This window comes from Synechococcus sp. LTW-R (assembly GCF_014217875.1).
Lineage (GTDB): Bacteria > Cyanobacteriota > Cyanobacteriia > PCC-6307 > Cyanobiaceae > Vulcanococcus.
Genome location: NZ_CP059060.1, coordinates 1971684 through 2025579 on the forward strand (window position 1 = coordinate 1971684; position 53896 = coordinate 2025579).

Below are 53896 nucleotides of genomic sequence, written 5' to 3' on the forward strand. Positions count from 1 at the left end.
TGGCTTGGAGACCTCCACCCCAGCGGCCGCTGTTCAGCAGGGAACGGTTCGCGGCCAGAAGGCCGTTGTCTCCACCTTGGGGGGATTAGCTGATGCGGTTCAGGCGGCCGAGCTCGCTTCCCCCTCGATCGTTGTGATTGGCGACGTCGTGAATCAACGGGTCGAGAGCTGTGCCCCTGAGCCGGCGATGGTGGAGATGCCGATTCCCCTCAAACAGGGCTGAGGGCGATCTGCGGGCGCCGGGGGCGTCCCAGATGCAGTCGCTGTAGGGACCACCCCCGCTGCTGAGGGCTCCCCTGCTGGGCACTCAGCCAGCTGTCGTCACGCTCCTTCAGTGCTGTTCGATCGCTGACCTCTTCTCCGCCATACAGCAGATGGATGATCCGATCGGGATCAATGTTCAGTTCAGCTACCTCGTCCCAGAGGGCTTGGCTGGCTTGGGCATCCGCCCGTCCGATCTGCGCGTCCACCAACTGCTGGGCCAGAAGGATCACCAGGGCTTGTTCTTTGCGAGTGGCAAAGCTGTCACTGCTCACCCCGGCTCTGCCGGGGCGGTTGGTGCAGCTGCTGGAGGGGGCTGTCATAACAACCTTCCAATGATGGGACTAACGCTACTCAGGTCTGCGCGAATTGGCTCAAGCTTCAGCGCGCCAGTTGGGCAGTCCGAGCGCATCCCGTTGGCTGAAACGCTCACAGACGGCATAGGCCGCAGGCAGGTTGGCGACGCGTTCCCAGTTGCCGTCGCTGTCGTTGTGGTTCACGACGTAGCCGCCGCCGCCATCGCGGGCGATCCGGCAGCCGTCACCGGTGAGTCCGACGAGATGCAGATGGTCGCCCATGAATCCGACTGCTGACTGAGAGATTTTTAAGACCGGCGAATGGGATCGAACTCTGTGTTTGTTTCCCCACGCAATCAAACGTGAGGCTTGAGAACACAATCGAAACGCTGCTTCAGCTTTTCTTTGGGATCATCCCTGATTGCAGCTGATTTCTTTGTTTTTGTAGGTCAATGTGCCTAGGGAGGCGGTGTTTACTTGGGCTGCGTCTGTGATCCCCGCTCGCGCCCAGTGTCAGGAGCTCGTCATATGCGTGGGTGGGTTGAGGCTGCGCTTTCCACCCGGGTCAGCCCTGGCTAGAGCGAAACCAGTGAGCGTTGTCTTTCGATGTCAGCTGTCCTGCGTGCCGGACTTACCGCCTTGATCAGCGGCAGTGCCCTGATGGCCTCCGGGCCAGCGCTGGCCTCCTGCCAGTTCCTCACCCCCGTCGGCGGCAACGGCCAGAGCAACATCGTCACTAAGACCATCAGCTTGGGCAGCCCCTTGCCCTTCAGCCGCCCGAATGGAATACGGACTTCTTCGTCAACCAGCCCTACAGCCACTGCAAGCTGTTTTTCACCGCCAATTCCTCGGTCAGCGCGACCTACCCGATCCAGGCCTACCTGAAATTCACCGATGGTTCGAATCTCCAGGTGGTGAATGACTCCTATGCCCCCAATGTCGGCACCGGGCGCCAGTGGGATGTGCGGGCCGTTCCGGGCAAAACCGTGAACCAGGTGAATTTCAAGATCGGCGCTAGCGCTGACCAGGCCGCCACCGGCTTCACCTATCGGATCTCCGTGCAGGGCTGCAACTAGAGCAGGAAGTAGCGCTGCGCCATCGGAAGTACCTCAGCGGGTTCGCAGCTGAGCAGTTCGCCGTTAGCAAAGACCTCGTAGGTCTGCGGGTCGACCTCCACCCGGGGCAGGGCGGTGTTGTTTTTCATCGCCGCCTTGCTGATGCCTCCGCGGGTGTTCAGTACTGGAACGCAGGGGCGCTCGAGCCCCAGTTTTCGGGGCAGATCGCCATCCAGTGCGGCTTGGCTCACGAAGGTGAGGCAGCTGGGGGCCAGTGCCTTGCCGAAGGCCGCGAACATGGGCCGTCCATGGACCGGTCCAGGGGTGGGAATCGAGGCGTTGGCGTCGCCCATCTGGGCCCAGACGATCGAGCCCCCTTTGATGACGAGCTCCGGTTTCACGCCAAAGAAGCCGGGTTTCCAGAGGACCAGGTCCGCGAGCTTGCCGACCTCCACGGAGCCGACCTGTTGATCCAAGCCATGGGCGATGGCGGGGTTGATCGTGGTCTTGGCGATGTAGCGCTTCAGGCGAGTGTTGTCGTTGCGGCTGCTGTCCTCCGGGAGGGAACCCCGCTGCACCTTCATCTTGTGGGCGGTCTGGAAGGTGCGGGTGATGACCTCGCCAACGCGGCCCATGGCCTGGGAATCGCTCGCGATGATCGAGAAGGCACCGATGTCGTGAAGGATGTCTTCGGCGGCAATCGTCTCGCGCCGGATGCGTGACTCGGCGAAAGCCACGTCCTCCGGGATCTTCGGATCGAGGTGGTGGCACACCATCAACATGTCGAGGTGCTCCTCGAGGGTGTTGCGGGTGTAGGGACGGGTGGGGTTCGTACTGCTCGGCAGGACGTTGGCTTCACCGCAGATCTTGATGATGTCCGGGGCATGGCCGCCGCCCGCCCCTTCGGTGTGGAAGGTGTGGATGGTGCGCCCGCCGATGGCGCGAATCGTGTCTTCGACAAACCCCGCTTCGTTCAGCGTGTCGCTGTGGATGCACACCTGCACATCGAAGCGATCGGCCACGCTTAAACAGCAATCGATGGCGGCCGGCGTTGTCCCCCAGTCCTCGTGAAGCTTGAGCCCGCACGCCCCGGCGTGGACCTGCTCTTCAATCGCCTCCGGGGTGGAGGCGTTGCCTTTACCGAAGAACCCGAGGTTCACGGGTAGCCCCTCGGCGGCCTGCAGCATCCGACCGATGTGAAAGGCCCCTGGCGTGCAGGTGGTGGCGTTGGTCCCCGTGGCCGGTCCCGTGCCGCCGCCAAGCAGTGTCGTCACTCCACTGGCGAGGGCCGTTTCGATCTGCTGGGGGCAGATGAAGTGAATGTGGGTGTCGATCGAGCCCGCCGTGAGGATGTGGCCTTCACCGGCAATCGCTTCGGTGCCTGGGCCCACGACGATGTCGACCCCCGCTTGGGTGTCCGGGTTGCCCGCCTTGCCGATGCCGCAGATGCGGCCATCACGGATGCCGATGTCGGCTTTGACGATCCCCCACCAATCCAGGATGAGAGCGTTGGTGATGACGGTGTCGACCGCTCCATTCGCGCGGGTCGTCTGGGCTTGGCCCATGCCGTCGCGGATCACCTTGCCGCCGCCGAACTTCACCTCATCGCCGTAGACGGTCAGGTCCCGTTCCACCTCGAGGATGAGCTCGGTGTCCGCCAGACGCAGGCGATCGCCGGTGGTGGGGCCGTAGGTCTCGGCGTACTGACGGCGTGAGATGCGGTAGGGCATGGGGTGTCAGTCAGTCGAGGGGGCCGTTGATCAGGCCGTTGAAGCCAAAGACGCGCCGCGCGCCGGCGTAGGGAACCAGTTGCACCTCGCGACTGTCCCCTGGCTCGAAACGAATCGCGGTGCCGGCAGGAATGTCGAGCCGCTGTCCCCGGGTGGCTTCGCGATCGAAGTGCAGGGCGGCGTTGGCTTCAAAGAAGTGGAAGTGGGAGCCCACCTGAACGGGGCGATCTCCGGTGTTCGCCACCAGAACCGTGGTGACGGGGCGACCGCTGTTGAGTTCCAGCTCGCCCGGTTCAGGAATCAGTTCCCCGGGAATCAATCCAGCCATGGCTGATCAGCGAATGGGGTCGTGCAGGGTCACGAGTTTGGTGCCGTCCGGAAACACCGCCTCGATTTGGACTTCGTGGACCAGTTCAGGAATCCCTTCCATGACCTGATCGCGGCTCAGCCAGGTGGTGCCCTCAGCCATCAGCTCTGCGACGGTTTTTCCGTCCCGGGCCCCTTCAAGCACCAGAAAACTCAGCCAGGCCACCGCTTCGGGATGGTTGAGCTTGAGGCCGCGGTTTAAGCGGCGTTCGGCCAGCAGGGCCGCGGTGACGATCAGGAGCTTGTCCTTCTCCTGAGGGGTCAGATGCATGGTGAGGCGGGAGCCTGATCCACTGGATGGGTCCCCATCACTCTCGTTCTGGGCCGGGTCCTCCTCTGTTCAGACTGAACAGTCAGGCCTGGGGGCAAGCGGGTTCTCCTGGAAGGGCCAGACCCGGGGCGGCTCCGGTGGGGCAAGTCCTTGGACCGCCCGAATCAGGGCCCAAATCCGGCAGAACCAGAAGCGGGCGGCCTGGCTGGAGGGGCCGCGGTAGCGGGCCACGAGTCCCTGTTCGAGCGCGCCGCAGGCCATGGTTCCCTCCAGGCCTGCCCGTTGTTCGCGGCAGCTGTGGAGTAAGGCCTCGAGCGCGGTTGAGCTCAGCGGTTCCCCGGCAATCCAGGCCAAGGAGCCAAAGACCGGTTGGTCCGCCATGCCGTGCTCACCCGTCAGTGCCGCTCCATGGAGCTCAAGGCGGTCCACCAATTCCCAGTGCTCGTCCTTGGCTCCGGTGCGGGTGACTTCCAGGGCAGAGCGCCAGCGGCCTTGCTGGAGGTCTTCGCCGGCTGCCGTGCGTCCGAGCCGCACAACCTCGGCCCCGAGAAAACTGGCGCCCGGTGCCAGTTGGACGCGGCAGGTCTGTTCAAACAGGCCATTGGCGTAGAGCACGAGCTCCTGCGGGAGCCACTCCAGCTGGCTGCCTTGCTGCAGGTTGAAGGTCAGGGTTTGCCGTGACCAGGCCCCCTGGGGGTGTTGGCGGGAGCGTCCGACGCTGCCGTAGACCTTCTGGGCCGCGACGCTGGTGAGCAGGGCCTGGCTCTGGGGCTGGAGCTGGGCCGTGATCTGCAGTTCGTCGCCGCCCACCAGACCCCCGGCGGTGTGCAGGATTGGCAGCTCGCAATGGCCACTGCTCTGCAGCTGTGCCCGCTGCAGCTTCAGCGGCGAGCTGGCCTGACCTTGATGGATGGTGCGTTGGCGATCCGTTGAGCCCCGCCGTTCGAACTGGAGGTCGAGGCGCCCTCGCCACGCGGATTGCGGTTCAGCCATGGCCGCATACTCCGGTCCCGTCGCGCCTGCTTTGGTAACAATCAGCACAAAGGCCAGGGGTGGTCACTTGTCAGGGTGATGCCTTTCGGATCCCATCAGGTGGAGCAGGGTTCAGCGATCGTCTTGGTGGAGCGTCACTCCGAGGGAGCGCTGCCCCAGTCCGGGGCCGCCCCCTTGCAGTTGGCCCTGACGGCTGATGAGCGCACGAGCCTGCGGGGCCATCGCCGCAGTTGCTGTGGCCGTGATCTCGTGCTGCAGCTTCCCCGTGGCGCGGCTCTGCAGCCCGGGGATTGCCTGGTCAGCGACGACGGTCAATGGCGGGTGCAGGTCGAGGCGGAGCCGGAGCCGGTGATGCACGTCCGCAGCACTGACCCCTTGGCCCTGCTGCAGGCGGCTTATCACCTGGGGAATCGCCACGTGGCGATGGAGTTGCATCCCGACCGCCTGGTGCTCTTGCAGGACAGCGTCCTGGCGGACCTCCTGCGGCAACGGCAGCTGCAGGTGGAGTGTCTCGATGCGCCCTTCCGGCCTGAGGCCGGTGCCTATGAGGGCGTTCCCCATGCCCACTCCCATGGCTGATCGGCTCCGGCTCTATCAGTTGGTCAGTCCGGCGCTGCCGGTGGGGGCCTTCAGCTATTCCGAGGGCTTGGAGGTCTTGGTTCAGTCCGGTCGGCTCAGCTCCGAGCAGGCGATGGAGGATTGGCTGAGGGCGGAGCTGCTGCGTGGTGGCGTGGCCATGGAGGCCGCCGCGCTTGCGCCCTTGATGGCGATGCTGCGCGCCTGGAGCGCTGGTGAGCCGGAGGCGGAGCGGCAGCTGCGAAGCCTGGATCGTTGGTTGCTGGTGCAGCGCGAAGCGGCGGAGCTGCGGGCCCAGCAACGCCAGATGGGACGGTCCTTGGTCACGTTGTTCGCCGACCTCGGTTGGCCCCTGCCCCAAGTCGGGGTCCCGTTGGCCTGGCCAGCGGCCTACGCCTGGGCTTGCGTGTCCCTCGCGTTGGATTCGCCGGAGGTGGAGGAGGCCTACCTCTACTCCTGGGTTGCCAATCAGCTCAGTGCGGCGGTCCGTTTGGTTCCGTTGGGCCCGACCCAGGCCCAACGCCTGCAACTCAAGCTCGCCCCCCTCTTGGCCCAGCGGGGGCAGGAGCTGGCGGCGCTGGATCCGCGGCAGCATTGGAACGGAGCGGTGGGGGCGGGGACGGCCCAGTTGCGCCACGCGGAGCTTTACTCCCGTTTGTTCCGCAGCTGAGCCGATCACCATGCTCAACTTCAACGGTGCTCAGGGGCTGAGGCGATGACGACCAGTCGTTTGCGGGTGGGTGTGGCCGGTCCGGTCGGCTCGGGGAAGACGGCTCTCGTGGAGGCGCTCTGTCGTCGTCTGCGTGACCGACTGGAGCTGGCGGTGGTCACCAACGACATCTATACCCAGGAGGACGCCCAATTCCTGACCCGCGCTGGAGCGCTGGAGCCCGGGCGCATTCGTGGCGTCGAGACTGGAGGCTGTCCCCATACGGCCATTCGGGAGGACTGTTCGATTAACCGAGCGGCCGTCGCGGATCTCGAGGAGGCCTATCCGAATCTCGATCTGGTGCTGGTCGAGAGCGGTGGTGACAACTTGGCGGCCAGCTTCAGCCCGGAGCTGGTGGACCTCTGCATCTATGTCATTGATGTGGCGGCTGGAGACAAGATTCCGCGCAAAGGCGGTCCTGGCATTACGCGATCCGACCTGCTGGTGATCAACAAGATCGATTTGGCGCCCATGGTGGGGGCCAGCCTTGAGGTGATGGAGCGCGACACCGAGCGGATGCGCCCGGGCCGCGGCTGGTGTTTCACGAACCTCCACAGCGGAGAAGGCCTGGAGCAGGTCGAGACCTTTCTGTTGCAACAGCTACCGAGGTAGCTGTTGATCTGTTGCCGTTGATACGGCGCAAAAGTCGCCGAATTCTTTTTGAATTTGACTCAAGTCTGGCTGGACTCGTAATTGTCGATTTGGTGCTGATTGCTACCTGGGAAGCCCTGCCTCGATCAATACATTCCTCTTACCGCTGAACGACGGCGGCGGCCTTCATTGATTCAAAGTTATGGCATCTCCTTTGATGCGCAAGTCTTCGTTGCGTCTGCTGACCGGTGCAACGGCCCTCGCTACTTCGCTGAGCTTGGTGGCCTGTGGTGGCGGTGACTCCGCCTCCAATGTTCAGTACGACGACACCGTCAAAGTCGGGATCCTTCACTCCTTGACCGGCACGATGGCGATTTCGGAGTCCACTCTGGTGGACACCGAAAAGATGGCCATTGATGAGATCAATGCCGCCGGTGGTGTCACCGTTGACGGCAAGAAATACAAAATTGACTACATCGTTGAAGACGGCGCATCCGATTGGCCGACCTTTGCTGAGAAGTCCAAGAAGCTGATCGATCAGGACAAGGTTCCTGTGGTCTTCGGTGGTTGGACCTCCGCCAGCCGCAAGGCGATGCTGCCCGTCTACGAGTCTAAGGACGCCTTCCTCTACTACCCGATTCAGTACGAGGGTCAGGAGTGTTCCAAGAACATCTTCTACACCGGTGCAACTCCGAACCAGCAGTCGGAGCCCGCCACCGAGTTCATGTTTAAGAAGTCGCCTGCCGCTGGCAAGCCCTTCTTCCTCGTGGGATCCGACTACGTCTTCCCCCGCACCTCCAACACCATCACCAAGCAGCAGCTCAAGTCGCTGGGCGGCAAGGTTGTGGGTGAGGACTACCTGCCTCTCGGTAACACCGAAGTGGCTCCGATCATCGCCAAGATCAAGAAGGCGATGCCCAATGGTGGTGTGATCATCAACACCCTGAATGGTGACCAGAACGTTGCTTTCTTCAAGCAGATCCAGGACGCCGGTCTGACCCCGGCCAATGGCTACTACGTGATGAGCTACTCCATCGCGGAAGAAGAGATCAGCACCATTGGACCTGAGTTCCTCGAGGGCCACTACGGCGCTTGGAACTACATGATGTCGATCGACACCCCGGCATCGAAGAAGTTCGCCGCTGACTTCAAGAAGAAGTACGGCAGCGATCGCATGGTCGCTGACCCGCAGGAGTCGGCCTACAACATGGTCTACCTCTGGAAGGCCGCCGTCGAGAAGGCCAACAGCTTCGATGACAACAAGGTCCGCGAAGCCCTGATCGGCATCGAATTCGATGCACCCCAGGGCAAGGTCAAGGTGATGCCCAACCATCACCTCTCCCAGACCGTGCGCATCGGTGAGATCACCAAGGACGGTCAGTTCAAGATCCTCCAGTCCACCAACGGTCCTGTGGCTCCTCAGGCCTGGAACCAGTACGAGCCCAGCTCCAAGGGTTACGCCTGCGACTGGACGGACGCCAAGAAGGGTGAGCGCTACAAGCTCTGATCGCCCTCTCCGGCCGCTCTGACTGATGGGGGAGTCCTTCCGGGGACTCCTCTTTTTCTGCTTTCTCCCCTGCTTGCCTGCTTCGGATTTCCGTGCAACTGCTGTTTGAAAGCCTCTTCAACGGCGTGGCCATCGGCTCGGTGTTGCTGATGGCCGCCCTTGGACTGGCGATTGTGTTCGGCTTGATGGGGGTGATCAACCTCGCCCATGGCGAGCTGATCATGCTCGGCGCCTACACGACCTACGTCGTGCAGCTGATCTTCAAGCTGCCGGCCTTTGAACCCGTTTACAACCTCTATGTCTTGGTGGCGATTCCGCTGGCCTTCGTGGTGAGCGGCGTCGTCGGAATCCTCTTGGAGCGGACGGTGATTCGCCGTCTCTACGGCAATCCCCTCGAGACCTTGCTGGCGACCTGGGGGGTGAGCCTGATCCTGCAGCAGTTCGTGCGCAGTGTTCCCCTGGCCACCGCCGCTGGCGTGGTGCTCGCCCTGGTGGTGGGCTTCAGCTTGCCGTTGGTGTTGCCCGCCCCCCTGCTGGAGGGACCGCGGGCGCGACTCGTGCGTGCCGGTTGTTGGGCGACCTCGGCCTTGGTCGGGGTGCTCTTGGCGGGTGGTCTGGCTTCTCAGATCTCGCGGATTGCCCGCGCCACCTCCAGAAACGTCGACGTGACTGCGCCGCAATGGATGCGTGGTGGCTTGGAGTGGGCCGATCTCACCCTGCCGGTGCCTCGGCTGGTGATCATTGTGATGACCGTCGTCTCGGTGCTTGGCGTCACCCTGTTCCTCAACCGCAGTGTTTGGGGAACACGCATCCGCGCCGTGACCCAGAACCGGTCCATGAGTGACTGCCTGGGCATTCCGACGGACACCGTCGATGTCCTCACCTTCGGCATTGGTTCTGGACTGGCGGGGATCGCCGGCGTTGCGGTCTCGCTCCTCGGCTCGGTGGGGCCGAATGTCGGCGGCTCTTACATCGTTGGCTGCTTCATGGTTGTGGTCCTCGGTGGCGTGGGCAATCTCTTTGGCGCCGTCCTGGCGTCATTCACCATTGGATGGCTCACGGATCTGATCGGTGCTGGTCGTCTGCTGACGCTCTGGCCTGCGATGCCTTCTCCGCTGGCCGCGACGGTGAAGTTCTTCGCCACGACGAGCATGGCGCAGGTGATGGTCTTCGCCCTGATCGTTCTGTTCTTGCAGTTCCGTCCCGCGGGCCTCTTCCCGCAGAAGGGACGCATGGTGGAGGCCTGAACTGATGTTTCAACGTTTTCAGCAGTCCCGCTGGCCGCAGCTCCTGCTGTGGGTGCTGATCATTGCCGCGATCGTTGCGGCACCCGCGGTCCTGCCCGTGTTTCGTCTCAACCTGCTGGGCCGTTTCCTCTCGCTGGCGATTGTTGCTCTGGGCATTGATCTGATCTGGGGCTTCACAGGGCTGCTCAGCCTGGGGCAGGGCATCTTCTTTGCCTTGGGCGGCTATGCCGCGGCGATGTATCTGCAGCTCAATAGCTCTTCCGGTTTCCCCAATGGCATTCCGGAGTTCTTCGGCCTCTATGGCGTGAAGCAGCTTCCGGCGTTTTGGCAGCCCTTCCATTCGCCCCTGTTCACCCTGGTGGCGATCTGGTTGATCCCGGCCGTCCTGGCGGCCGTGCTCGGCAACCTGGTGTTTCGCAACCGCATCAAAGGGGTCTACTTCTCGATCCTGACCCAGGCGGCCCTGCTGGTCTTTTTCAACTTCTTCAACGGCCAGCAAAAACTGATCAACGGCACCAACGGTCTCAAGACCGACGTGACCCAGTTGTTTGGCCAGATGGTGGGTTCGCCGGAGATGCAGCGCGGCTTCTTCTGGTTCACAGCGCTGATGGTGATCGCGGCCTGGGCCTTTGTGCGCTGGGTGGTGCGCGGTCGCTTTGGCGATGTCTTGATTGCCATTCGCGATGACGAGCCGCGGCTCCGCTTTGCGGGGTTCAACCCGACCCTCTTCAAGACGATCGTCTTCGCGATTGCCGGTGGTTTGGCCGGCATTGGGGGGGCGCTCTACACGGTGCAATCCGGGATCGTCTCGCCCCAGTACATGACCGTCCCCTTCTCGATCGAGATGGTGATTTGGGTCGCCGTGGGCGGTCGCGGCACGTTGGTGGGCGCCATCTTGGGTGCCGTCGCGATCAACTACGCCAAGAGCCTGGTCAGTGAGGCCATGCCCCAGAGCTGGCTCTTCATCCAAGGCGGCCTGTTCATCTTGGTGGTCACCGCCCTGCCGGAGGGCGTCATCGGTTGGTGGCGTAGCGATGGCCCCCGCAACCTGCTCACGCGCCTGGGCATCGCCCGGCGCATTGGCACCTATCCGCAACTGGAACTGGACGGACAAGAGGAGGTTCAGCCATGAGTGCCCCCCTGCTTGAACTGCGCGAGATCACCGTCAGCTTTGACGGATTCCTGGCCCTGCGTGATCTCAACCTCAGCCTCCAGCCCGGAGAGCTGCGGGCGGTTATTGGCCCCAACGGGGCGGGCAAGACCACCTTCTTGGATGTGATCACGGGCAAGACCGCACCCACCGAAGGGGATGTCCTTTTTCAGGGACGCTCCCTGGTGGGCCGCGCGGAGCACCGCATCGCCAGGTTGGGCATTGGGCGCAAATTCCAGAGCCCCCGCGTTTTTGAGAAGCTCAGCGTTCAGGAGAATTTGGCCTTGGCGGTGAGTCGCCCCAAGCAGCCCTGGCCTCTCCTGTTTGGTCGCCTCGGCGGCCAGGAGCGAGAGCGGGTGCATCACCTGATGGGCATCGTCAATCTGCAGAGCCGTGCGGACTGGGAAGCCGGAGCTCTCTCCCACGGCCAGAAGCAATGGCTCGAGATCGCGATGCTGGTGGGCCAGGACCCCGACCTGCTGCTGGTGGATGAACCGGTGGCGGGTCTGACCGATGAGGAGACCGACCTCACCGCCGACTTACTCAAGTCCCTTGCCGGTGACCACACGGTGCTCGTGATTGAGCACGACATGGAGTTCATCCGTCGCCTGGAGAGTCCTGTGACGGTGCTGCACCAGGGGCATGTGCTCTGTGAAGGAACCATGGATCAGGTCCAGGCCGATCCCCGGGTGATTGAGGTCTATCTCGGAACATCAGAGGAGGAACAGTCATGACCGCCCTGTTGGAGATCTGTGGGCTGAACACCTATTACGGCGAGAGCCACATCCTGCGGGACGTCGACCTCACCGTGAATGCCGGGGAGATGGTCTGCCTGATTGGCCGCAATGGGGTGGGAAAGACCACCCTGCTGAAGTCGCTCATCGGCCTGCTGCGCGCCCGTCAGGGCTCCATCGGCTTCAACGGTGCTGTCCTGGACCGCCAGGCGCCCCATCAACGGGCGCGCGCTGGCTTGGGGTATGTGCCGCAGGGACGAGAAATCATCCCGCAACTGACCGTGGAGGAGAACTTGATGCTCGGCATGGAGGCGCTTCCCGGGGGGTTAGCGCGCCACCGCCGCATTGATCCTTTTGTCTACGAGCTCTTCCCGATCCTGCGGGAGTTCTTGCCCCGTAAGGGTGGGGACCTCAGCGGCGGTCAGCAGCAGCAGCTGGCGATTGCCCGGGCACTCCTTGGGCAGCCCAAATTGCTGCTGTTGGATGAGCCCACCGAGGGGATTCAGCCCAACATCGTTCAGGACATTGAGTCCGCGGTGCGCCGGATCATTGCGGAGACCGGCATTGGTGTTCTGCTCGTCGAGCAACACCTCCACTTTGTTCGCCAGGCGGACCGCTACTACGCGATGCAACGGGGGGGCATCGTGGCCAGCGGCCCCACCGCCGAGTTGAGCCAAGACGTGGTCAATCGTTTCCTCAGCGTTTGATCTCAGTCCGCCACGAGTGGATCAAAGAGGGCCCTGATCTCCTGCCGGTTGTGGGGGGTTAGGGCTTGGCCATCCAGGCGTTCGATCGGCCTGCAGCTCAGGCTGTTGATCAACAGCCAGCGGTCGCCGCTTTGGGGTTGGGCCTCGAGCCGCGCTTCCTGGACGAGGCCACGGCTCAGCAGCTGGCCGCGCATCACCCCCGGGAGGCAGCCGCTGCTCAGGGGTGGCGTGAGCCATTGGCCCTGGCGTTGCACCAGCAGGTTGGCGGCGGTTCCGCAGCAGAGTTCACCGCTCGTGCTGAGGAGCAGGGCGTCATCGGCTCCTGCCATTTGGGCTTCGCGGCGGGCCTGGATACCTTGCCCGTAGGCAAAGGTCTTGCATTGGCTCAGGCGGCTGGAGCCGTTGCGCCGCTCATGGCGACTCACGATTGCCCGCACGGCTGAAAACTGGGGGGTGGTCGCACTGAGCTGCAGCCAGAAGCGCGGCGCGAGGGACTCCGGGCGGTCCAGACCGCGGCCGCCACTGCCTCCACTCCAGTTCAGCCGCAGGGCGCCATGGCCATCGGGTAGATCGCAACGGGCAATCGCCTCCTCCACCAGCGGTTCGACCACGGCCGCCTGGGGCGGCTCGGGTAGGCCCAGCAGCGCCGCACTCTGGCGCCAGCGCTCGAGGTGGGGCTCCAGCAACCGGGCGCGTCCATCCAGCACCAGCACCGTTTCAAACAGACCGTCGGCCAGCAGGAGACCGCGGTCATTGAGGGGGAGTTCGGGCGCGTTCGCCTCCACCCAGCGGCCATCGATCCAGCTCAGGCTGCGGCCCTTCATCCCAGGGCCTCCAGCAGCGGGTTCAGCTTCCAGCCCAATTCGTCGGCTTCGGCCTGGGGATCGGAGTCAGCGACGATGCCGCAGCCCGCATGGCAGCGCAGGGTGGTGCCGTGTTGGAGCACGGTGCGGATCAGGATGCTGCTGTCGAAGCTGCCATCCCAATCCCGCCGAAGCAAGGAGCCGCAGTAGGGCCCCCGCGCCACCGGCTCCAGTTCGGCGATGCGCTGGCAGGCCCGCAGCTTCGGTGCCCCGGTGATGGAGCCCCCCGGCCAGCAGGCCTGCAGGAGGTCGACCCAACTGGTGCCCGCCCGCAGTTGGCCGGTGACCACCGAGGTGAGGTGGTGGACCTGGGCGTAGCTCTCGAGGCCCACCAATTGCGGTACCTGGATCGAGCCGCTCTCGCAGACGCGGCCGAGGTCGTTGCGCAAGAGATCGACGATCATCACGTTCTCGGCGCGGTCCTTGCTGCTGCAGACCAACTCCGCCGCCTGATCGGCGTCTTGCTGGGTATCGACCATGCGCGGCCGGGTGCCTTTAATCGGGCGCGTTTCGACCTTGCCGCTTGGGCTGACCTGCAGGAAGCGTTCCGGCGAGGCCGAGATCACCGCTTCCCCGGGGGCGACCACGAGGCCGGCAAAGGGGGCTGGGCAGCGCCGCCGCAAACGCTCAAACAGGCCCAAGGGTTCAGCGGGGGCCTCCAGTGGACTGGAGCAGCAGGCCGTGAGGTTCGCCTGAAAGATGTCGCCGCTGGCGATGCGTTCACGGATCCGCTGGACCCCTGCGCTGAATTCTTCCGGGCTGCTGTGCCAGTGCCAGTGGGAAATAGGCGTTGGCTCCGTGGGGTTGGCCTGGGTTCCAGCCAGTGCCTCCGCCCAGGTGGCCATGGCCTCCAGACGTGTGGGGTCGAGCCCCTCCAGCCAGAGCCTCTGCTCCTGCAGGTCGAAGCGAAAGATCGGATCGTGGCGGGCGATCCAGAGGGTCGCCATCGCATCGGCCTTCCAGTGGGCCGAAGGTTCCACCCAGGCGGCGGCTTCGTAGCTGAGCCAGCCGCACCAATGCCCCTCCCCCAGCTGGCGCAACGCCGTGAAGGGATTGCGACTGCCGCTCTCCTCCGGGAGGCCGCGGCAGACGATCTGCTCGAGCGGATCGGCGGCCAAGCTGGCCCAGCGCCCCAGGCTGCTGCCGTCCCCATCGAGCCAGATCAGCCCCTCCGAGCCGAAGCGCGCGGCGAGGTGGCGGGCGAGGTCAGCGGGTTCGATCCAGGGGAGCGGCCGTTGGCTGGGCTGTGGAGCGCTGCCCATCGTTTAGGGGCTCGTCAGGTCGGGGCGCCCGGCCTCGATCAGGGCCGCATCGCGAATGCGGCAGCTGTCGCAGACGCCGCATGGATGCTCGCCGCCGCTGTAGCAACTCCAGGTCTGCTCAATCGGTACCCCCAAGCGCAGCGCCTCCTGGACGATCTTGGTTTTGCTCCACTCCACCAGGGGCGCCCAGAGCTGGGTGCCATGGCCCTCTCGGCCGGCCTTGCTGGCTAGGTCCGCCAGGGTCTGGAAGGCGCCCAGGTAATCCGGGCGGCAATCCGGGTAGCCGGAGTAGTCGACCGCATTGACCCCCAGCACCAAGCGTTCGGCGCCGCGGGCTTCCGCCAGGCTGAGGCCGATGCTGATGAACACCGTGTTGCGCCCCGGGACGTAGGTGCTGGGGATCACCCCGTCCTGCACCCCCGTGTTGGGAACCTCCATGGCGGGGTCCGTCAGGGCTGAGCCACCCCAGGCCGCCAGGTTGACGCTGATGCTGTGGTGTTCGGCCAGGCCCAGGGCCTGCGCCACCGCGGCGGCGGCCTGGAGTTCGCGCCGATGGCGCTGGCCGTAGTCAAAGGAGAGGCCGATGACGCGGTAGCCCTCCGCTTGGGCGAGGGCGGCGGCGGTGGCGGAATCCAGCCCTCCGGAGAGCAGGGCGATGGCGGTGGGCAAGGTTTCGGTGGAGGGCACCGTCTCCATGATGCCCACTCGCCTCAGCGCACCCCGAGCCACTTGTGGGATTGCAGGCTCAGGCGCCAGCGGGGCCGGGCTTGCACGAACTCCAGGGCCAAGGCCTGCCCTTCGCGGCAGTCCCAGCCGGGCTGCAGCAGCCAGGTCGCCTGGGGGGCTTGGCTGGCGCTGACCTCGGCAAAGAGCAGGTCGGCGGCTTCGTGCACGATCACCTTCAGCTCATCGCAGCGCAGCAGCAGCTCCGCCCGCGGCGGTTGATGACGCTTGGGCGAGAGGCTGACCCAATCCGGCGAGCCACTGAGGGGATCGACGCCGCTGGTTTCCAGGTGAATCGGCAGCGCGCAGCGCTGGCGGATGGCTGCGCAGAGGGGATCGAGGTTGTGGTGCAGCGGTTCTCCGCCGGTGATCACCACGAAGGCCGCCCCCGCGTTAGCCGCCTGGGCTGCGGCGTCGGCCAGGGCTTCGGGGCTCTGCTGCGGGTGGGCCGCGGCGGGCCAGGAGTGCTTGGTGTCGCACCAGCTGCAGCCCACCGTGCAGCCCCCGAGACGGATGAAAAAGGCGCTGCGCCCGGCATGGATTCCCTCTCCCTGCAGGGAGTGGAAGGTCTCCACGACGGGTAGGCCGCTGGAGCCCAATGGCTCCTGCTCACTCATGCGCCGGCGACGTTCGCCCCTTGGGCAATCGCTTCACTAGGGCTGGAGGGAAGCCGCTGTTGGGCCGCCTCGATCAGTCCGCGGAAGAGCGGGTGGGGCTGGCCGGGACGGGAGAGGAATTCGGGGTGGTACTGGCAGGCGGTGAAGAAGGGGTGGTTCTTCAGCTCAATCAGTTCCACCAGGCGGCCATCGGGGGAGGTGCCGCTGATCTCGTAGCCGGACTCCAGGAAGAGGTTCCGGTAGGCGTTGTTGAACTCGTAGCGGTGGCGGTGGCGTTCGTAGACCACCTCATCGCCGTAGAGGCGGTGGGCCAGAGTGCCGGGGGCGACCCGGCAGGGGTAGACGCCGAGGCGCATCGTGCCGCCGAGGTCGACCACGTCCTGTTGCTCGGGCAGCAGGTGAATCACCGGATGCGGGGTCTCCGCGTTGAGTTCGGCGCTGGTCGCGCCGGTCAGGCCGGCCTGGTTGCGCGCCCACTCGATCACGGCGCACTGCATGCCCAGGCAGAGGCCCAGGAAGGGAACCCGTTGCTCCCGCGCCCAACGGATGGCGGCCACTTTGCCATCGACGCCGCGGTTGCCAAAGCCCCCGGGGACGACCACGGCATCCATGCCGCGCAGCAGGGCATCGGCCCCTTGCTCTTCGATTTGTTCGGCGCAGATCCAGTGCAGATCCAGGGCGGCATCGCGGTCGATGCAGGCGTGGCGGAGGGCCTCCACCACCGAGAGGTAGGCGTCGTTGAGCTGCACGTACTTGCCCACCAGGGCCACCTTCACGGCGGCGCCGGGGTTGCGCAGCTTGGCGACCATCTGCTCCCAGCGCTGCATGTCGGACTCGTGGTCCGTCAGGCCCAGGAGATCGAGCACCTCGCGGCAGAGACCTTCCTGCTCGAGAGTGATGGGAACTGCGTAGATGCTGTCGGCATCGAGGGCGGGGATGACGGCCCGGGTGGGGACGCCGCAGAAGCCGCCGATCTTGCCCTTGAGCTCTTCGTTGATCTCACGGTCGCTGCGGCAGACCAGGACATCCGGCTGGATGCCAATGGAGCGCAGCTCCTTGACGGAGTGCTGGGTGGGTTTGGTCTTCAGTTCACCCGAGGTGCCGATGTAGGGCAGCAGGGTGACGTGGACATAGGCCGTGTCGTTGCGGCCCACATCACCGCGGAATTCGCGGATGGCCTCCAGGAAGGGCAGCGACTCGATGTCGCCCACGGTGCCCCCGATCTCGGTGATCACGACATCCGCACCGCTGTTGGCGGCGACCCGGTGGATGCGCTCGCGGATCTCGCCGGTGATGTGGGGGATCACCTGCACGGTGCCGCCGTTGTAGTCCCCGCGGCGCTCCTTGTTGATGACCGATTGGTAGATCGAGCCGGTGGTCACGCTGTTCAGGCGTGACATCGCGGTGTCGGTAAAGCGCTCGTAGTGCCCCAGGTCGAGGTCGGTCTCGGCGCCGTCTTCGGTGACGAAGACCTCACCGTGTTGGAACGGGCTCATCGTGCCCGGGTCCACGTTCAAGTACGGGTCGAGCTTCAGGATCGAAACGCTGTAGCCGCGGCTCTTGAGCAGGCGCCCCAAGCTGGCGGCCACGATCCCTTTGCCGATGCTGGACACCACGCCACCGGTCACGAAGACGAATTTGGCCATGGCTCCTGAAGCGACCCTTCAATGTACCGGCCGGATCTAGGGGCCCCAGCTGCTAAGGCCTATTGATCGAGGAGGCTGCGCAGCATCCAGGCGGTTTTCTCGTGGATCTGCAGCCGTTGGGTCAGCAGGTCTGCGGTCGGTTCATCACTGGCGGCATCGGCCAGCGGGAAGATGCTGCGCGCGGTCCTGGCAACGGACTCATGGCCGCTGACCAGCAGCCGGACCATCTCTAGGGCGGGGGGCTGCTGGGGCGCTTCGGCAATCGAGGCCAGTTGGCCCAGGGCCGTGCCGCCATGGGGCGCGACGACCCCCAGGGCACGGATGCGCTCGGCGATGACATCCAGGGCGGTCCAGAGCTCCGTGTACTGGTCCATGAACATCAGGTGGAGCGTGTTGAACATCGGCCCCGTGACGTTCCAGTGGAAGCCGTGGGTGTTGCCGTAAAGGACGTAGGTGTCCGCGAGCAGGCGGCTCAGGCCCTCAGCGATCTCCTGCCGCTGGGCTTCAGGGATGCCGATGTCGATGCTGGGCATGGTGCTGGCCATCTCTCGTGCGCGCGTCTGCCCGAGTGATAGCTGGATTTTCAGCCGCTGGGAGCGCTGTCTCCGTCGATGTTCAGCAAGTAGTCGTGCACCCGGCAGCGGCGCTGGGGTTGCCGCAGTTTCAGGAGGGCCCGGGTTTCGATCTGACGGACCCGCTCGCGGGAGAGGTGCAGGTCTTCGCCGATCTGGGAGAGGGTCTGGGGGGTGTCGTTCTCCAGGCCGAAGCGCAGGCGGATCACCTCGGCTTCACGGCCGCTGAGTTCCTCCAGGAGGGCTTCGAGGTCGTCGTGCAGTTGGGTCTTTGTGAGGGCCTGTTCGGGGGTGGCGTGGCCGTCCTCCAGCAGTTCCCCCAGCTCGGTGTCCATGTCGCGGCCCACCCGGGTGTCGAGGGAGACCGAGCGCGGCACCCGCATCAGGGTCATGCGGATCACCTCTTCGCTTAGGCCCAGTTCCTTAGAGAGGTCGGCGACGGAGGCCAGGCGGCCGTGTTCGCTGGCGATTTGCCGTTGGGCTTTTTTGATGCGGTTGAGCTTCTCGGTGACGTGGACCGGCAGGCGGATCGTGCGGCTTTGCGTCGCGATCGCCCGGGTGATCCCCTGGCGAATCCACCAGTAGGCGTAGGTGCTGAAGCGGAAGCCCCGGGTGGGGTCGTATTTCTCCACGGCCCGCTCGAGGCCGAGGGTGCCCTCTTGCACCAGGTCCAGCAGCTCCATGCCCCGTTGCTGGTACTTCTTGGCGACGGCCACCACCAGGCGCAGGTTGGCCTGAATCATCCGGTCCCTGGCCCGCCGCCCTTGGTGCAGGGCTTGCTTGAGCTCACCACTGCTCAACGCCGAGAGGCGTGCCCAAGCCGCGTGGCCGGCCTTGAGGGCTTCTTTCAGGTCAGCGCCGCTGCGTTGTTGGTGCTCGGACCACAGCTGCAGGCTGGGCCAGTGCCCCAGATGGGAGGCCAGCTGCTGGCGGCTGTGCTCCAGGTCCACCAGGGCCTGCAGCTCCTTGGATTGCTTGGCGAGGGTCCGGCGCTCCTGCAGCAGTTGCTCTCGGCGCTGGACCAGGCGAGCCAGGGTGAGCTCCTCCTCGTGGCTGAGCAGGTCAACGCGACCGATGTCCTGCAGGTAGAGGCGCACCAGATCACTGCTGCCGCGCTTGCTGCCGGAGTGTGCTGGTGGACGGGGAGGACATTTGGCCATAGGCCGATGGCGATTGCCACCATCAAGCTTCAGGTCTCAACTGAGACAGTGCCCTAAAGCCTTTGTTTGTATTCGGGTTCTGCCCTGAAGGATCAGTCCTCTTCGTCCACCCAGGTGCTGGCCACATGCAGCTCCTGCAGCTGCTTCTCGGCCACACCGCCGGGGGCGTTGGTCATCAGGCAGCGTGCCTGCTGGGTCTTGGGGAAGGCGATGGTGTCGCGGATCGACTCCTCGCCCGCCAGCAGCATCACCATCCGGTCCAGGCCAAAGGCCAAGCCGCCGTGCGGCGGGGCGCCCATGTCGAGGGCTTCCATCAGGAAGCCGAACTGGGCATTGGCTTCTTCGAGGGGCAGGCCCACGGTTTCCAACACCTGGCGCTGCAGCGCCGAGTCGTGGATGCGCAGGGAGCCGCCGCCGAGCTCAAGGCCGTTGAGCACCAGGTCATAGGCCTGGGCGCGGGCCCCGGGCAGGGTCTGGGCCCACTGGCTGGCATCGCTGCCCAAATCATCCGTATTGGGGGCGCAGAAGGGATGGTGCAGCGCCTCGTAGCGGTTCTCGTCCGCGTTGAACTCGAACATTGGGAAATCCACCACCCAGAGGAAGTTCCAGCTGTCGTTCTCGCCGTCGGCTTTGACCATGCCCAGTTCCCGGGCCAGGTACTGGCGCACGCGGTCCAGGGCCTTGTTCACGGTGGCGGTGTCGCCCGCACCAAACAGGATCAAGGTGCCGGGCTTGGCGCCGGTGCGCTCGAGCAGTTCGGCCTTCTTCTCGTCGCTGAGGTTGTCCTTGATGGCACCGATCGTGTCGATCTCGCCGCCTTCGCGGACCCGGATGAAGGCCAGACCACCGGCCCCCGCTTTTTGCGCTTCGCTGAAGACGTCCCCGCCGGGCTTGATGCGCACGTTGGAGACGGCGTCATTGCCGCCAGGGACGGCGATGCATTTGACCGAGCCGCCGGAGGCCACGGCGCCGCTGAAGACCTTGAAGCCCATGTCGGCCACGAGGTCGCTGACGTTCACCAGCTCCATGCCGTAGCGGGTGTCGGGGCGATCGGTGCCATAGCGCTCCATGGCGTCGTGCCAGGTCAGCCGCGGGAAGGGGCGGGGCAGATCAATGCCTTTCACGCTCTTCCAGATGGCCGTGATCAGGGATTCATTGAGCTCCAGGATCTGCTCTTGATCCATGAAGCTCATCTCCATGTCCAGCTGGGTGAATTCCGGCTGGCGATCGGCCCGCAGGTCCTCATCGCGGAAGCAGCGCGCCACTTGGTAGTAGCGCTCGATGCCGCCCACCATCAGCAACTGCTTGAACAGCTGAGGGGATTGGGGCAGGGCAAACCACTCGCCGCCGCAGACACGGCTGGGGAGGATGTAGTCGCGGGCGCCCTCAGGGGTGGAGCGGGTCAGGACCGGGGTTTCCACCTCGATGAAGCCCTGCTCTTCGAGGAAGCGGCGCGCCGCCTGGATGGTCTGGGCCCGCAACCTCAGGTTGCTGTTCATGCGCTCGCGGCGCAGGTCCAGGTAGCGGTGGCGCAGCCGCAGCTCTTCGCGGGTGTTCTCCTCGTCGTGCACCGAGACCGCGAAGGGCAGGTTGCCCTTGACGCTGTTCAGGACGGTGATGGCGCTGGCCAGCACCTCGATTTGGCCGGTGGGGAGCTTGTCGTTGATCGCATCGGCGGGGCGCTCGCGCACCTTCCCTTCCACCTGGATGACGGTCTCGTTGCGGAGATGTTCCGCCACGGCGAACATCTCGGCGCCGTTGTCGGGGTCGACGGTGATCTGAACGGTGCCGCTGCGGTCGCGCAGGTCGATGAAGATCACACCGCCGTGGTCACGGCTGCGGTCCACCCAGCCGCACAGCTGCACAGCCTGGCCGGTGGCGCTCTGACGCAGGTCGCCGCATCCGTGGCTGCGCATGTGGAAACAAGTGGGTGATCGGCGATTGTCCCACTTGGGGTGGGCTTAGCGCCGGTAGAAGGGGCGCCGCACCACCTCTGCGGCTTCGGCCTTGCCCCGAATTTCGACCGCGAGGGGAGTCCCGAGCTTGGCGGCGCCGGTGGCCACGCTGGCCAGGGCAATCCCGGCCTGCAGGCTCGGGGACCAGGTGCCGCTGGTGACGGTTCCAACCACCTCTCCGTCCTGCAGGACCGGATAGCCATGGCGGGGGATGGCCCGGCCCTGGAGCTTCAGTCCGACCAGGCGTCGCTTGAGACCGTCCGCGGTTTGTTGCTCGAGGACCGGGCGGCCGATGAAGTCCTTGGGCATCTCCAGATGCACCAGCCAGCCCAGGCTGGCCTCCAAGGGGGAGGTGCGGGCATCCATGTCACTGCCATAGAGATGCATGCCGGCTTCCAGGCGCAGGGTGTCGCGGGCGCCGAGGCCGCAGGGTTTCACGCCCCGCTCGAGGCAGGTCCGCCAGAAGTGTTGCCCGGCCTCCGCGGAGAGCAGCAGCTCAAAGCCGTCCTCTCCGGTGTAACCGGTGCGGCCCACAAAAGCCTCGCCGATGCCAGGCAGTGTCAGCTCGCGGTGGCCAAAGCGCGGGAGTCCGGCCAGGGTGCAGCCGGCCAGTGCCTCCAGGTGCTGTGCGGCATCCGGTCCCTGGAGGGCCAGGAGCGTGCCGGATCCCTTCAGGTCGATCAGTTCGATGCCTGCCGGCTCCAATTGGCTGCGCATCCAGGCCGTATCGCTTTCGGCGCAGGCGGCATTGATGACCAGCACGAGCTCATGGACCTGCTTGCTCTCCAGCCAGCCCCGGTCGTAAATGATCAGGTCGTCCCGGATGCCCCCCTCGGCATTGAGCAGGACGGAATAGCAGGCTTCGCCGGGACCGATCCGAAAGAGATCGCTGGGCACGAGGCCCTGCATGGCGTCCTTGACGTTCGCTCCCCGCAGCCGCAGGACACCCATATGGGAGATGTCAAAGAGGCCGCAGTGGCTGCGCACGGCCTGGTGCTCGTCGATCAAGCCGCTGAATTGCACGGCCATCTCCCAGCCGGCGAAGGGCACCATTCGGCCGCCCGCCTCCCGCGCCGCATCGAACAGGGGCGTGCGCTGGAGGGAAGGCGAAGCGGCCATGGCGGTCCAATGCTCAGGCGGATCCTATGGATCTCTTTCAACAAGAGGAAGAGAACCCGGAGCTTTTCGCCGTTCTGTGGCCGGCTTGGGACGGCGTGATTACTTTTGGCAGCCCAAGCCCTCAGAGCGATAGGCCCGCGTCCCTGCTGTAGAAGTTGCCGCCACTGCGCCTCTCCGAAAGGGGTGGAGTTGGGCTGGTGCCGTCTGCGCAAGCTGCCGATTCATCCGGAGCTGGCCGGGGAGTTGTGGTGCCACCACTGGACGGCTAGGCCGCCTCGCCTTCCCGTGGTGGGTCAGGGCGACGGTCTGCAATCGGCGACGCGCGATCGCCAGTTGGCCCTGACGGACGTTCTCGAAAACTGAAGCAAAACCGAAGATCCCCTGTTCTTTGGCTTTTGTCGTCTGGGTGTCCTGGTTTGTCCGCTTGAAAGTGTCAAGCTGTCGCGATCAGGTTTCTGAGTTGCGGAGGTTTGAGGTCCATGGTCACTTCCACCGTCGCGACTCCGATTGAGCTGATGTCCGCCCAGGTGGACTCCGAGACCCTCTCGTTCCCCACGGGGGCCGCGATCTTCAGCAGCGGCCAGAGCGCCAACGCCATCTATGGCGTGCGGCGCGGCATCGTCGAAGTGATTGATGGCAGCGGTGCCAAGCTCTGCTGCCGCCCCGGCGAGCTCTTCAGCTACGAGGACATCGTCTGGAAGGACGGGGTCTACCGCAATGACGCCGTCGCCCGGACCCCAGTGGAGTTGGTGAAGCTCGACCGCCTGCGCTTCCTGAACCTGCTGCACAACCACCCCACCCTGGCGGTGCAGCTGATTGCCCAACAGCACGAGCGGCTGCGGGAGCAGCGCGCCAGCGGCACCTGCGCCTACTGAATCAGCGATCCAGCAGGAACAGCAGGCTGCGAACCACCTTGGCGGCCAGAACGCTGCTGACCCCGGTGGGATCGAGCATCGGCGCTAGCTCCACCACATCGGCCGCCACCAGGTTGTGGTGACGGAGCTCATTGACCAGGGCCGCAAAGTCGCTCCAGAGGAACCCACCCGGTTCCGGGGTGCCCGTGCCGGCCATCACGGCCGGGTCAAACCAGTCCAGATCCACCGTGAGATAGAGCGGCTTGCCGCGCAGGGGCTTCAGCGCTTCCGCCATTCGCGCGATCGCCACCAGTCGCCCGGTCTGGCGCAGCTCTGAAAACTCCTCGCGGGTGCCGCTGCGGATGGCGATCTGCAGCAGCTGTTGGCTGGGGAGGACCTCCAGGCAGCGGCGCATCGCGCAGGCATGGCTGTGGTTGGCCCCCAGCCATTCGTGGCGCAGGTCCGCGTGGGCATCGAGTTGCACGAGCACCAGGTCGGGGTGCTGTTCGGCCACGGCGGCGACCGCCCCGGAGCTGATCGAGTGTTCCCCCCCCAGCATCAGTGGTTTCAGGCCCAGCCCCAGGACCGCTTCGGTGGCCTGCTTCACGGCGGCGACCACCGGCTCGGGGGCGCCAAAGGGGATGTCCACGGCGCCGAGGTCGGCGATGGCCAACTCCTCGAGATCCCGGTCGAGCTGGGGGCAGTAGCTCTCGAGGCCCGGGCTGACTTCGCGGATGGCGGCTGGCCCAAAGCGGGTCCCGGGCCGGAAGGAGGTGGTGCCGTCGTAGGGCACGCCAAACAGGCCCACCCGGCAGCCGGCGGGATCCCGCTGGCTGCCCATGTAAATGGCGCCGTCGCTGTCAAAGAGGTCGTTCATGCGTTGATCGCGCGTTCGATGGCGGCGGGGATGGCGTCAAAGGCGCCGCGCTGCCAGCGGGGACTCCAGATCTCACAGCCATCGACGACGGCCGCGGCACGGGAGGGATCCGGCTCCAGATAGCGGCGGCCGTCGATGGCGGCGAAGGTCCAACTCCACCAACCACTCGGGTACATCGGCACCCAGCCGTACATCGGATCGGCGTGGCCAAAGACCTCGCGGATCACCTTCACGGTGTCGATATGGACTTGGCGGAAGGCCTCCGGCGATTCGCTTTGGGTGGCGAAGACACCGCCGGGCTTGAGGATGCGGCGGCACTGCTCAAAGAAGGCGCGGTTGAACAGGCCTTCGGCGGGGCCCGCCGGATCGGAGCCATCGACGATGACGACGTCGTAGCTGGCGTCCGCGGCGTTGGCCGCCCAAGCGATCCCGTCGCCAACGGTCAGGTGGAAGCGGGGATCACTCCAGCAGCCTCCTCCGATGGAGGGGAGGTGCTCCTGGCTCCACTCCACCACCAGCCCGTCGATTTCCACCATGTCCAGGTGCTGCACCCCGGGGTGGCGCAGGCACTCACGGGCGGTGCCGCCATCGCCACCGCCAATCACCAGCACCCGCTCCACCGCGGCGGCACTGCAGAGGGCGGGGTGCACGATCGACTCGTGGTAGTGCCGCTCCTGGCGCTCGGCGGTCATCCAGCAGCCGTCGAGCAGCAGCCCTTTGCCGTAGCGCTCGCTCTCGATGATCGTGACCCGCTGGAACGGGGACTGGTCCTCGGCAATCACCCGCCCGGCGAGGCCATAGCGGACACCATCAAAGACTTCGTCGACCCAGCCGGGTGTCGGAGCGGGAGCGGCACTGTCGGCCATCGCGAGGGCGCGGTGAGATCTCTCCAGATTTGCGCACCGCCGCCCCCCGCTTGAACGACGCCTCGCCCTCCAGGACCGCACTGATCTCGGGGTTGCTGCTCCAGCTCCAGGGGCCGCTGGTCACCGCCTCGATCTGTAGCTCCTGGCGCAATTCCGCGAGGTTGCGCTCCATCAGCTGCTCCCAGGGCAACGCGAACAGGGGCTTGGCGTTGGCCCCCATCTCCAGCCCTTCACTGATGCGGCCAAAGGCGTAGGCCGCCGTGTGGGCCCGCTCGGCGTGGGTCTCGAGTTCATCGATTGGGGTGTCATCCCGGAACCAATTGAGCAGCAGGGCCATCAGGTCGGTGAAGGCCAATCCGGGGTGGGAAAACTGGGCGACGCTGACGCTGATCACCCCCAATTCGCCGAAGTTGTCCAGGCTGAATCCCGTGAGGATGTGGTGCAGGTCATGGGTCGCATAGACCCGGTAGTTGATGTAGTCGGCGTCGGTTTCGAGGTTCCCGAAGAAGCTCGGTTCCGGGAAGAAATTGATGTCGTAGCCCAGGGCCCCCAGCACGGCGGCGTAGGTGTGTCCCAGGCTTCCCTTGGGGAGGGCCTTGAGGGCGGCCGTGTCGTAGGGCCCGCTCAGCTGCCGGGCCTGTATGAGTCGCTGGGCCTCCGGGTCCCGCGCGAGGCGCTTGCGGCAGAGCTGCATCGGGCTGGACTTCCGCAGCCGGTGGGAGAGCTCAAAGACGTTTTGGGCGGACTCCCCGCCGCCGGCGGCCAGGTCCATGAGCTCAAGGAAGCCGTGGATCTGTTCAGGGCTGGCGAGGCGATCGAGGTAGCGAAAACCCATGGGGGTTCAGCGCGGGACCCTCAAGCTAGAAACGGTTTTCCGTTCAGACCGCACCCTGCTGCTCGCTGCGGATCTGGGCCTTGGCCTGCTGCCAGAGGGTCTCCAGTTCGCGAATGCTGCGTCCTTGAAGGTCGCCGCCTAGGGCGGCCTCGACCCGGGAGAAGCGATCGAGGAAGCGGTGGTTGGTGCCGGCCAGCCCGGACTCCGGGTCGATGCCGCACCATCGGGCCACGTTCACCAGGGTGAAGAGAACATCCCCGAGTTCCTCTTGGGCGTGGGCCTTGTCCCCTGAGGCCACCGCTTCCTTGAGTTCATCGAGCTCCTCGTGGACCTTCTCCCAGACCCCCTCCATGGCGTCCCACTCGAAGCCGGCCTTGGCGGCTTTCTTGGAGATGGTCATTGCCCCGGCCAGGGCGGGTTGACCACGCACCTTGCCGGCCAGGCGGTCGCTGAGGGGGCTGGCCGAGGGCGGGGCCTCGCCCTTTTCACTGGCCTTGATCGCCTCCCAGGTTTCCTTCACCGCCGCGCTGTCTGGGGCGACGGCATCGCCGAAGACGTGGGGGTGGCGCCGGATCAATTTCTCGCTGATCCCCCGGGCGATGGCCTCGAGGTCGAAGCGCTGCTCCTCCTGGGCGATCTGGGCATGGAGCACCACCTGCAATAGGAGGTCGCCGAGCTCTTCTTTGAGGTGGGCGTCATCCCCGTAGCGAATGGCGTCGGCCACCTCGTGGGCCTCCTCGAGCACGTAGGGGACGAGGGACTGGTGGGTTTGCTCCAGGTCCCAGGGGCAGCCCCCATCGGGATCCCGCAGCTTGGCCACCACCGCGATCAGCTCTTGAAGGGCATCGCTCATGGGAAGGGGCCAGCTGCCCCCTCACGATCTCATTGACCGCGGGGCCTGCGGCTGAACCAGAGCCGGTTGAAGAGCGCCTGCAGCAGTGGCGTGGGGGGCTCCATCTGGGCCAGCCGCAACTGCGTGGCCAGGCGATCGGGATCGAGCGAGAAGACCCCGGCATTGCGGGAGGCCATGACGCGCTCGATGGCTTCGGACTCCAGGCCTTGGGCGTGGAAGCGGGCGCGGGCGATCGCCTGCCAGAGCTCCAGGTCCGCGTCCTTCTCTTCACTGAAGCTGCTGAGCACCAGCACCCCCCCTGGGCCGACGCGGGCACAGAGCTGTTGGAGAACTGGTTCTTGCTCCGCCGGTGGCAGCAGGTGCAGGACGTTCTGGCAGATCACCGCGTCAAAACGGCCCGCCACCTCCGTGAGCGCGTTGGGCCCCCAGGCGATGCGCTCGCCTGCTTGGGTTTCCGCAATCACGGCGCTGCAAAACCCGCGCATCTGCTCGCTCGGCTCCACCAGCTGCAGGGTTGCCCCGGGCATGGCCCGCAGCAGGCTTGGCAGTTCTTCCCCTGCCCCCGGTCCCACCACAAGCGCCGATGCGGCCGTTGGCACCAGGGCACCGAGCGTGGCCGCGGCGAGCTCCAGGTGGGCGTCGTAGGCGGGAATGAGCCGGCGAATGCGCTGGTCGTAGTGGCGGCCGTAGTCGCCATCGAAGTCAAGGCGTGCCATCGCGCGGAGCCGTTGCCTTTGCTTTAGCGACGTCTCCCCATCCGTGGCATCGGGTCCCCGTCCTGCAGGAGGTGCAACCAGGCGCTGGCTTCGATCCCGATCAGGGCAACCAGCAGCAACCGTTCGGGCCGGCTCCACTGCTGCTGCAGCCAGCGCAGCAGGTCCGTGCTGGCCGGGGGGTGGGTGAGGCCTGTCAGCAGCAGGGCGAGGCCGGTGAGGTAACCGACGCGCACCAGGGTGCCCAGCACCGGCGAGTGGGAGAGAACCGAGCGATGGCGCAGGGCCTTCCGGTAGGGCCACCACAGCCTGCGAAGCGGCCCCCAGCGCTGGTAGGGACGGGAGTTCGTGTCGAGATCGGGGGAGAGCCAGAGGCCGCCGATCAGGAAGGCCAGGCCACTGACGAGTGCTCCGAGGGGGCCCAACCAGGGCCACCAGAGCAGTCCGTAGGGCAGGGCCAGCCAGCAGGTGGCGCGGTCGTGTTGCTGGCCGCTGGCCATCGCTGGGGGTGAGTGCTGCCCTGCAGAATGCCGTAACCGCCCGGTTAGCTCAGCGGTAGAGCGCCTGCCTTACAAGCAGGATGTCGCTGGTTCGAACCCGGCACCGGGCATCACCGCTGTTAGTGAGCAGAGGACAGTTCACCTCCGCGGCCGCCCGCCTCTTCCGCCACGCCGATCCGGGCGAACAGGTTCAGGCTCTCGTCGTTGAGGTTGATCACCTCGACCTGGCTGCCGCCGAGCTTGAGCTTGCGGATCACCTGGTCGAGAGCACTCACACCGCTTTGATCCCAGATGTGGGCCTCGCCCATGTCGATGGTGACGCGGGCGGGATGCTCGTGCAGCTCAAAGCCCTGCCGGAAGTAGATGCTGCTGACGAAGAACAGCTGACCGCGGACGCGGTAGATGCGGTGCTCGCTGCCGCTGAGCTCGCTGCTGACCTCGATCACCTTGGCCACTTTGCGGCTGAAGAGGATCCCCGCCAGGGCGACACCGGAGAGCAGGCCCACCGCCAGGTTGTGGGTCAACACGGTGACCACCACCGTCAGGAGCATCACCGAGGTGTCGCTCTTGGGGATGCGGCGGATGCTGCGGATCGAATCCCAGTTGGCGGTGTTGATGGCGATCATCACCATCACGCCCACCAGGGTGGCCATGGGGATCTGATTCACCCACTGGCTGGCCAGCAGGATCATCGTCAGCAGGCTCACGCCCGAGGTGAGGGTGGAGAGGCGGGTGCGGCCGCCGTAGCCGACGTTCATCACCGATTGGCCCACCAGGGCGCAGCCGGCCATGCCGCCGAAGAACGAACTGACGATGTTGCCGATGCCTTGGCCGCGGGCCTCCTGGTTTTTGTGGGATGAGCTGTCGGTGACGTCGTCGAGGATGTCCTGGGTCAGGAAGGTCTCCATCAGGCCCACCAGGGAAATGGCCAGGGCCGTCGGCAGGATCAGGCCCAGGGTGCCCGTGGTGAAGGGAACCTGCGGGATGCCGAATTGGGGAAGGCCGCTTGGCAGGGTGCCGAGGCTGCTCACGGTGGGCACGTCGAGGCCCATGCGAATCGAGATCCCCGTCGAGATCAAGATCGCCACCAGGGCGGAGGGAACGACCTTGGTGAAGCGCGGCATCAAGTAGATGATCGCCAGGGTCAGGGTCATCAGGCCCCAGACCGCCGGCAGCTGCCCCGCGGTGACCGCCACCTTCTCGGGGTGGAAGAAATCAAGCCCCAGTTGGGGCAGTTGCGCCAGGAAGATCAGGATCGCCAGGGCGTTCACAAAGCCCGCCATGACCGGCTGGGGCACGAAGCGCATCTGGTGGGCCAGCCGCAGGTAGCCCCAGGCGATCTGCAGAACCCCCGTCAGGATCCCGGCCGCCAGCAGGTACTGCAGGCCCATGCCTTCGCCGAGGGCGTTGCCCTGCTCCACCAGCCCGGTCATCAGGAGGGCGGTGGAGCCCGTGGCCGAGGTGATCATCGCGGTGCGCCCGCCGAACACGGCGAGGGTCACCGAGAGCATGAAGGCGCCGAACAGGCCGACCCGTGGGTCCACGCCGGCGATGCCGGAGAAGGCAATGGCCTCCGGGATCATCGCGAAGGCCACCACCAGGCCCGAGAGGATGTCGCGATGGGGCTTGCCCCACCATTCTTTGAGGGCGAAAGTCATAGGGCCTGCGGCTGCTGTCGTCTGGCGTTCCCTACTGGGAATCACCCGCTGGGGCCGACCCTATCAGTGCTGCACTGACGCTCCAGAGGCGTGCACAGGCCTCGGCGTCCAGCGCTCGAGGGGGCATGCGGCATGCGGTTGGGTAGCCCCGCAGGTTGCCGAACCCTCCCGGTCCGTAGAACACCCCGGCCTTGGCGTCCGGTGCCGTCGCCGCAAAGAGCTGGGGTAGGGCCCCCATGGCGGCGCTCTGGAAGAGCGGATCCATCAGGCGGTAAGCCAGCCCCTCGAGCTTGGCGTTTTTGGCGGCCACGGAGGTGGGCTGCAGGTTGGTGCGGGCTAGCCCCGGGTGGGCCACGAGTGAGAGAACGCTGGAGCCCTCCTGCTCGAGCTGGCGCTGCAGCTCGAGGGCCGTCATGGCGTTGGCGAGCTTGCTTTGGCCGTAGGCATCCCAGGGCCGGTAGCGCGTCTCGCCCTGCAGATCGTCGAATTGGATGCGGCCGAAGTAGGCCGCCCCTGAGCTCACATGCACGACCCGGCCGCTGGCGCTCTGCTTCAGCAGGGGTAGCAGGGCTTGGGTCAAGGCGACATGGCCCAGGTGGTTCACCGCGAATTGCAGCTCGAAGCCCTGGCGGCTCAAGGTCCGTGGCGGTGCCATCACCCCAGCGTTATTGAGCAGCAGATCAAGGCGCTCCACCTCGGCGGCGGCCCGCTGCACGCTCCTTAGGTCCGCCAGGTCCAGTTCCAGCGGGATCAGCGCTCCGCCGGTTTCCGCGTGCAAGGCCGCGGCTGTCTTGTTCGCCTTCTCCAAGCTGCGGCAGGCCAGCAGCACGGTGGCGCCCTTGGCGGCCAGGGCCCGCGCGCTCTCGAGGCCCAAGCCACTGTTGGCGCCGGTGATCAGGGCGGTCCGCCCCCGTTGATCGGGGATGTCAGCGGCGGTCCAGGGCACGGCGGGGTCGGGCACTACGGCACCAATCGTCTCGCCCGCAGTTCCAGCACCGTGGGCCCGACCCAGAAACTGCCGGGGTCTGAGGCGGCCGCCTGGATCTGCTCGAGCGCTTCGCTTTGATCGGCGGTGCTCCAGAGCCCAAGCCGTTGGAGCTGCAGTCCGTAGACCGCGACAAAGCGCTCCATCCACTGGGCCGCCATCGATCCCTGGGAACCCAGGACGGGCAGGGGGAGTAGCTCCTCGATCTGCCAGCCCCGAGCACTCAGCAGGGACGGCAGCCTGCGGTTCACGTCCGGGTCTCCGCCGGCCGCGCGGAAGCTCTGCTGGCAGGCCTGCCCGAAGCGCGCCACCGCTTCCGCCTGGGGATGCAGGGCGAAGGTGTCCCAGTGGACGTATTCGTGGACGAGCAGCTGGGCGCCGATGGGCAGGCAGCGCTCCAGGCCCGCCAGTAGGGGCTTGAGGTCCGGCAGAAACATCGCTAGCCAGCGGCACCAGGCCAGATCAAAGTGCTCGTCCGGCCAGGGATCCTTCAGCAGGTCGTGCTCGCGGACCTCGAGCTGTGGCAGACCGTTCCTTTGGGCCAGGGCTTGGGCCTCGGCGGCGTAGTCCGCGCTGAGCTCCAGCCCCAGGACCCGGCCGGTGGCGCCCACGCGGGCCGCCAGGTCAGCGGCAGCAAAACCAGGGCCGGCGCCCAGATCGAGCACCCTCTGCCCGCTCTGGATGCCGGCTCGCGTCCAGGCCGCTTCACTGATGGGGGACCAGAGCTCGTGCTGAAAGCGCAGCCGCTCCAGTTCGCTCTGATGGGTTCCGAGGACGTAGTCCGAGGCCATCGCCCCGCGGCTCAGTCTTCGGGGAACAGCAGGGAGGCGAGTTCGTCGGGATCCACGTCGTAGACGCGGGCCAGGCTGGTCTCGATCGCTGCGGTGACCTCGCCGGGCAGGAAGCGCATGGCGCTGAGGGCGTCGTCGGTGATCTCGTCGGTCAGAAGCTTGTCGCCGCCAAGCTTCTCGTCATTGATGACGGCCATCACCCAGCTCTGATAGGAGTACACCAGATCGGAAAACTCCAGATCGGCGTCGTTGAAGTCGAGGGCCATGGCTCGGCGTTCACTTGACCGCAGTCTGCACACCGATGGGGAGGATGGATGTCATGACAACTGCATCTCCTGACCCACTGGCCCTGCAGGCGACCTTGGTGGATTTCGCCTTGGCGGAGTTGGTGCGCCAGAACCGCGAAAGCTTTCCGCCCCTCTGGAGCGGTGAGAGCTGGGCGAAATTGCTGATTTGGCTGGCCCTGAACTGCGGCTGCAGTGGCGACGAGGCGGGCCTGAAGACCTTCGCGGAGTCCATCGGTGCGGTGCAGACCGCACGGATGCGCCGGGTCTTTTTCGAGCGGGAGCTGGGGGATCTGGAATTGCAGTTGATGGCCGATCCCGCAGAACAGCAGGTCTTGGTTTTGCCCCAGGGCCCCGCTGAGGAGGTGCTCGACTTCGATCGCATCGCCCATGCCCTGGAGCGTGTCGGTTTGAGCGAGTGGCTGCCGGTGGAGCGCGAGCGCTGGCAACGTCTTGATTCCCTCGTGGCGATTCCCTGGCTGGAGTCCCTCTGATGGAGCTGATCGCCCGCTACAGCAACCCTGGTTTTGAGGCCCTCTCCGATGGGGTGATGGCCTTCTTTGATCGTCGCGAGGACCTGCAGCGCCCTGGGGTGGCGTTTGGGCCCGATGGAGCTGAGCCCGCCAAGGTCTCGACCGATATCAGCCTGGTGGCGATCGACCGCTCGGACCCCGAGGCCTTCGCCTTGGCGGAGGTGATCCTGAGGGGGGTGACGGCTGGCCTGGAGCGCTACCTGCAGGAGCGGCAGCTGTTCCGCGACTGTTGCCCGGATCAGGAGCTCTTCGTCAATCCGATCTTCAACCTGCAGCGCTATGCCCCCGGTGAGGGCTTCAAGCGCTGGCATTGCGACTGGACCATTAGCGATGAGGCCACCGAGCCGGTGCACCGCGTCTTGGCCTGGATCTTGTACTGCAACAGCGTTGAGGAGGCCGGCACCGAGTTCCACTGGCAGGGGCACCACGAAGAGGCCCAGCGCGGCAAGCTCGTTTTGTTTCCCGCCGGGCCCTCCCACATTCACCGCGGCCGGGTGAATCAGAGCGAGAGCAAAACCATCGCCACCGGTTGGATCAACGCCGGCAGCCGCGAGGCCTATCTCAAACGCCTGGCGGCGGGCTAAGGCGCCGGCGGCCCTTTGCGAGCATGGGTGGATTGCCTGATCTGCTCCCGTGACCGAGGCCACCGCCGCTGCTCCTGCCACCGCTGCGGAGGCTCTGTCCAAGACGTACGACCCGGTGGGTACCGAGGCCCGTTGGCAGCAGGCCTGGGAAACCCAAGGCGCCTTTCACCCCGACCCGAAGGCCCCCGGTGAGCCGTTTTCGGTGGTGATTCCACCGCCAAACGTGACCGGCAGCCTGCACATGGGCCACGCCTTCAACACGGCCCTGATTGACACGATCGTCCGCTTCCAGCGGCTCCAGGGCAAAAACGTGTTGTGCCTGCCCGGCACCGACCACGCCTCGATCGCAGTCCAGACGATCCTGGAGAAGCAGCTCAAAGCCGACGGCAAGCGCAAGGAAGACCTCGGCCGTGAGGCCTTCCTGGAGAAGGCCTGGGAGTGGAAGGCCCAGAGCGGCGGCACGATCGTCGGGCAGCTGCGTCGCCTCGGTTATTCGGTGGATTGGCGCCGGGAGCGCTTCACCCTCGACGCCGGCTGCAGCGAAGCGGTGATCGAGGCCTTCAACCGCCTGCACGAGCAGGGCTTGATCTACCGGGGCGAGTACCTGGTGAATTGGTGCCCCGCCTCCGGGTCAGCCGTGAGCGATCTGGAGGTGGAGATGAAGGAGGTGGATGGCCACCTCTGGCACTTCCGCTATCCCCTGAGCAGCGGCCAGGGCTTCCTGGAGGTGGCGACGACCCGCCCCGAAACCCTCCTCGGCGACACCGGCGTGGCGGTGAACCCGAAGGACCCCCGCTATGCGGAGCTGGTGGGCCAGACCCTGACCCTGCCGCTGGTGGGTAGGGAGATTCCGATCGTGGCCGACGACCACGTCGATGCCGAGTTCGGGACGGGCTGCGTCAAGGTCACCCCCGCCCACGACCCCAATGACTTCGCGATCGGTCAGCGCCACAACCTGCCGCTGATCACGGTGATGGCGAAGGACGGCTCGATGAATGAGGCCGCCGGTCGCTTCCAGGGCCTCGATCGCTTTGAGGCGCGCAAGGCCGTGGTGGCGGCGATGGAGGAGGAGGGCTTCCTGGTGAAGGTGGAGGACTACCGCCACAGCGTTCCCTTCTCCGACCGGGGCAAGGTGCCCGTCGAGCCCCTGCTCTCCACCCAGTGGTTTGTCAAAACCGAGCCCTTGGCGGCCCGCTGCCGCGAGGCCCTCGAGAACGCCGATCCCCGCTTTGTGCCGGAGCGTTGGAGCAAGGTCTACCGCGACTGGCTCACCGACATTCGCGATTGGTGCATCTCCCGCCAGCTCTGGTGGGGCCACCGCATCCCCGCTTGGTTTGTGGTCAGTGAGACCGGCGGTGTGATCACCGATTCCACCCCCTATGTGGTTGCCCGTGATGCAGCGGAAGCCCAGGCCAAAGCGGACGCCCAGTTCGGTGCGGGTGCCGCCCTGGAGCAGGATCCGGACGCCCTCGACACCTGGTTCTCCAGTGGTCTCTGGCCCTTCTCCACCATGGGATGGCCCAATGCTGAGGCGGCGGATCTGCAGCGCTGGTACCCCACCAGCGTGCTGGTGACGGGCTTCGACATCATCTTTTTCTGGGTGGCCCGGATGACGATGATGGCCGGCGCCTTCACCGGGAAGATGCCCTTCCAGGACGTCTACATCCACGGCCTGGTGCGGGATGAGAACAACCGCAAGATGAGCAAGTCGGCGGGCAACGGCATCGATCCGCTGCTGCTGATCGACCGCTACGGCGCCGACGCCCTGCGCTTTGCCCTGGTGCGTGAGGTGGCAGGTGCCGGCCAGGACATTCGCCTGGATTACGACCGCAAGTCGGACACCTCCGCGACGGTGGAGGCCTCACGCAACTTCGCCAACAAGCTCTGGAACGTCACCCGCTTTGCCCTGATGAACCTGGGCGGCGAGACCCCCGCGAGCCTGGGTGAGCCCGATCCCGCGGCCCTGCAGCTGGCGGACCGTTGGATCCTCTCGCGGTTGGCCCGTGTGAACCGCGAGAGCGCTGAGCGCTACGGCAGCTATGGCCTCGGCGAGGCGGCGAAGGGGCTCTATGAATTCGCCTGGAACGAGCTCTGCGACTGGTACGTCGAGCTGATCAAGCGCCGCTTGAACCCCGGCGAGAACCCCAGCGCTGAAGCCCTGGCGGATCAACGCACGGCCCGCCAGGTGCTGGCCAAGGCGCTGAATGAATTGCTGGTGATGCTGCATCCCCTGATGCCCCACCTCTGCGAGGAGCTCTGGCATGGCCTCAACGGCGAGCTGGAGGAGACGTTCCTGGCGCTGCAGCCCTGGCCGACCCTCGACGTCTCGGCCCTGGATGACGACCTAGAGGCGTCTTTCGCCGACTTGATTGAGGCGATTCGCGTGGTGCGCAACCTGCGGGCGGTGGCAGGCCTGAAGCCCAGCCAGAGCGTTCCGGTGCGGTTCGTGACCGGCCGCAGTGCCTTGGCGTCGGTGCTCAGTGCCGCCACCGCGGACATCACGGCCTTGACCCGCGCGGAGCGGGTGGAGGTACTCGACCCCGCCGCCGCTGAGGCCAATCCCGCCGCGAAGGCCCTGGCCGGGGTGAGCGGTGAACTGCAGGTGTTGCTGCCGATCGACGGTCTGGTGGATCTCGATGCGCTGCGGGGCCGCCTGGAGAAGGACATCGCCAAGGCGGAGAAGGAGATCAAGGGGCTCTCGGGTCGCCTCTCCAATCCCAACTTCGCCTCGAAGGCTCCCCCTGAGGTGGTGGCGGAGTGCCAGGCCAACTTGGCGGAGGCGGAGGCCCAGGCGGAGCTGGCCCGCAAGCGCCTGGTCGACCTGGGTTGATGGACTGGCAGAGCTGGCTCCCGGTTCTGCAGTCCCCCGCGGGGGCCCTGCTGTTCATCCCTCTCTATGCGGTTTGGGTGACGTTGCTGTTGCCGGGGGTCTGGGCGTCGATGTTGGCCGGCGCCTTGTACGGCACGTGGTGGGGCAGCTTGATCGTCTTCATTGGGGCCTGCCTCGGGGCTGAAGCGGCCTTTTTGCTGGGACGGACCTGGCTGCGCGGTTGGGCGATGGGCCGGCTTGAGGCGTTCCCCAAGCTGCAGGCGGTGGAGCAGGCGGTCAGCCGTGAAGGCTTGAAGCTGGTCCTTCTGACTCGCCTCTCGCCAGCGTTTCCGTTCTCCTTGCTCAACCTGGCCTATGGCCTGAGCGAGGTCAGCCTGCGCGATTACACGCTTGGTCTGATCGGGATCATCCCCGGCACGATCCTGTTCTGCGGCTTGGGGGCCCTCGCCGGTGATGTGGCCCGCTTCGGTGACGTGCTGAGCGGTGAGGCGGATCCCTTCACCTGGACCCTCCGGGTGGTGGGGATTGCCGCCACGGTGGCCTCGGTCTGGCTGGTGGGCCGGGCCGCCCAGCGGGCCCTCAAGGCGGCTCAGCCATCCGATTGATCCGGTAGGCGCCAGTCCCGCAGCGCCGCAATCAGCACGAACCAGCCCAGCCGCAGTTTGGCGAGGGGGCCGGGGCGCTGGGCGAGATCGGCGTACTTGGCCCGGCCGCATTCGGTTTTGATCCAGCGGTGGACGGCGGGTTGGCTCATGGGACGAGGAGGGCTTGCAGGCTGGCTTCGTCGAGCACGGGGATCCCCAGGCTCTCCGCTTTGCTCAGCTTGCTGCCGGCTTCCTCGCCCGCCACGACGTAGCTGGTTTTTTTGCTGACCGAGCCGGTGACCTTGCCTCCGGCGGCCTCGATCAGGGCCTGGGCCTGGGAGCGGCTGAGGCTGGGCAGGGTGCCGGTGAGCACGAAGGTTTGGCCGGCCAGTGGGGCAGGGCCGCTCGGCTCGGGCTGCTCCTCGTCGGCGCTGGCCAGGCTGAAGCCCAGGCGCTCCAGGCTCGTGAGCAGCTCCTGGTTGGCGCCGGTGGAGAACCATTGCTGGAGGCTTTGGGCGATCTCGCCGCCGATGCCGTAGACGGCGGTGATCGCTTCGGGGGTCTCCGTGGCGGCGGTGGCCAGGTCCGCCGCGCTGGGGAAGGCCTTGGCGAGAGCTTTGGCGTTGACCTCGCCCACGTGGTGAATGCCGAGGCCGTAGAGCTGCCGGTGCCAGGGCTGTTGCTTGGACTGGGCCAGGGCGGCCACGAGGTTCTCGGCGCTCTTGCTGCCCATGCGCTCCAGGCTGCAGAGCAGGGCCCCATCCAGCCGGTAGAGGTCGGCGATGGAGCCCACCAGGCCGCGGTCCACCAGTTGTTCAATCAACTTGCTGCCCAGGCCATCGACATCAAGGGCGCCCTTGCTGACCCAGTGGCGCAGCGCGCCGCGGAGGATCGCAGGGCAGCTGCTGTTCACGCAGCGGGTGGCGGCTTCCCCTTCTTCGCGGACCAGTTCCGAGCCGCATTCCGGGCAGGTGTGGGGGAGTTCCAGTCGCTGGGATCCAGCGGGGCGCAGCTCCGGCAGGACCCGGACCACCTCTGGAATGATTTCGCCGGCCTTGCGCACGACGATGGTGTCGCCGGCGTGGAGATCAAGCTCCACCAGGCGATCGGCGTTGTGGAGGGTGGCCCGACTGACGCTGGTGCCGGCGAGGGGCACGGGTTCAAATTCGGCCACCGGGGTGATCACGCCGGTGCGTCCCACTTGGCAGCTGAGCCGCAGCAGTTTGCTGGGGGCCTCCTCGGCCGGGTATTTCAAGGCGATGGCCCAGCGGGGAGCCTTCTGGGTGAAGCCCGCACTGTCTTGGAGCCTGAGGTCGTTGAGCTTCACGACGACGCCATCGGTGGCGTAGTTCAGCTGGCGACGGCCCTCGTCCCACTGCTCAAAGAAAGCCGCGACCGCCCCTAAATCGGGAAGCAGGGCGGCATTCGGATTGACCTTGAAGCCGGCCCGTTTGAGCCACTCCAGGGCGTCCCACTGACTGCCGGGGCCGTCCGTCCAGTCCTCGGGGAGGTGCAGGGTGTAGGCGAAGAAGTCGAGCTTGCGCGCGGCGACCACCTTGGGATCCAGTTGCCGCAGGGTGCCGGCGCAGGCGTTGCGGGGGTTGGCGAAGAGGGCCTCGCCGCGGGCCTGACGCTCGCTGTTGATGGCCGCAAAGGTGCCGTCGGGGATCAGGGCCTCGCCGCGCACCTCCAGCCAGGCCGGTGGGTTCTCCAGCTGCAACCGCAGCGGGACCGAGGCGATCGTGCGGACATTGGCGGTGATCTCCTCCCCTTGCTCGCCGTCGCCGCGGGTGGCCGCCCGCACCAGGACGCCGTTCTCGTAGCTGAGGGCGAGGGCGTTGCCGTCGATCTTCAGCTCACCGACCATCGGCAGCGCGGTGCCCGGCTCGCGATCGAGCACCTTGAGCAGTCGGCCGTACCAGGCCTCGAGCTCGCTGGTGTTGAAGGCGTTGTCGAGGCTGAGCAGGCCGATGCGGTGGCGCACGCTGCTGAAGCCCGCCGCCGGTGCTCCCCCGACGCGCTGGGTGGGGCTATCGGCGCTGATCAGGCTGGGGTCGGCGCTCTCCAGATCCAGGAGCTCGCGATAGAGGCGGTCGTAGACCGCGTCCTCCATCAAGGGGGCATCGAGCACGTAGTAAGCGTGCGCGGCTTGGTTCAGAAGGGCACGCAGTTCGCTGGCGCGTGTCTGGGGCTCGCTGGTCACGGCAGGGCGTGATCAGGCAGCGGCCATCTTTTGAATGCGATCAACTTTCCAGTCGTCCTCGACCTTCACGAAGGTGAAGTCCAGGGGCAGCTCGGCGTTGTCTTCGGCCTTGAGCTTCACGGTCAGGGTGATTTGGTCCTCCTGGATGCGGGGACGCCCGGACTTGAGGTTGCGGTACTTGTTCAGCTGCAGGCCAGCCAGGAAGCGAATGAACTGCTGCCGGTTCACGTGGGAGCGGTAGTTCTTCGTGGTCAGCAGGTAGGCGGCGTCAATGCGGCCGGAGGCCACCTGGGTGAAGAACTGCTTGATTACGGGATTGATGCCCCGGGCTTCCAGCACCAGCTTGACGGCGCTGATGGTCCAGTACAGGAGCAGGGCCCCGGCGCCAGCCAACAGGGCTTTGGTGCCGATCTGAGAAATCAGGGCCGTATTGAGGTCCATCGCGCCCGGGACGAGTACATGCGGCTCATGAGTCTGACTGACGGGCCCGTCAGAATGCGGCGTAGCCGTCCAGCTCCTCCGGCGTGCCCCTCGCACCGCTGCTGCCGCTTTATCACCGCCTCAACCGCGAGCACTTCGAGGGTTCCCTGGCCAGCGCCGATGGGACCAGCCTGGTGAGCGTGCGTTGGAGCGATGGACGCATGCGGCGCAGCGCCGGTCTGTATCGCTATGGCCCCGGTGTCAGCGAGATCGTTCTCTCGCGACCCCTGCTCGAACCGCTGCCCCTGGAGGCCTGCCTCAGCACGCTCTGCCACGAGATGATCCACGCCTGGATCCATTGGGTGGTGCGGGCCGACGAGGTCCACGGTCCCCACTTCCGGGCGCGGATGGCGGCCATTAATGGGGCGCAGCAGGAGTTTCAAGTCAGCGTCCGCCACAGTTTTCCGGTGCCGGCGCAACCGGCGAAGTGGCTGGCCCGTTGCCCGGGCTGCGGTTTGCAGTCCCCCTATCGCCGCCGCCGCCAGGGGGTGGCCTGCCGGCGCTGCTGCGATCGCTTTGAAGGGGGCCGTTGGAGCGCCCGTTTCCAGCTGGTCTTCGAGCGCTCCGCCGCCTAAGTTCCGCCCATGGCCACGGTTCTTTGGGTTTGGCAGCTCAGCGGCGTCTCGATCGCCCTGCTGGGCCTTGGGCGTGAGCGCTGGTTGCGTGCCCGCCGCTTGGGCCGGGGCTAGGTCTCACTAGCCTGAGTTGATGCGCGACTCCTACGACGACTGGTCCTCCGAGCGGCCCGAGCGCCCGGCGTACCGCCGTGGGGAGCGAGGCCTGGACCAACGGATGGACCAGTGGGTGTCAGCGGGTCGCCAGTTCGTCGATGGTGTCTCCGGCGCCCGTCCCGGTGGTCGTCGCGCTTCATCAGGCCTGCGCCTGGATCAGGTCGGACGTTGGGTGGAGGACAAGATCGATTGGCTGCTGGAGGACGATGACGGCTGGCGGGAGTCCTGGGAAGAGCCTGCGTCGCCAGCCCAGAGCCGTCGTCAACCCTTAGACGCGATCTCCCGCCGGGGCCGATCCGTTCGCCCCCCTGTTCGCGTTGAGGCTCAGCCGCAGCCCAGTGTCCCGGCGTCGGCCCAAGAACCTGCCGAGCCCGATGCTTGGCCGGAAGACGACAGCTTCACGCTGAACCGCTGGAAGCGCGAGACCAGCCCACGGATGCCGGATCCCACGCGTTCGGATCGCTCCAGTTCAAATCGAGCCGGTTCAGATCGAACCAGCTCAGATCGAACAGTGGAGGTCGTTGATCCTCAGCCGTTCGATGCCGGCCTGGGCAGGTCGTTGCCCCGCTCAACCCGGCGGCGGTCACGCTGAACCTGGTGCTTGGAGCGCCGGGTTCGGGCTCTCCGTTCTTGGACCTGGAAGGGACAGCCCTGCTCGCGCAGTTGGGCGTTCACGGGTGCAATTAATTCGCGAGGAACGTCCTCGGCCATTTGCTCGACGCTGGTGCTGATCGAGGCGCAGCCGTCGGAGAGCAGTTCAAGGAGGGAGGCCCACTGCTCGACGAGGGTGGGCTGGGGCGGACTGGTGCTGGTGTGGGGCCGTCTGCGTGAGCGGCTCCTGAGGGGAATCACGGTCATGACCATCGCTTGCGTTAGGTCAATCATCCCGCCAGCACACCTAGGCGCAACCTGTCAACCCTTTTCTGGTTCAACTCGTAACACCTGCAAGAAAATGTTATGGAGTTTTGTGTTCTGCGGGGCCGAGCCAGCGCTCCAGAAGCGGTGAGAAGACTTCTCGGATCACGGTGAGCTCCCGGCCGCCGCGGAAAAAGCGGTAGTGCCGGCTCCAGTAGGGGCCGGCCATGCCAAATCCGTCCTCCAGCCAGGGGGCCTGCACGCGCGCAAGGCCATCCACCTCCCGGTAGAGCTCGGCGCGGTTCGCGGTGAGGCTCGTCCAGATCGGCTGGTTGCGGGCCTGCAGATGGCGCTCCGCTTGCTGCTGGTTCCACCAGCTCTCGGCCCAGGCCAGGGTGAGGGGGCCGCAGCGCAGCCAGACCTGGCGCCGCAGCAAGGGGGGCTCGAGCTCTTCCACCTCCTGGGGCGCTTCGCTGGCCACCTGCTGGTCGGCCTGCATCGCGATCACTTCCACCTGAACGGGCTGCCCGGTGAGTGACTGGAGGTGCCGGGTGGGACTGCCATCCCCGAGAAGCAGCAGGCGCCAGGGGCCGCTGAGTTGGGGGCCATCGCTGCTCGCGTCGCTGCACAGTCCTGCCGCCACGGCCTCAGGCGCGGCTTGCCAGAGGGGCTGGGGCGAGGGCCAGAGTTCGGTGGCTTGCTGCGGGCTGCTCAGCATCTTGGCGTCAAAGACCGGCTCCGATGCTGACGCGCCGGCGCATCCCATTGCGTTCAATCACGGCCCCATCGCTCTGGATGGCCACCAGGCGCCAACCGCTGCTGCCGATCTGCTCTCCGACGAGCGCGTTGCTGGAGCTGGCGCCCTGCTGAAAGATGGCCGACCCCCGTTGGCCGGGGATTTGGACCACGCCGACCAATTCGGGCAGTGCGGGCTGCGGCTGCGCTGAGCTGGTCGCGGGTTCCAGGGCAGCTGGAACTGCGGGAAGCGGCGGCAGCTGGGCAATCCAGGCTTCCTCCACCGGCGGCGGCGGGAGCGAGGTGCTGGGGGCAGGTTCGTCGCTGGGGCTGAGGTTGTGCAGGTCGCTCAGCAGACGGGCATTGCGCTCCAGCCGCAATTGGCGTTGGGCGGTGCTCCAGCCCTGCCAGAGCCCCACGCTGGCGCCGAGGGAGCAGAGGATCACCGCGGCGATGACCCATTGCTTGGCGCGTAGGCGCTCGGCGATCGACGTTGCGGCTGCACTGCTCGCCGGGGTTGGCGTTGCTTCGCGGACGTCGACTTCGATCGTCTCCTGCAGCTCAGGTGCCGGGTCGCTGTTGGGATGGAAGACCCGATCCATCACCTGCTCGGCCTTGAGCTCCCAGTAGGCCCTTGAGGTGTTGGTGGAGCGGAGAGTGCTCACACGGGGCAGCGCTGTCGCCGAACCTTATCGGCTTTGCGGGCTGCTGACGAGGGTGTTGTTGCGGCGACTCTCCAACTCCAGCCAGAGCATCAGGGCCGTCACGTCGGCATGGCTGACCCCGGGAATCCGCGAGGCCTGCCCCAGGTTGCTCGGTTGGATGGCGCTGAGTTTCTCGCGGGCTTCCCGCGAGAGGGTGCCGATGCGCTCGTAATCGATGCCCTCGGGGATGCGGCGCTCGGCTTGCTTTTTCAGTTGATCGATTTGCTGCTGCTGCCGGGCCAGGTAGCCGCTGTACTTGATGTCGATCTCGGCCCCTTCGCGCACGTCCAGGGGGAGCTCGGCTTCGGCGAGGCCATGGCGTACCAGGTCTCCGCTGTGGAATCCCGGACGCCGCAGGAGGTCGGCAAGGGTGATCGATCCCTTGATGGCTGCCTTGGTTTCCTCGACCACTGCCGGTGCCACAGGGTCACTGACCTTCAGGCGGACGCTCTCGAGACGTTGTTTTTCGGCCTCGATCGCCTCCTGTTTGCGCTCGTAGATCCCCCAGCGACGGTCATCGATCAAGCCCAGCTCACGCCCGAGGGGTGTCAGCCTGCGGTCGGCGTTGTCTCCGCGCAGCACCAGGCGGTATTCGCTGCGGCTAGTCAGCACCCGGTAGGGCTCCCGCAGATCCTTGGTGATCAGGTCATCGATCATCGTGCCGATGTAGCTCCCCTCCCGCGGGAAGTGGACGGGCTCCTGCTGCCGCAGCTGACGCACGGCATTGAGGCCCGCCACGAGCCCTTGGGCTGCCGCTTCCTCGTAGCCGGTGGTGCCGTTGAGTTGGCCGGCACTAAAGAGGCCTTTGACCCGTTTGGTCTCCAGGGAGGGCTTGAGCTGGGTGGCGGGCAGGTAGTCGTAATCGACGGCGTAGGCCGGGCGCAGCATCACGCACTGCTCCAGGCCCGGCAGGGTGCGCAGCAGCTCCAGTTGCAGCCGCTCCGGTAGCCCCGTGGAGAAGCCCTGGACGTAGATCTCCGGGGTGTCTCGGCCCTCGGGCTCCAGGAAGATCTGGTGGCTGTCCTTGTCGGCAAAGCGCACGATCTTGTCTTCGATCGAGGGGCAGTAGCGGGGCCCCTTGCTGTCGATGACCCCGCCGTAGATCGGGGTGAGGTGCAGGTTGTCTCGGATCAGCTGGTGGGTGGCCGCGGTTGTGCGGGTGATGTGGCAGCTCATCTGCTCTCCACTGACCCAGCTGGCGGGATCAAAGGAGAAGTAGCGATCGGCGGCGTCGCTGGGTTGCTCCTCCAGTTGATCGAGGGCGATGCTGCGGCGATCCACCCGGGCCGGGGTTCCGGTCTTGAGGCGGTCCGTCTGGAAGCCCAGTTCCTGCAGGGCCTCGGTCAGACCTTCGGCGGCCTGCTCACCGGCGCGGCCGGCGGACATGGATTGATGCCCTACCCAGATCTGCCCGCCCAGGAAGGTGCCGGCGGTCAGGATCACGGCCCCAGCGCTGTAGGTGCTGCCGAAGTAGGTGCGCACGCCCTGGATGACGGCGTCCTCGACCACGAGTCCGGTCACCATCGCCTCGCGCAGGGCCAGGTTGGGGGTGTGCTGCAGCAGTTGCAGCATCTGACGGGAGTACTGGCGTTTGTCGGTTTGGGCGCGCAGGGCCCAGACCGCGGGTCCGCGGCTGGCGTTCAGGACCCGTTTCTGCAGGGCCGTGGCATCCGCGAGCCGTCCGATCACGCCGCCGAGGGCATCCACCTCGTGGACTAGCTGACTCTTGGCCGGACCGCCCACCGCCGGATTGCAGGGCTGCCAGGCGATCCGGTCGAGGTTGAGGGAGAAGAGTGCGGTGCTGCAGCCCAAGCGCGCCGCGGTGATGGCCGCTTCGCAGCCGGCATGACCGCCGCCGACGACGATCACGTCGAAGTGCTCGATCGGGGCGAAGTCAGCGGAAACCATGGGTTGACGCTACGGCGCCGCCAGGTTGCGGAAGCGGGTGTACTGCGGCTCAAACAGCAGCTTGACCGTGCCCACCGGCCCGTTCCGGTGCTTGGTCACGATGATCTCGGTGATGCCCCGGTCGGCCGTGTCAGGGTTGTAGTACTCGTCCCGGTAGATCATCAGCACTAGGTCGGCGTCCTGCTCGATCGAGCCCGATTCCCGCAGGTCACTGAGCATCGGTCGCTTGTTGGTCCGGGATTCCACGCCCCGGCTCAGCTGGGAGAGGGCGATGACCGGCACGTTCAGTTCACGGGCCATCTGTTTGAGGCCTCGGGTGATGCGGGACAGCTCCTGGACGCGGTTGTCCGAGCCGCCCCCTTCCATGAGCTGCAGGTAGTCGATGATCACGACCCCGAGCTCCTTGCCGCTTTCGGCCATCAGCCGCCGGCAGAGGGAGCGCATCTCGAGCACCCCCACGTTGGGTTTGTCGTCGATGTAGATCGGAATCTGCCCGAGGGTGCTGATGCCTTGTCCCAGCAGCGGCCACTCCTCGGGTTGCAGCCGGCCGGTCCGCAGCCGGCCGCTCTCGATGCCCACCTCCATGGCCAATAGGCGGTAGGTCAGCTGCTCTTTGCTCATCTCCAAGGAGAAGACGCAGACCGGCAGGTTGTGGAGCTGGGCGACGTTCTTGGCCAGGTTCAGCGTGATCGCGGTCTTCCCCATGGCGGGGCGTCCGGCCACGATGATCAGGTCGCTGCGCTGCAGCCCCTGGGTCATGGCATCGAGGTCGTAGAAGTTGACCGGGATGCCGGCCACGGCCGTTCCCAGGGAGCGGCTCTCGATCTCGTTAAAGGTGGCCGTCAGGATTTCAGCCGTGGGGGTCAGGCCCGTGCTGGGTTTCTCCTGGCTGATGGCAAAGATCTTCTGCTCGGCCTCATCGAGCACCTGCTCCATGGGCTTGCCCTGATCGAAGCCCAGCTGGATCACCTCATTGCCTGAGCGGATCAGCTGACGGCGCAGGAACTTGTCCATCACCAGGCGCGCGACCTGGTCGATCGAGGCCGTGGAGAGGGTGCGCTCCACGAGCTCCACCAGCCGGCTGCTGCCGCCGACCTTCTCGAGGGCGCCGGTGTCCGCCAACCAGGCGGTCATAGCCGTCAGGTCGGTGGGTTTGCCCTGGCTGTGCAGCATCAAGGCGGTGCGATAGATCTCCCGGTGGGCTGAGAGATAGAAGGCCTCCGGTTGCAGCACGTCGGCCACGCGGCCGATGGCATCCGGGTCCAGCAGGATCCCGCCCAGGACCGCTTCTTCGGCCTCCAGGTTCTGGGGCGGCACCCCGTCGGGCATCGCCTCGAAACGCTCGTCCTCCCGTGGCCGGCCCCGGGGCGCCCCGCGGCCGCCGCCCTCCTCGGCGTCGCTTTGGTTCAGGGGAACGCTCACCATTGCTTTGGGAGGGGCTGCAAAGAAAAAGCCGTCAGTCCCGTTGGGGCCTGACGGCGAAGGGGGTGCTCATTGTGGCGGGAACCCTGGGGTTCGCCTAGACCACGTTGAACGGTTCTTAGTGGCTGACCACTTCGAGGTTGATCTCGGCGGTGACGGCGCTGTGGAGCTTGACCTGCACCTTGTAGGTGCCGGTGCGGTGGATTTCGGGGACGATGATGTCGCGGCGATCCACTTCCTTTTTGGTGGCGGCCTCGATGGCCTCAGCCACGTCGGCGTTGGTCACGGTGCCGAAGAGCACGTCGTCGCCACCGGTCTGCTTCTTGACGGTGAAGCGGCCGATGGTGTCGAGGGCAGTGCGGAAGTCCAGGGCTTCCTGCTTGAGGGCGGCCTGACGCTCGGCTTCCTTGGCGCGGCGGTGCTCCACCTGCTTCAGGACCGCGGGGGTCAGGGGAACAGCTTTGCCTTGGGGCAGGAGGAAGTTGCGGGCATAACCGGGGGCAACTTCCACCAGGTCACCGTTCTTGCCCAGGCTCAGGACGTCCTCGCTGAGGACTACGGATACACGCTTAGCCATGGGGTTGCAGTCGAACGATCAGCGAATTTGGCGATTGATCAGACTACGCCACCACTTGCGGCCTGTGCTAGCAGCGGCGCGGGCAGGCGCACCTGGGTAGCGAGTCCCAGCCGTTGCAGCAGCTGGATGTGCATCCAGGTGAGGTCCGGTTCGCGCCAGCCCCAGCCGTGGCGAGCGGAGTGGGGATAGGCGTGGTGGGTGTTGTGCCAGCCCTCGCCAAAGGTCAGGGCGGCCACCCAGGGGTTGTTGCGGGAGCCGTCGCCACTGCTGTGGCGAATGTAGCCCCAGCGGTGGGTGGCGGAATTCACCAACCAGGTGCAGTGGTAGACGAGCACCAGGCGCAGGGGAATGCCCCAGAGCACCAGGGCCCAGCCGCCGGCGCCGGTGACGCTGCCAATCCAGAAGAGCAGTCCTGCGAGGGGCAACTGCAGCACCAGGAACCAGCGGTTCAGCCAGCGGTAGTAGGGGTCCTTGGCCAGGTCCCCTGTGAAGTGCGGGATGGCCCGCTCGGCCGGGATGTCGCGGAACATCCAGCCCATGTGGCTCCACCAGAAGCCGCGATGGCTGTTGTGGTGATCTGAATCCGTATCCGAAAACTTGTGGTGGTGGCGGTGCAGCCCGACCCAGTCAATCGGGCCTTGCTGGCAGCTCAGGGCACCGCAGGTGGCAAAGAAGCGCTCGAGCCATTGCGGAAGCCGCAGCGCCCGGTGGGAGAGCAGCCGGTGGTAGCCGATGGTGACCCCGAGGCAGGCCGTGACCCAATAGAGGATCAGCAGGGTCGCGGTGGATCCCCAGCTCCAGAACTGCGGAAGTAGGGCGATGAGGGCCAGGCCATGCAGGGCGGCCATGAAGCTGATGACTGCCCAGTTGCGGGGAAGTTTGGTGATGGGCGTTTGGGCGTGGTTGGCCCAAGCGCTGCTGCGGCTGATGGTGGCGGTCATGCCCCCTCCCGATACGGACGCGGTGTTCTCGCTAAAATGGTAGCAGTACGGATCCGTATCGGGTGAATTATCGGGACGAACTCGAAGCGGGCCGTGATGCATTCGGGCATCTGATCAAGGTCTGGCACGAGCGGAACGGTTGGAGTCAGAGGGTTTTGCCGGCCTTGGCGGAGCGCCTGGAGCTCGGCCGGGTCCACAATTCCCAGCTCTCCAACCTGCGCAATCGCAAGTTGGCCTCCCCGGGGCCGGAACTGTTCGTGGCGCTGGGGCGCATCAATGAGCTGTTGGCGGCCCAGGGGTCTGCGGGGCTCTCAGCTGAGCTCGAGCAGCAGGTCAGCGATCAGCCCGAGTTGCTGGCCGCCCTGCAGGCCTCATCCCTGGCGCTGCTGAGTGATTCCGGTGAAGCCTTGGGCCCGGCGCAGCTCTTCGAGATCTTTGTCGGCCTGCGCCAGCCGCCCGGGGCCTTTGACCTGCGCATCGACGCGGTGGAAGCCGCAGGCCTGAGCGCGGCCTTGGCGGAGCTGCTGACCGCGGGGCGTCCCTGGCGTCTCTGCCGGGAGCAATTGATCGCGGCCTATCCCGCCGAGAAGCGGCAGCGGCGGGAGCGTTTCGCTGAGGTCATGGCCGGTCAGCGGGAGTACAGCGCGGAGGAGCTCGACGCGGAATTGGCTGACCTGCGCCGGACCCTGGCGGTGCTCGGCGCGGCGGATGAGCAGGAGCTCAGCGCCGACCAATTTCTGGATCTCTTGCGCCAAAAAGCCCGACTGCTGGAGCAGCCGGGCCAAGGGGACGGGGAGTCTGATCTGGCGGAGGCGATCCGCCGACAGTTGCAGGCTTAGCCGCTGTAGCGGGCTTCGCGAACGCGCTTCGCCCAGCCCAGCTTGCGCAGCAGCTTGATGTGCTGCCAGGTGATGTCGAACTCAAACCAGCGCAGGCCGTGGCGGGCACTGGAGGGGTGGGCGTGATGGTTGTTGTGCCAGCCCTCACCGAAGCTCAGAATCGCGACCCACCAGCAATTGCGCGACAGGTCCGGGCAGTCGAAGTTGCGGTAGCCGAAGGCGTGGGTGGCGGAATTCACCAGCCAGGTCACGTGATAGACGAGCACCAGGCGCAGGGGGATGGACCAGAGCACTAGGCCGAGTCCGCCACCGTGGACTTGGGCGGCGTTGCCGTACCAATAGAGAGCGGCGCCCAGGGGGATCTGCAGCAGCAGGAACCAGCGGTCCAGCCAGCGGTAGAGCGGGTCCTGGAGCATGTCGCCGGTGAAGCGATGGATCTCCTTGATCGCGGGGATCTCATGGAGCATCCAATCGCTGTGGGCCCACCACAGACCGCGGGCGGCGTCGTGGTGATCGTTGGGCTGGTCGGAGAACTTGTGGTGGTGACGGTGCAGGCCGACCCACTCGATCGGACCGCTCTGGCATGCCAGGGTGCCCATCACCACGAGGACGCGCTCGACCCACTTGGGCGCGACAAAACTCCGGTGGGCCACCAGACGGTGCAGGCCCAGGGTGACGCCGATCACGGTTGTCCAGTACAGGACCGCGAGGACGGCAACCCCTTGCCAGCTCCAGTACTGGGGCAGCAGGGCAAAGACGGCGCCGATGTGGATCGCCAGCATGAAGCCGGTGGTCCCGGACTTGTATTTCTTCTGACTACGGGGAAGTTGAGCGCGGGGCACCACCAAAGCGGCGCGCATCCGAGCCTCCTGGGCCGCGGTGTACCCATTGGATCCGCCGGCTTGGTCCGCCCCGTCGCGTTGGGAGGCGGCCGCAGCAGCGGTGTCGTGGGCTAGGACCAAAGTGAACTCCTGAAGGGGGCGCAGGCGTCGGGTCGCTGGGGTGCTCCAACGGGGGAGCCTGCGCACCAATGGCCTGGGATGTCGATCTGCAGCGCAGGGCTGTAGTTAAGACATCAGTTCGAAAAATCTAGACGGCTGGGCCACCGGCACGCGGGAGCAGCATGGGTTCACCTGTGCATCGCCATGACCTCCTCCCACCAGGCCTGGGCTGCTGATCAATTGGCGCTCGCCCTTGCCCGCACGGCTCCGGTGGCTGAGCAGCGGCGGGCGGGAATTAAGCCCCGGCTGCAGCGGGTTCTGGATGCCTTTGCCGCGGAACGTCTTGGGGTGCACCATTTCGCCTCCGTCAGTGGCTATGGCCATGGGGACCTGGGTCGGGAGGTGCTGGACCGGGTCTTTGCCCGGGTTCTGCAGGCGGAGGCCGCGGCGGTGCGTCTGCAATTCGTGAGCGGCACCCACGCCATCGCCGCTGCTCTCTATGGCGTGTTGCGGCCCGGTGATCGGCTGTTGGCCCTCACCGGGCGCCCCTACGACACCTTGGAAGAGGTGATCGGCATCCGGGGCGAGGGCCAGGGGTCCTTGGCGGAATTTGGAGTCGCCTACGACGAGCTGGACCTCCTGCCCGATGGCAGCGTCGATGAGGCGGGGATCGCGGAGGCCTTGGCCCAGCCCACCCGCATGGTGCTGATCCAGCGCAGCTGCGGCTACAGCTGGCGCCCTTCACTGACCGTGGCCCAGATCGGCGGGCTGGTGGAGCGGGTCAAGGCGATTCAGCCCGGTTGTTTGGTCTTCGTCGACAACTGCTACGGCGAGTTGGTGGAGCTGCAGGAGCCCACCGCCGTGGGGGCGGACCTGATGGCGGGCTCCTTGATCAAGAACCTCGGCGGCACGATTGCCCCCACCGGTGGTTATGTCGCCGGCCGTGAGGAGCTGGTGGAGCAGGCCTGCTGCCGGCTGACCGCCCCGGGGATCGGCAGTGAAGGGGGTACGGGCTTTGACCTCCATCGCCTCCTCTTCCAAGGACTGTTTTTGGCGCCGCAGATGGTGACGGAGGCCCTGCTTTGTGCGGAGCTCACCGCGGCTGTGTTCGATGGCTTGGGCTATGCGGTCAAGCCCCTGGTGGGCGGCGTCCGCAGTGACGTCATCCAGGCGGTGCGCCTGGAGTCCCCCGAGCCGCTGAAGGCGGTCTGCCGCGCCTTCCAGACCTGCTCACCCGTGGGCTCCTATCTCGATCCGATCCCTGCACCGATGCCGGGTTACGCCAGTGAGTTGGTGATGGCCGGCGGCACGTTCATTGACGGCAGCACCAGCGAGTTCTCCGCCGATGGTCCCCTGCGGGAGCCCTATGTCCTGTACGCCCAGGGCGGCACAACCCAGGCCCACGCGGAGCTCGCCTTGGAGCGGGCCCTGTTGGCCTTGGCTGAATCCCATTACAAGGGTGGCCCCGGGAACAACCGCACCCCCGCAAATTCGACAAACTGAGCGTCACCTTTTGCTGCGGCGCGGCCCATGGGTCTGCACTATCCCGATGACTGCCGCTACTCGGACAGTCACGAGTACGTGAAGTCCGAAGGCGAGCTGGTGCGCGTTGGCATCAGCGCCTTTGCGGTCGGTCAGCTCGGCGACATCGTTTTTGTCGAGTTGCCCGAGGTGGGCGACAGCCTGACCCAGGGCTCGAGCTTCGGTTCGGTGGAATCGGTGAAGGCGGTCGAGGACATGCTCTCCCCGATTGACGGGACGGTGGAGGCCCGCAATGAAGCGGTCCTGGCGAGCCCGGAGGAGCTCCAGAACGATCCCTACGGCGAGGGTTGGTTGCTGTTGGTCCGACCGTCGGCTCCCGCCCAGGTCGATGGGCTGATGGATGCGGCCAGCTACGGCGCCAAGGTCGACGGCCACTGATGGAGTTGAGCACCTTTGTTCAGCGCCACATCGGTCCGACCCCGGCCGAGCAGCAGACGATGCTGCGGGATCTGGGGCTGGCTGATCTGGAGTCCCTGGTGCGCCAGGTGGTCCCTGAGGCGATTCGCCTCGAGCCCGCCCAGGCTCTCGAGGGGTTACCCGCGGGTTGCCAGGAGGCCCAGGCGCTGACGGAGCTGCAGCAGATCGCGGCGGCCAATGAGATGCGCCGCTCGCTGATCGGCCTGGGCTACTACGGCTGCATTACCCCGGCGCTGATCCAGCGTCATGTCTTCGAGAACCCGGCTTGGTACACGGCCTACACCCCCTATCAAGCGGAGATCAGCCAGGGGCGGCTGGAGGCGCTGCTCAATTTCCAGACCCTGATTAGCGAGCTCACGGGCCTGCCAATCGCCAACGCCTCGCTGCTGGATGAGGCCACGGCAGCGGCCGAGGCGATGGCCCTGAGCCTGGGGGCCTGCCGCAACCGCAAGGCCCGCCGTTTCCTGGTGGATGAAGCGGTCTTCCCGCAGACCTGGGCGGTCCTGGAGACCCGGGCTGAACCGCTGGAGCTCGTCCTGGAGCGGGTCAAGCCCCAGGAGCTGTTGGAGCGCCCGGAGGCCTTCAGTGATGCCTTTGGTCTGCTGTTGCAGTTGCCCGGCAGTTCCGGTGCCCTCTGGAACCCCGGGGCCGTCATTGCTGCGGCGCGCGACGCGGGCGTGATCGTGACGGCCGCCGTCGATCCCATGGCCCAGGTGCTGATTGCGCCGGTGGCCGAACTGGGGGTCGAGATTGCGGTGGGCAGCACCCAACGCCTGGGGATTCCCTTGGGTTTTGGCGGACCCCATGCGGCCTTCTTCGCGACCACCCCAACCCACCAGCGCAAGATCCCGGGGCGTCTGGTGGGGCAGTCGGTGGATGCGGAGGGCCATCCGGCGCTGCGCTTGGCCCTGCAGACCCGCGAGCAGCACATTCGCCGGGACAAGGCCACCAGCAACATCTGCACCGCCCAGGTTCTGCTGGCGGTGATGGCCAGCTTCTACGCGGTGCACCACGGTCCCGATGGCCTAACGGCGATCGCCCGCCGCTTGGTGTTGCTGCGGGAGTTGCTGCGCCGCGGTCTGGACACCCTGGGACACCCCGCCGAGCTGACGCCTGGCTTGGACACCCTGCGGGTGCGCTGCGCCGATGGAGCGGAATTGATCGCTCGGGCGGCGGCGGCGGGCTTCAACCTGCGCCCCGAGACCGACGGCTTTGCGATCAGCCTCGATGAGCTGAGCGACCTCGAGGAGCTGCAACGGCTGCTCTCCGCCCTGGCGGCCCTGCCCCAAACGGCTCCAGATCTGACCCAGCTGGAGCACGTCTTGCTGCAGGAGACCCAGGGGCAGCCGATCGAAGAGCGGCTCTGGGGAACCCTGGTGCCCCGCCGCAGCCGCCCCTGGCTGCAGCAGCCGGTCTTCCACCGCTACCGCAGCGAGACCGAGCTGCTTCGCTACATCCAGCGGCTTGTCTCCAAGGACTTCTCCTTGGTCCACGGGATGATTCCGCTGGGCAGCTGCACGATGAAGCTGAATGCGGCGGCCGAGCTGCTGCCGGTCAGTTGGCCGGGGTTCGCCGGTCTGCATCCCTTCGCGCCAGCGCACCAGAGCGCGGGGTATCGCCGCCTGGTGGCAGACCTTGAGCACTGGCTGGCGGCCATCACCGGCTTTGCCGGGGTCTCCCTGCAGCCCAACGCGGGCTCCCAAGGGGAATACGCCGGACTGCTGGTGATTCGCGCTTACCACCGCAGCCGCGGCGACGCCCAGCGCCGGGTGTGCTTAATCCCCACCAGTGCCCATGGCACAAACCCCGCCAGTGCCGTGATGGCGGGCTTGAAGGTGGTGGCCGTTGCCTGCGACGACCAGGGGAACATCGATCGGGCTGATCTGCAGGCCAAGGTCGAAGCCCACCGGGAGGAGCTGGCGGCCCTGATGGTCACCTACCCCTCCACCCATGGGGTGTTTGAAGAGGGCATCCGCGAGATCTGCGCGTTGGTGCATGCGCACGGCGGTCAGGTCTACCTCGATGGCGCCAACCTCAATGCCCAGGTGGGCCTGGCCAAGCCCGGTGCCTATGGCGCCGATGTGTGCCATCTCAACCTGCACAAGACCTTCTGTATTCCCCATGGCGGTGGTGGCCCGGGCGTGGGGCCGATCGCCGTGGCTTCGCACCTGGTGCCCTTCCTGCCCGGCCATCCCGCCGCGGAGGCTTGTGGGGGCGATCAGGCCATCGGTCCGATCAGCGCGGCCCCCTGGGGCAGCGCCAGCATTCTTCCGATCAGTTGGATGTACATCCGGATGATGGGCGGCGCCGGCCTGCGCCAAGCCAGTGCGGTCTCCCTGCTGGCCGCCAACTGGCTGGCTCATCAACTGGAGGATCACTTCCCGGTCCTCTATCGCGGCCAATCGGGACGGGTGGCCCACGAATGCATCTTTGATTTACGGCCGCTGAAGCGCAGTGCCGGCTTGGAAGTGGATGACCTTGCCAAGCGCTTGATGGACTACGGCTTCCATGCCCCGACGGTGAGTTGGCCGGTGGCCGGCACGGTGATGGTGGAGCCCACGGAAAGCGAGGGGTTGGCCGAGCTGCAGCGCTTCTGCGACGCGATGGCTGCGATCCGCGCAGAGGCTGCGGCGATTGAGTCGGGGGCGATGGATCCTGAGAACAATCCCCTCAAACGTGCACCCCATACGTTGTCAGCGGTGACGGCGGATGTTTGGGACCGTCCCTATAGCCGTCAGCAGGCGGCTTACCCCCAGGGAGAGGAGGCGCAGCAGGGCAAGCTTTGGCCGGCGGTGGCCCGCATTGATAACGCCTTTGGTGACCGCAACTTGGTTTGTACCTGCCCTTCTGTTGAGGAAATGGCCGTTTCATCGCCAACGGCGGCTTGATTAGGGTTTAAATTCACTTGCAAAGGGAAAAGTGCAGAATTTCTTTCTGCTAGTTCCCTTGATTTCCCACCAATATCTGCTGCAACTGCAGTCATCGCTGTAGTTCAAGGGGGCCCATGAGCGACGAGACCAAAATCACCACCCTCGAAGACCAGCAGGGCGTGAAGCTTCCCTCCCTGCAGGGCAGCCTCAACCAAGCAGCGATGACCGGTCAGACCCTTCGGGTCGAAGGCACCAACGTGGTGCGCGTTCCCTTCGGCGTTCGCCGTCCCCGCCGCGCCCGTCCGGCGCGCCCGGATCATTGGGCCACCGTGGTGCTGCCGTTCCAGGCTGGTGGCTCCACCCCGCCCCCGCCGCAGGCCGCCTAGTCGGCGTTCTGGCCAAGGCGCCAGTCAATTAAGGCTTTGACGTCTTCCACGGAGCTCGCTGGTGCGCGAAAGGGCAGCAGCTTCATCGGGCTGCGTTCAGGCCTGACCATCCAGGACAGGTCCTTCTGTGGGATCAAGACGAAGCCGCGATAGCGAACAATCCAGCGCTGGGAGGTTGGACTGGGGTTGGTGAGCGCTCCCATCCATCGGCGTGGCGTCAGAAATGTATTTCAGCCCTTGTGGGGCTGAGCTCCCCTGAATTCAGGTTTTCTTCCGCTGCAGATCACGAGATCTTGCAGGTCGTTCAATAGTTGGCACCGCTACGGCGCTGGTGGACGGCGGTGGTGGCTTCGCCATCCAGCAGGGCGCCGGATCCCACCTGGGCGTAGATCAGCCAGTGGTCGCCGCACTCCATGCGCTGTTTGACGCTGCAGTCCAACCAGGCCAGGGCGTCGGGGAGGATCGGCTGACCGCCGGGGCTCTCCTCC

General features: G+C 66.0%; 61 protein-coding genes and 1 tRNA gene (2 of these 62 only partly in view). 24 read left to right on the forward strand and 38 right to left on the reverse strand.

Going from position 1 to position 53896, the window contains the following annotated elements:
• Positions 1 to 223 carry the 3' portion of a uroporphyrinogen-III C-methyltransferase gene (gene cobA / locus H0O22_RS10940; RefSeq protein WP_185186680.1) on the forward strand. It extends 572 nt beyond the left edge of the window, so the window shows 223 of its 795 coding nt (coding positions 573-795); the start codon falls outside the window, past its left edge; its stop codon occupies positions 221 to 223.
• Here cobA and H0O22_RS10945 read toward each other — a convergent pair.
• Positions 210 to 584: a hypothetical protein gene (locus H0O22_RS10945; protein ID WP_185186681.1), complete on the reverse strand. Its 375-nt coding sequence runs from the start codon at positions 582 to 584 to the stop codon at positions 210 to 212. The two genes, cobA and H0O22_RS10945, sit on opposite strands and share 14 nt — an antisense overlap.
• A 51-nt stretch (positions 585 to 635) precedes the next feature.
• Positions 636 to 839 carry a hypothetical protein gene (locus H0O22_RS10950; RefSeq protein WP_185186682.1) on the reverse strand — a complete coding sequence of 68 codons (204 nt, stop codon included), beginning with the start codon at positions 837 to 839 and terminating at the stop codon, positions 636 to 638.
• Positions 840 to 1471: 632 nt separating this feature from the next.
• On the opposite strand from H0O22_RS10950, the gene H0O22_RS13365 reads away from it, so the two are divergent.
• Positions 1472 to 1633 (forward strand): hypothetical protein, encoded by a 162-nt coding sequence (locus tag H0O22_RS13365; protein WP_255439296.1) that lies wholly within the window; start codon positions 1472 to 1474, stop codon positions 1631 to 1633.
• Here the strand turns inward: H0O22_RS13365 and ureC are convergent.
• The 4 genes from ureC to H0O22_RS10975 form a co-directional block, all read right to left on the reverse strand.
• A complete protein-coding gene (gene ureC / locus H0O22_RS10960; protein ID WP_185186683.1) occupies positions 1630 to 3342 on the reverse strand; it encodes an urease subunit alpha in 1713 nt (570 codons plus the stop codon). The genes H0O22_RS13365 and ureC overlap by 4 nt on opposite strands.
• A 10-nt stretch (positions 3343 to 3352) precedes the next feature.
• On the reverse strand, positions 3353 to 3670 hold the full coding sequence (locus tag H0O22_RS10965; protein ID WP_185186684.1) for an urease subunit beta: 318 nt from the start codon (positions 3668 to 3670) through the stop codon (positions 3353 to 3355).
• 6 nt (positions 3671 to 3676) lie between these two features.
• Positions 3677 to 3979 (reverse strand): urease subunit gamma, encoded by a 303-nt coding sequence (locus tag H0O22_RS10970; protein WP_010313747.1) that lies wholly within the window; start codon positions 3977 to 3979, stop codon positions 3677 to 3679.
• A gap of 69 nt (positions 3980 to 4048) precedes the next feature.
• Complete coding sequence (locus H0O22_RS10975) at positions 4049 to 4972, reverse strand: urease accessory protein UreD (RefSeq protein ID WP_185186685.1); 924 nt, start codon at positions 4970 to 4972, stop codon at positions 4049 to 4051.
• 78 nt (positions 4973 to 5050) lie between these two features.
• On the opposite strand from H0O22_RS10975, the gene ureE reads away from it, so the two are divergent.
• From ureE to urtE, 8 genes are all read left to right on the forward strand, one after another.
• On the forward strand, positions 5051 to 5551 hold the full coding sequence (gene ureE / locus H0O22_RS10980) for an urease accessory protein UreE (protein WP_185186686.1): 501 nt from the start codon (positions 5051 to 5053) through the stop codon (positions 5549 to 5551).
• A complete protein-coding gene (locus tag H0O22_RS10985; RefSeq protein WP_255439297.1) occupies positions 5544 to 6218 on the forward strand; it encodes an urease accessory protein UreF in 675 nt (224 codons plus the stop codon). Before ureE ends, H0O22_RS10985 begins: the two co-directional genes overlap by 8 nt.
• Positions 6219 to 6263: 45 nt before the next feature.
• A complete protein-coding gene (gene ureG, locus H0O22_RS10990; protein ID WP_185186688.1) occupies positions 6264 to 6869 on the forward strand; it encodes an urease accessory protein UreG in 606 nt (201 codons plus the stop codon).
• A 196-nt stretch (positions 6870 to 7065) separates the two neighbouring features.
• Complete coding sequence (gene urtA / locus H0O22_RS10995) at positions 7066 to 8355, forward strand: urea ABC transporter substrate-binding protein (protein WP_185186689.1); 1290 nt, start codon at positions 7066 to 7068, stop codon at positions 8353 to 8355.
• A gap of 92 nt (positions 8356 to 8447) precedes the next feature.
• Positions 8448 to 9602: a branched-chain amino acid ABC transporter permease gene (locus tag H0O22_RS11000; RefSeq protein WP_185186690.1), complete on the forward strand. Its 1155-nt coding sequence runs from the start codon at positions 8448 to 8450 to the stop codon at positions 9600 to 9602.
• A 4-nt stretch (positions 9603 to 9606) separates the two neighbouring features.
• Positions 9607 to 10734, forward strand: a complete 1128-nt coding sequence (urtC, locus tag H0O22_RS11005; RefSeq protein WP_185186691.1) for an urea ABC transporter permease subunit UrtC — start codon at positions 9607 to 9609, stop codon at positions 10732 to 10734.
• Entirely contained in the window at positions 10731 to 11486 is a 756-nt protein-coding gene (gene urtD / locus H0O22_RS11010; protein WP_185186692.1) for an urea ABC transporter ATP-binding protein UrtD, read from the forward strand. Before urtC ends, urtD begins: the two co-directional genes overlap by 4 nt.
• Positions 11483 to 12193 carry an urea ABC transporter ATP-binding subunit UrtE gene (gene urtE / locus H0O22_RS11015; RefSeq protein WP_185186693.1) on the forward strand — a complete coding sequence of 237 codons (711 nt, stop codon included), beginning with the start codon at positions 11483 to 11485 and terminating at the stop codon, positions 12191 to 12193. Before urtD ends, urtE begins: the two co-directional genes overlap by 4 nt.
• A gap of 2 nt (positions 12194 to 12195) precedes the next feature.
• Here the strand turns inward: urtE and H0O22_RS11020 are convergent, their stop codons facing one another.
• From H0O22_RS11020 to gcvT, 9 genes are all read right to left on the reverse strand, one after another.
• Entirely contained in the window at positions 12196 to 13017 is an 822-nt protein-coding gene (locus H0O22_RS11020) for an aminotransferase class IV (RefSeq protein WP_185186694.1), read from the reverse strand.
• Entirely contained in the window at positions 13014 to 14318 is a 1305-nt protein-coding gene (locus tag H0O22_RS11025; protein WP_185186695.1) for an anthranilate synthase component I family protein, read from the reverse strand. Before H0O22_RS11025 ends, H0O22_RS11020 begins: the two co-directional genes overlap by 4 nt.
• A 3-nt stretch (positions 14319 to 14321) precedes the next feature.
• Complete coding sequence (gene queC / locus H0O22_RS11030) at positions 14322 to 15014, reverse strand: 7-cyano-7-deazaguanine synthase QueC (RefSeq protein ID WP_185188408.1); 693 nt, start codon at positions 15012 to 15014, stop codon at positions 14322 to 14324.
• 14 nt (positions 15015 to 15028) lie between these two features.
• The gene (locus H0O22_RS11035; RefSeq protein ID WP_185186696.1) at positions 15029 to 15658 is read right to left on the reverse strand and encodes a 7-carboxy-7-deazaguanine synthase QueE; all 630 of its coding nucleotides are present in this window, start codon (positions 15656 to 15658) and stop codon (positions 15029 to 15031) included.
• Positions 15655 to 17304, reverse strand: a complete 1650-nt coding sequence (locus H0O22_RS11040; RefSeq protein WP_185186697.1) for a CTP synthase — start codon at positions 17302 to 17304, stop codon at positions 15655 to 15657. The genes H0O22_RS11035 and H0O22_RS11040 overlap by 4 nt, the downstream gene beginning before the upstream one ends.
• A 59-nt stretch (positions 17305 to 17363) precedes the next feature.
• Positions 17364 to 17849 (reverse strand): Dps family protein, encoded by a 486-nt coding sequence (locus H0O22_RS11045; protein ID WP_185186698.1) that lies wholly within the window; start codon positions 17847 to 17849, stop codon positions 17364 to 17366.
• 38 nt (positions 17850 to 17887) lie between these two features.
• A complete protein-coding gene (locus H0O22_RS11050) occupies positions 17888 to 19036 on the reverse strand; it encodes an RNA polymerase sigma factor, RpoD/SigA family (RefSeq protein WP_185186699.1) in 1149 nt (382 codons plus the stop codon).
• 92 nt (positions 19037 to 19128) lie between these two features.
• Positions 19129 to 20952, reverse strand: coding sequence for an aspartate--tRNA ligase (gene aspS, locus H0O22_RS11055; protein WP_185186700.1), 1824 nt, complete (start codon positions 20950 to 20952; stop codon positions 19129 to 19131).
• A gap of 45 nt (positions 20953 to 20997) precedes the next feature.
• Positions 20998 to 22110, reverse strand: coding sequence for a glycine cleavage system aminomethyltransferase GcvT (gcvT, locus tag H0O22_RS11060; protein ID WP_185186701.1), 1113 nt, complete (start codon positions 22108 to 22110; stop codon positions 20998 to 21000).
• Between the two features lie 183 nt (positions 22111 to 22293).
• Here gcvT and H0O22_RS11065 point away from each other — a divergent pair, with 183 nt between their 5' ends.
• Both H0O22_RS11065 and H0O22_RS11070 read left to right on the forward strand, forming a co-directional pair.
• Positions 22294 to 22473 carry a hypothetical protein gene (locus tag H0O22_RS11065; RefSeq protein WP_255439299.1) on the forward strand — a complete coding sequence of 60 codons (180 nt, stop codon included), beginning with the start codon at positions 22294 to 22296 and terminating at the stop codon, positions 22471 to 22473.
• Positions 22474 to 22589: 116 nt separating this feature from the next.
• Positions 22590 to 22985 (forward strand): cyclic nucleotide-binding domain-containing protein, encoded by a 396-nt coding sequence (locus tag H0O22_RS11070; protein ID WP_185186702.1) that lies wholly within the window; start codon positions 22590 to 22592, stop codon positions 22983 to 22985.
• A gap of 1 nt (position 22986) precedes the next feature.
• Here the strand turns inward: H0O22_RS11070 and speB are convergent, their stop codons facing one another.
• From speB to H0O22_RS11100, 6 genes are read right to left on the reverse strand one after another with little or no spacing between them, the layout of a single operon-like run.
• Positions 22987 to 23841, reverse strand: a complete 855-nt coding sequence (gene speB / locus H0O22_RS11075; RefSeq protein WP_185186703.1) for an agmatinase — start codon at positions 23839 to 23841, stop codon at positions 22987 to 22989.
• Positions 23838 to 24707, reverse strand: coding sequence for a polyamine aminopropyltransferase (gene speE, locus H0O22_RS11080; protein ID WP_185186704.1), 870 nt, complete (start codon positions 24705 to 24707; stop codon positions 23838 to 23840). The genes speB and speE overlap by 4 nt, the downstream gene beginning before the upstream one ends.
• A complete protein-coding gene (locus H0O22_RS11085; protein WP_185186705.1) occupies positions 24652 to 25542 on the reverse strand; it encodes a Coq4 family protein in 891 nt (296 codons plus the stop codon). The genes speE and H0O22_RS11085 overlap by 56 nt, the downstream gene beginning before the upstream one ends.
• A gap of 43 nt (positions 25543 to 25585) precedes the next feature.
• The gene (gene mazG, locus H0O22_RS11090) at positions 25586 to 26395 is read right to left on the reverse strand and encodes a nucleoside triphosphate pyrophosphohydrolase (RefSeq protein WP_185186706.1); all 810 of its coding nucleotides are present in this window, start codon (positions 26393 to 26395) and stop codon (positions 25586 to 25588) included.
• A gap of 29 nt (positions 26396 to 26424) precedes the next feature.
• Positions 26425 to 27111 (reverse strand): bifunctional 2-polyprenyl-6-hydroxyphenol methylase/3-demethylubiquinol 3-O-methyltransferase UbiG, encoded by a 687-nt coding sequence (locus tag H0O22_RS11095; RefSeq protein ID WP_185186707.1) that lies wholly within the window; start codon positions 27109 to 27111, stop codon positions 26425 to 26427.
• A 23-nt stretch (positions 27112 to 27134) separates the two neighbouring features.
• The gene (locus H0O22_RS11100; protein WP_185186708.1) at positions 27135 to 27608 is read right to left on the reverse strand and encodes a metal-binding protein; all 474 of its coding nucleotides are present in this window, start codon (positions 27606 to 27608) and stop codon (positions 27135 to 27137) included.
• Positions 27609 to 27646: 38 nt separating this feature from the next.
• Here H0O22_RS11100 and H0O22_RS11105 point away from each other — a divergent pair.
• Positions 27647 to 27718: transfer RNA gene (locus H0O22_RS11105), tRNA-Val, on the forward strand.
• Positions 27719 to 27727: 9 nt separating this feature from the next.
• On the opposite strand, the gene H0O22_RS11110 is transcribed toward H0O22_RS11105, so the two are convergent.
• From H0O22_RS11110 to H0O22_RS11125, 4 genes are read right to left on the reverse strand one after another with little or no spacing between them, the layout of a single operon-like run.
• On the reverse strand, positions 27728 to 29266 hold the full coding sequence (locus H0O22_RS11110) for a SulP family inorganic anion transporter (RefSeq protein ID WP_185186709.1): 1539 nt from the start codon (positions 29264 to 29266) through the stop codon (positions 27728 to 27730).
• A gap of 31 nt (positions 29267 to 29297) precedes the next feature.
• Complete coding sequence (locus H0O22_RS11115) at positions 29298 to 30212, reverse strand: oxidoreductase (RefSeq protein ID WP_185188410.1); 915 nt, start codon at positions 30210 to 30212, stop codon at positions 29298 to 29300.
• A 14-nt stretch (positions 30213 to 30226) separates the two neighbouring features.
• The gene (locus tag H0O22_RS11120) at positions 30227 to 31042 is read right to left on the reverse strand and encodes a class I SAM-dependent methyltransferase (RefSeq protein WP_185186710.1); all 816 of its coding nucleotides are present in this window, start codon (positions 31040 to 31042) and stop codon (positions 30227 to 30229) included.
• 11 nt (positions 31043 to 31053) lie between these two features.
• Positions 31054 to 31308 (reverse strand): hypothetical protein, encoded by a 255-nt coding sequence (locus H0O22_RS11125; RefSeq protein ID WP_185186711.1) that lies wholly within the window; start codon positions 31306 to 31308, stop codon positions 31054 to 31056.
• 53 nt (positions 31309 to 31361) lie between these two features.
• Between H0O22_RS11125 and H0O22_RS11130 the strand changes: the two genes are divergently transcribed.
• The 4 genes from H0O22_RS11130 to H0O22_RS11145 are packed head-to-tail and all read left to right on the forward strand — an operon-like array spanning position 31362 to position 35878.
• Complete coding sequence (locus tag H0O22_RS11130; RefSeq protein ID WP_255439301.1) at positions 31362 to 31820, forward strand: protein phosphatase; 459 nt, start codon at positions 31362 to 31364, stop codon at positions 31818 to 31820.
• Positions 31820 to 32443: a 2OG-Fe(II) oxygenase gene (locus H0O22_RS11135; RefSeq protein ID WP_185186712.1), complete on the forward strand. Its 624-nt coding sequence runs from the start codon at positions 31820 to 31822 to the stop codon at positions 32441 to 32443. The genes H0O22_RS11130 and H0O22_RS11135 overlap by 1 nt, the downstream gene beginning before the upstream one ends.
• A gap of 49 nt (positions 32444 to 32492) precedes the next feature.
• Entirely contained in the window at positions 32493 to 35273 is a 2781-nt protein-coding gene (locus H0O22_RS11140; protein WP_255439302.1) for a valine--tRNA ligase, read from the forward strand.
• Positions 35273 to 35878 (forward strand): TVP38/TMEM64 family protein, encoded by a 606-nt coding sequence (locus tag H0O22_RS11145; RefSeq protein ID WP_185186713.1) that lies wholly within the window; start codon positions 35273 to 35275, stop codon positions 35876 to 35878. The genes H0O22_RS11140 and H0O22_RS11145 overlap by 1 nt, the downstream gene beginning before the upstream one ends.
• On the opposite strand, the gene H0O22_RS11150 is transcribed toward H0O22_RS11145, so the two are convergent.
• Genes H0O22_RS11150 through H0O22_RS11160 form a run of 3 tightly spaced genes read right to left on the reverse strand, consistent with a single transcriptional unit; the run spans position 35863 to position 38501 of the window.
• A complete protein-coding gene (locus H0O22_RS11150) occupies positions 35863 to 36027 on the reverse strand; it encodes a hypothetical protein (RefSeq protein WP_185186714.1) in 165 nt (54 codons plus the stop codon). The two genes, H0O22_RS11145 and H0O22_RS11150, sit on opposite strands and share 16 nt — an antisense overlap.
• On the reverse strand, positions 36024 to 38060 hold the full coding sequence (ligA, locus tag H0O22_RS11155; RefSeq protein WP_185186715.1) for an NAD-dependent DNA ligase LigA: 2037 nt from the start codon (positions 38058 to 38060) through the stop codon (positions 36024 to 36026). Before ligA ends, H0O22_RS11150 begins: the two co-directional genes overlap by 4 nt.
• A 12-nt stretch (positions 38061 to 38072) precedes the next feature.
• Positions 38073 to 38501 (reverse strand): hypothetical protein, encoded by a 429-nt coding sequence (locus H0O22_RS11160; protein WP_185186716.1) that lies wholly within the window; start codon positions 38499 to 38501, stop codon positions 38073 to 38075.
• Between the two features lie 83 nt (positions 38502 to 38584).
• Here H0O22_RS11160 and H0O22_RS11165 point away from each other — a divergent pair, with 83 nt between their 5' ends.
• Both H0O22_RS11165 and H0O22_RS11170 read left to right on the forward strand, forming a co-directional pair.
• The gene (locus H0O22_RS11165; protein WP_185186717.1) at positions 38585 to 39115 is read left to right on the forward strand and encodes a SprT family zinc-dependent metalloprotease; all 531 of its coding nucleotides are present in this window, start codon (positions 38585 to 38587) and stop codon (positions 39113 to 39115) included.
• Between the two features lie 133 nt (positions 39116 to 39248).
• Positions 39249 to 39863: a hypothetical protein gene (locus H0O22_RS11170; protein WP_255439304.1), complete on the forward strand. Its 615-nt coding sequence runs from the start codon at positions 39249 to 39251 to the stop codon at positions 39861 to 39863.
• Here the strand turns inward: H0O22_RS11170 and H0O22_RS11175 are convergent.
• From H0O22_RS11175 to H0O22_RS11205, 7 genes are all read right to left on the reverse strand, one after another.
• Positions 39800 to 40156 (reverse strand): hypothetical protein, encoded by a 357-nt coding sequence (locus H0O22_RS11175; protein WP_185186718.1) that lies wholly within the window; start codon positions 40154 to 40156, stop codon positions 39800 to 39802. The two genes, H0O22_RS11170 and H0O22_RS11175, sit on opposite strands and share 64 nt — an antisense overlap.
• Before the next feature lie 70 nt (positions 40157 to 40226).
• Positions 40227 to 40844, reverse strand: coding sequence for a chorismate lyase (locus tag H0O22_RS11180; RefSeq protein ID WP_185186719.1), 618 nt, complete (start codon positions 40842 to 40844; stop codon positions 40227 to 40229).
• 7 nt (positions 40845 to 40851) lie between these two features.
• Entirely contained in the window at positions 40852 to 41526 is a 675-nt protein-coding gene (locus H0O22_RS11185) for a hypothetical protein (protein WP_185186720.1), read from the reverse strand.
• Positions 41527 to 41550: 24 nt separating this feature from the next.
• Positions 41551 to 43473, reverse strand: coding sequence for a tRNA uridine-5-carboxymethylaminomethyl(34) synthesis enzyme MnmG (gene mnmG, locus H0O22_RS11190; RefSeq protein WP_185186721.1), 1923 nt, complete (start codon positions 43471 to 43473; stop codon positions 41551 to 41553).
• Between the two features lie 9 nt (positions 43474 to 43482).
• Entirely contained in the window at positions 43483 to 44898 is a 1416-nt protein-coding gene (dnaB, locus tag H0O22_RS11195) for a replicative DNA helicase (protein ID WP_185186722.1), read from the reverse strand.
• Between the two features lie 115 nt (positions 44899 to 45013).
• Positions 45014 to 45472, reverse strand: a complete 459-nt coding sequence (gene rplI, locus H0O22_RS11200) for a 50S ribosomal protein L9 (RefSeq protein WP_185186723.1) — start codon at positions 45470 to 45472, stop codon at positions 45014 to 45016.
• A 38-nt stretch (positions 45473 to 45510) separates the two neighbouring features.
• Positions 45511 to 46413 carry a fatty acid desaturase gene (locus H0O22_RS11205; RefSeq protein ID WP_185186724.1) on the reverse strand — a complete coding sequence of 301 codons (903 nt, stop codon included), beginning with the start codon at positions 46411 to 46413 and terminating at the stop codon, positions 45511 to 45513.
• Positions 46414 to 46475: 62 nt separating this feature from the next.
• Between H0O22_RS11205 and H0O22_RS11210 the strand changes: the two genes are divergently transcribed.
• A complete protein-coding gene (locus H0O22_RS11210; protein WP_185186725.1) occupies positions 46476 to 47252 on the forward strand; it encodes a hypothetical protein in 777 nt (258 codons plus the stop codon).
• Here the strand turns inward: H0O22_RS11210 and H0O22_RS11215 are convergent.
• Positions 47249 to 48112: a fatty acid desaturase gene (locus H0O22_RS11215; RefSeq protein WP_185188414.1), complete on the reverse strand. Its 864-nt coding sequence runs from the start codon at positions 48110 to 48112 to the stop codon at positions 47249 to 47251. The genes H0O22_RS11210 and H0O22_RS11215 overlap by 4 nt on opposite strands.
• A gap of 285 nt (positions 48113 to 48397) precedes the next feature.
• Between H0O22_RS11215 and H0O22_RS11220 the strand changes: the two genes are divergently transcribed.
• From H0O22_RS11220 to H0O22_RS11235, 4 genes are all read left to right on the forward strand, one after another.
• Positions 48398 to 49696 carry a methionine gamma-lyase family protein gene (locus H0O22_RS11220; protein ID WP_185186726.1) on the forward strand — a complete coding sequence of 433 codons (1299 nt, stop codon included), beginning with the start codon at positions 48398 to 48400 and terminating at the stop codon, positions 49694 to 49696.
• A 27-nt stretch (positions 49697 to 49723) separates the two neighbouring features.
• On the forward strand, positions 49724 to 50113 hold the full coding sequence (gene gcvH / locus H0O22_RS11225) for a glycine cleavage system protein GcvH (RefSeq protein ID WP_185186727.1): 390 nt from the start codon (positions 49724 to 49726) through the stop codon (positions 50111 to 50113).
• Positions 50113 to 53040 (forward strand): aminomethyl-transferring glycine dehydrogenase, encoded by a 2928-nt coding sequence (gcvP, locus tag H0O22_RS11230; protein WP_185186728.1) that lies wholly within the window; start codon positions 50113 to 50115, stop codon positions 53038 to 53040. Before gcvH ends, gcvP begins: the two co-directional genes overlap by 1 nt.
• Before the next feature lie 116 nt (positions 53041 to 53156).
• The gene (locus H0O22_RS11235) at positions 53157 to 53408 is read left to right on the forward strand and encodes a hypothetical protein (protein ID WP_185186729.1); all 252 of its coding nucleotides are present in this window, start codon (positions 53157 to 53159) and stop codon (positions 53406 to 53408) included.
• Here the strand turns inward: H0O22_RS11235 and H0O22_RS11240 are convergent.
• Positions 53405 to 53611: a hypothetical protein gene (locus tag H0O22_RS11240; RefSeq protein ID WP_185186730.1), complete on the reverse strand. Its 207-nt coding sequence runs from the start codon at positions 53609 to 53611 to the stop codon at positions 53405 to 53407. The genes H0O22_RS11235 and H0O22_RS11240 overlap by 4 nt on opposite strands.
• A gap of 101 nt (positions 53612 to 53712) precedes the next feature.
• Positions 53713 to 53896: the 3' portion of a diflavin flavoprotein gene (locus H0O22_RS11245; RefSeq protein ID WP_185186731.1), read on the reverse strand. The gene runs 1646 nt beyond the window's last position; the window shows 184 of its 1830 coding nt (coding positions 1647-1830); the start codon falls outside the window, past its right edge; it ends in the stop codon at positions 53713 to 53715.

Coding starts and splice junctions, on each gene's coding strand:
- H0O22_RS10945 (WP_185186681.1), bottom strand. CDS start 584: ATGACAGCCCCCTCCAGCAGCTGCACCAACCGCCCCGGCAGAGCCGGG.
- H0O22_RS10950 (WP_185186682.1), bottom strand. CDS start 839: ATGGGCGACCATCTGCATCTCGTCGGACTCACCGGTGACGGCTGCCGG.
- ureC (WP_185186683.1), bottom strand. CDS start 3,342: ATGCCCTACCGCATCTCACGCCGTCAGTACGCCGAGACCTACGGCCCC.
- H0O22_RS10965 (WP_185186684.1), bottom strand. CDS start 3,670: ATGGCTGGATTGATTCCCGGGGAACTGATTCCTGAACCGGGCGAGCTG.
- H0O22_RS10970 (WP_010313747.1), bottom strand. CDS start 3,979: ATGCATCTGACCCCTCAGGAGAAGGACAAGCTCCTGATCGTCACCGCG.
- H0O22_RS10975 (WP_185186685.1), bottom strand. CDS start 4,972: ATGGCTGAACCGCAATCCGCGTGGCGAGGGCGCCTCGACCTCCAGTTC.
- ureE (WP_185186686.1), top strand. CDS start 5,051: ATGCCTTTCGGATCCCATCAGGTGGAGCAGGGTTCAGCGATCGTCTTG.
- H0O22_RS10985 (WP_255439297.1), top strand. CDS start 5,544: ATGGCTGATCGGCTCCGGCTCTATCAGTTGGTCAGTCCGGCGCTGCCG.
- ureG (WP_185186688.1), top strand. CDS start 6,264: ATGACGACCAGTCGTTTGCGGGTGGGTGTGGCCGGTCCGGTCGGCTCG.
- urtA (WP_185186689.1), top strand. CDS start 7,066: ATGCGCAAGTCTTCGTTGCGTCTGCTGACCGGTGCAACGGCCCTCGCT.
- urtC (WP_185186691.1), top strand. CDS start 9,607: ATGTTTCAACGTTTTCAGCAGTCCCGCTGGCCGCAGCTCCTGCTGTGG.
- urtD (WP_185186692.1), top strand. CDS start 10,731: ATGAGTGCCCCCCTGCTTGAACTGCGCGAGATCACCGTCAGCTTTGAC.
- urtE (WP_185186693.1), top strand. CDS start 11,483: ATGACCGCCCTGTTGGAGATCTGTGGGCTGAACACCTATTACGGCGAG.
- H0O22_RS11020 (WP_185186694.1), bottom strand. CDS start 13,017: ATGAAGGGCCGCAGCCTGAGCTGGATCGATGGCCGCTGGGTGGAGGCG.
- H0O22_RS11025 (WP_185186695.1), bottom strand. CDS start 14,318: ATGGGCAGCGCTCCACAGCCCAGCCAACGGCCGCTCCCCTGGATCGAA.
- queC (WP_185188408.1), bottom strand. CDS start 15,014: ATGGAGACGGTGCCCTCCACCGAAACCTTGCCCACCGCCATCGCCCTG.
- H0O22_RS11035 (WP_185186696.1), bottom strand. CDS start 15,658: ATGAGTGAGCAGGAGCCATTGGGCTCCAGCGGCCTACCCGTCGTGGAG.
- H0O22_RS11040 (WP_185186697.1), bottom strand. CDS start 17,304: ATGGCCAAATTCGTCTTCGTGACCGGTGGCGTGGTGTCCAGCATCGGC.
- H0O22_RS11045 (WP_185186698.1), bottom strand. CDS start 17,849: ATGGCCAGCACCATGCCCAGCATCGACATCGGCATCCCTGAAGCCCAG.
- H0O22_RS11050 (WP_185186699.1), bottom strand. CDS start 19,036: ATGGCCAAATGTCCTCCCCGTCCACCAGCACACTCCGGCAGCAAGCGC.
- aspS (WP_185186700.1), bottom strand. CDS start 20,952: ATGCGCAGCCACGGATGCGGCGACCTGCGTCAGAGCGCCACCGGCCAG.
- gcvT (WP_185186701.1), bottom strand. CDS start 22,110: ATGGCCGCTTCGCCTTCCCTCCAGCGCACGCCCCTGTTCGATGCGGCG.
- H0O22_RS11070 (WP_185186702.1), top strand. CDS start 22,590: ATGGTCACTTCCACCGTCGCGACTCCGATTGAGCTGATGTCCGCCCAG.
- speB (WP_185186703.1), bottom strand. CDS start 23,841: ATGAACGACCTCTTTGACAGCGACGGCGCCATTTACATGGGCAGCCAG.
- speE (WP_185186704.1), bottom strand. CDS start 24,707: ATGGCCGACAGTGCCGCTCCCGCTCCGACACCCGGCTGGGTCGACGAA.
- H0O22_RS11085 (WP_185186705.1), bottom strand. CDS start 25,542: ATGGGTTTTCGCTACCTCGATCGCCTCGCCAGCCCTGAACAGATCCAC.
- mazG (WP_185186706.1), bottom strand. CDS start 26,395: ATGAGCGATGCCCTTCAAGAGCTGATCGCGGTGGTGGCCAAGCTGCGG.
- H0O22_RS11095 (WP_185186707.1), bottom strand. CDS start 27,111: ATGGCACGCCTTGACTTCGATGGCGACTACGGCCGCCACTACGACCAG.
- H0O22_RS11100 (WP_185186708.1), bottom strand. CDS start 27,608: ATGGCCAGCGGCCAGCAACACGACCGCGCCACCTGCTGGCTGGCCCTG.
- H0O22_RS11110 (WP_185186709.1), bottom strand. CDS start 29,266: ATGACTTTCGCCCTCAAAGAATGGTGGGGCAAGCCCCATCGCGACATC.
- H0O22_RS11120 (WP_185186710.1), bottom strand. CDS start 31,042: ATGGCCTCGGACTACGTCCTCGGAACCCATCAGAGCGAACTGGAGCGG.
- H0O22_RS11125 (WP_185186711.1), bottom strand. CDS start 31,308: ATGGCCCTCGACTTCAACGACGCCGATCTGGAGTTTTCCGATCTGGTG.
- H0O22_RS11130 (WP_255439301.1), top strand. CDS start 31,362: ATGACAACTGCATCTCCTGACCCACTGGCCCTGCAGGCGACCTTGGTG.
- H0O22_RS11135 (WP_185186712.1), top strand. CDS start 31,820: ATGGAGCTGATCGCCCGCTACAGCAACCCTGGTTTTGAGGCCCTCTCC.
- H0O22_RS11145 (WP_185186713.1), top strand. CDS start 35,273: ATGGACTGGCAGAGCTGGCTCCCGGTTCTGCAGTCCCCCGCGGGGGCC.
- H0O22_RS11150 (WP_185186714.1), bottom strand. CDS start 36,027: ATGAGCCAACCCGCCGTCCACCGCTGGATCAAAACCGAATGCGGCCGG.
- H0O22_RS11160 (WP_185186716.1), bottom strand. CDS start 38,501: ATGGACCTCAATACGGCCCTGATTTCTCAGATCGGCACCAAAGCCCTG.
- H0O22_RS11170 (WP_255439304.1), top strand. CDS start 39,249: ATGCGCGACTCCTACGACGACTGGTCCTCCGAGCGGCCCGAGCGCCCG.
- H0O22_RS11175 (WP_185186718.1), bottom strand. CDS start 40,156: ATGATTGACCTAACGCAAGCGATGGTCATGACCGTGATTCCCCTCAGG.
- H0O22_RS11180 (WP_185186719.1), bottom strand. CDS start 40,844: ATGCTGAGCAGCCCGCAGCAAGCCACCGAACTCTGGCCCTCGCCCCAG.
- mnmG (WP_185186721.1), bottom strand. CDS start 43,473: ATGGTTTCCGCTGACTTCGCCCCGATCGAGCACTTCGACGTGATCGTC.
- dnaB (WP_185186722.1), bottom strand. CDS start 44,898: ATGGTGAGCGTTCCCCTGAACCAAAGCGACGCCGAGGAGGGCGGCGGC.
- rplI (WP_185186723.1), bottom strand. CDS start 45,472: ATGGCTAAGCGTGTATCCGTAGTCCTCAGCGAGGACGTCCTGAGCCTG.
- H0O22_RS11205 (WP_185186724.1), bottom strand. CDS start 46,413: ATGACCGCCACCATCAGCCGCAGCAGCGCTTGGGCCAACCACGCCCAA.
- H0O22_RS11215 (WP_185188414.1), bottom strand. CDS start 48,112: ATGCGCGCCGCTTTGGTGGTGCCCCGCGCTCAACTTCCCCGTAGTCAG.
- H0O22_RS11220 (WP_185186726.1), top strand. CDS start 48,398: ATGACCTCCTCCCACCAGGCCTGGGCTGCTGATCAATTGGCGCTCGCC.
- gcvH (WP_185186727.1), top strand. CDS start 49,724: ATGGGTCTGCACTATCCCGATGACTGCCGCTACTCGGACAGTCACGAG.
- gcvP (WP_185186728.1), top strand. CDS start 50,113: ATGGAGTTGAGCACCTTTGTTCAGCGCCACATCGGTCCGACCCCGGCC.
- H0O22_RS11235 (WP_185186729.1), top strand. CDS start 53,157: ATGAGCGACGAGACCAAAATCACCACCCTCGAAGACCAGCAGGGCGTG.
- H0O22_RS11240 (WP_185186730.1), bottom strand. CDS start 53,611: ATGGGAGCGCTCACCAACCCCAGTCCAACCTCCCAGCGCTGGATTGTT.